Raw genomic sequence first — 57,186 nt, 5'->3', positions numbered from 1 at the left:
AGATCATCCACCACCAACGGCCCCAAGGGCCGCGCCAGCCGCGCCCGCACCACCCAGAACAGCCGCTTTTCCGCCCGGGTGATCGCCACATAGGCCAGCCGCTTCCACAGCGGCAACCCGGCCTCCGACCGTCCGGCCTGTGCGGCGGCAAAGAGATCGGGCGCAAACACCTGCACATTCTCCCACTGGCTGCCTTGCGCCTTGTGGATCGTCACCGCCGCCCCGTGCAGAAACGCCGCCCCCATGGTGGCGGCCGACGCAATAAACGGCTCATCCTCATCGGGCCGCTCGATCTTGATGATGCTGGCGGCCGATACCTGCGGATCTTCGGCCCCCACCACATGGATCTTGGCAAAGCCCGGCCGGTTGCCGGGGCCAAGGTAAATCACCTGCGCCCCCTTGATCAGCCCCCGCGCCTCCAGATCAATCCGCTTCTTGCGATGCTTCAAGGGCAATTCGATCCCGTCACAAATCAGCGGCTCACCGGGCAGCAGCGCATCATCCGGCGCACCATGCGCCGCCCGGAACGCGGTGATCAGCCGGATGCGCGTCGCATTGCGCCACACGAGGGCTGGCGAGCGCGCCATCATGTCGGCATCCACCCGTTCGGCCCAGACCACCCGCTCATCGCGCTTGGCCGCCTCCTCCACCATCCGCTCAAACCGGTCAAACCCGATATCCGGGTCCGCCAGGGCATGCGCCAGATCCAGAATCGGATTGTCCTGTGCCTGCCGGTGCACCCGGCTCAGCATCAGTTTCTTGCTCTCCCCCAGCCGGTCAAACACCATCGAGCCCGATTGCCCCACCGGGGCCAGCTGTGCCGGATCGCCAAACAGCACCAGCGTCGGGAAAATCTCGCGCAGGTCGTCAAACTGCCGCTCATCCAGCATCGAGGATTCGTCGATGAACCCCACATCCAGCGGCTCTTCGCGCCGTTTCCAGCCCTTGATGAAGTCCGACCCGCGCAGGCCCGCCGCCGCCAAAGCGCCGGGGATAGAGGCCACCTGCTGATAAAAGGCAAAGGCCCGGTCCAGCGCCAGATCGGGCAGATCCTCGATCACCGGCCTGTCCCCCACCCCGGTCAGCCATTCGGCAATCTTCTCATATTGCGGGTCATACAGCGGGGTATAGAGAATGCGGTGAATCGTGGTGGCAGGCACCCCGCGCATCCGCAGCACCGACGCCGCCTTGTTGGTCGGCGCCAGCACCGCCAGCGTCCGCCGTTCCTTGCGCCGCTTGCCCTCATAATCGCCCGAGACAATCTCGACCCCCGCCTCGATCATCGCGCGGGTCAGCTGTGCGAGCAACATGGTCTTGCCAGACCCCGCCTTGCCCATCACGGCCAGCACCGATGACTTGCCCTCCCCCGGCGGCGTCAGCCCGCCGTGGACCAGATCAATGCCCGCCGCCAACAGATCCGCCGCCACCCGGTCATGCGCTTCGGCCTGATCGTCGGAAAGGGTCAATGCGGCCGTGGCGCGTGCGAGCGTGTTCATGCGCGCGACCATAAGCCCAAGGCCCGGGCTGTACCAGAGCACAGCACGGCAAAACTCGGCCCAACCAGAACGCAGGCCCGCCTGCGCCAAGCGGTAGGGCGGGGTTCACCCCGCCATGCGCCACCAAAGGCGGGGTGAACCCCGCCCTACCGCTTGCCAACCCGGCACCCTCACCCTGTAGGGCGGGGTTCACCCCGCCCCGCGTCATCAGGATGCGCCCGCATCACCCTCGACGGCTGGCCTCCAGCGTATCGTCAAACGTCCGCAAGCCCGTCACCGGGGCCTGCACCAGCACCGCCATATTCCCCGGCTTGTGCTGGTTGCGCAGCATCTTGGTATGGGCTTTGGGCAGATCGGCCCAGGGGAACACTTCCGACATGCAGGGGTCCAGCCGCCGTTCCACCATCAGCTTGTTGGCCGCCGCCGCCTGTTTCAGATGCGCGAAATGGCTGCCCTGCAACCGCTTTTGATGCATCCACATATAGCGCACATCAAAGGTGCAGTTGAAGCCAGAGGTGCCCGCACAGATCACCACCATGCCGCCCTTCTTGCACACCAAGGAACTCACCGGAAACGTCGCCTCGCCCGGATGCTCGAACACCATATCGACATTCACACCCTTGCCGGTGATGTCCCAGATCGCCTTGCCAAAGCGGCGCGCCTCGGCAAACCAGACCGCATATTCCGGGCTGCCCACCTTGGGCAACTGCCCCCAGCACTTGAAATCATTGCGGTTGATCACGCCCTTGGCGCCCATCGACATCACGAATTCACGCTTGCTCTCATCGCTGATCACCCCAATCGCATTGGCCCCCGCCGTGTTGATCAGCTGGATCGCATAAGACCCAAGGCCGCCCGAGGCCCCCCAGACCAGCACGTTCTGCCCCGGTTTCAGGTCATGCGGCTCATGCCCGAACAGCATCCGGTAGGCAGTGGCCAGGGTCAGGGTATAGCAGGCCGATTCCTCCCATGTCAGGTGCTTGGGCCGCGGCATCAGCTGCTGCGCCTGCACCCGGGTGAATTGCGAGAAAGACCCGTCCGGCGTCTCATAGCCCCAGATCCGCTGGCTGGGCGAAAACATCGGATCGCCGCCGTTGCATTCCTCATCATCGCCGTCGTCCTGATTGCAGTGGATCACCACCTCATCCCCGACCTTCCAGCGCTTCACCTTGTCGCCGACCGCCCAGACAATGCCCGACGCATCCGACCCGGCAATGTGATAGGGCTGCTTGTGCCCGTCAAACGGGCTGATCGGCTGGCCCAGCCCGGCCCAGACGCCGTTGTAATTGATGCCCGCCGCCATCACCAGCACCAGCACCTCATTGCTGTCGATGGTCCAGGTGTCCACCACCTCCTGCAGCATCGCCACCTCCGGCTCGCCATGCCGCTCGCGCCGGATCGCCCAGGCATACATCTGGCGCGGCACATGGCCCAGGGGCGGCATCTCGCCCATCTCGTACAGGTCTTTCTTGGGTGCCTCATAGGCAGCGATGGCGGGTTGGGTGTCCAGAGCCATGGGGGCCTCCATCCAAAAGGTGAAAATGCCGCGCCGCAGAATCGGCGCGCCTTGCCCCAAGGATTATGAATCTGCGCGCAACATTGCAATAGTCTGGCGTCAGTTTTTGTAATTTTATGTCTGCCGCAGCGCAGAAAACCCTAGCCAGCCACGCCAACCCCCAGCCGCTGCTGCACGGGGGCCGCATAAAACGCCAGCAAATCCTGCATTTCCGGCACAACCGCGCCCTGTGCATCCACAACACCGCGCAGGCGCAGCATTGCCAGCCCCTCCGCCTCGGCCTGCACCGCCCCCGCCGGAGGCAGGCGCATCACCGCCCCCACCGCCTCCAGCCGCACCACCAGATCGGCCACCGACACCCCCATCACCCGCGAGGCCGCCACCAGCGGCACCGCCAGCACCGGCACCACCCGCTCCACCTCGCCCATCAGCCGCAGGCCCAGCCCCTCCAGATCCCCCCCCGCCGCCTGATGATCGCGCAGCGACACCGGCGCCCCGAACCCCGCCGCTGCGGTCCCGAACAGAAACCGCCGCCCGCCCGCCCGCTTCAGCGCAATCCGCAGCGCCTCCCACATCACCCGCAGGATGGGCGCGCGGAACCGCCGCCCGCCTTCCCGCGCCGCGCGCACCAGCAGCGCATCCTCCAGCACCCGGTCATAGGCCAGCCCCACCGGCACGAACACCACATCCCGCCCGCCCCGTTCGACCGCCGCCGCATCAAACCCGGCCCAGATGTAAGACAACAGCCCCATCCGCGCCGCGCCCACCCGCCCGGTCAGGCTCAAACCGCCTTCGGGAAACACCGCCTGCGTCGTCCCCTCGGCGGTCGTCATCTGCACATAGCGCGACAGCACCCGGCGATAGAGCGCATTATGGCTGCCCCGCCGGATGAAATAGGCCCCCATCGCCCGGATCAGCCGGCTCAGCGGCCAGACCCGCGCCCATTCCCCCACCGCATAGGAAATCGCCGTCCGCCCCGACACCAGCCAGGTCACCAGGATGTAATCCATATTGCTGCGGTGGTTCATCACAAAGATCACCGTGGCGCGCGGATCAATCTGGCGCGCCGCGCCACTCACCACTCCCACCCGCACCCGGAAAAACACCGCCGACAAGGCCCGCGCCGCCCGTGTGGCAAAGCCAAAGTAGAACAGCGCCGAAAACCCCGGCACGATCTCGCGCGCATAGTCCCGCGCCTCTTCCAGCGCCACTTCGCCGGGCACCCCGTTTTCCGCTGCATGCTCGGCCACCGCCTCCAGCACCGCCGGGTCATAAAGCAGCCGCACCACCATGTCCTGCCGGCGCATCAGCTTGAACGGCTCGATCTTGCGCTCCAGCCGGTTGTTCACGCGCGCCAGCAACCGCTCCATCCGCCGGCGGAAAAACCAGCGCACCCCCGGCCCGATGATCCGGTCCAAAGCCGCGACCCCGGGCAGCGCAAACAGCACCACCACCAGCCATACAGGGATCTCGACGGTCTGAAACATGCGCCAAGCCTAGCCCATCTCCCCCCGTTCGCAATCCATTTGCACCGGTTCAGAATAGGCCGGGGCGCGCGAGGCAGCAGCGCCCCCGCCCCGCCTCCCGACAAATGCCGCGCTGCGGCGAATTGACAACGCCAGATTATTTCCCCTATCTGGCACAAAGAGAAACATTATTGCGCATCCGAGTCGCGCAATGGAGGCCCCGATGACCAAAGACGCTCCCTGGCTGTTCCGCACCTATGCCGGGCACTCCACCGCCTCTGCCTCCAACGCGCTCTATCGCACCAACCTGTCCAAGGGGCAGACCGGGCTCTCGGTCGCCTTCGACCTGCCCACACAAACCGGCTACGACTCCGATCACGAATTGGCCCGCGGCGAGGTCGGCAAGGTCGGCGTGCCGGTCGCCCATCTGGGCGACATGCGCGCGCTGTTCGATGCCATCCCGCTGGAGCAGATGAACACCTCGATGACCATCAACGCCACCGCGCCCTGGCTGCTGGCGCTCTATATCGCGGTCGCCGAAGAACAGGGCGCGGATGTGTCAAAGCTCAACGGCACCGTGCAGAATGACCTGATCAAGGAATACCTGTCGCGCGGCACTTATATCTGCCCGCCCAAACCCTCCTTGCGCATGATCACCGATGTGGCGGCCTATACGCAAAAGCACCTGCCCAAATGGAACCCGATGAACGTCTGTTCCTACCACCTGCAAGAGGCGGGGGCGACGCCGGAACAGGAATTGGCCTTTGCGCTGGCCACCGCCTGCGCGGTGCTCGATGATCTGAAAGGGAAAGTATCTCCGGCAGATTTCCCCAATATGGTCGGCAGAATATCGTTTTTCGTCAACGCGGGCATCCGTTTCGTGACCGAGCTGTGCAAGATGCGTGCCTTCGTCGATCTGTGGGATGAAATCACCGAAACCCGCTACGGCATCCTTGAGCCGAAATACCGCCGCTTTCGCTATGGCGTGCAGGTCAATTCCCTTGGCCTTACCGAACCGCAGCCCGAAAACAACGTCTATCGCATCCTCATCGAGATGCTGGCAGTGACCCTGTCGAAAAACGCCCGCGCCCGCGCCGTGCAACTGCCCGCCTGGAACGAGGCGCTGGGCCTGCCCCGCCCTTGGGATCAGCAATGGTCGCTGCGCATGCAGCAGATCCTGGCCTATGAAACCGATCTACTGGAATACGATGACCTTTTCGACGGCAACCCGGCGATTGACCGCAAGGTCACCCAGCTCAAGGAAGGGGCCCGCGCCGAACTCGCGCAGATCGACGCCATGGGCGGCGCGGTCGCCGCCATCGACTACATGAAATCCCGTCTGGTCGAGGCCAATGCCGACCGTATCGCCCGGATCGAGTCTCAGGAAACCACCGTGGTCGGCGTCAACCGCTTCACAACAACCGAACCCTCGCCCCTCACCACCGGCGATGGCAGCATCATGCAAGCAGACCCAAAGGCAGAGGCCGACCAGATCGCCCGCCTGCGGGCATGGCGCGAAGCCCGCGACGCCGCCGCCGTCAGCACCGCTCTGGCGGCCTTGTCCGCCGCCTGCGCCGATGGCAGCAATGTCATGCCCGCCTCGATTCTCTGCGCCAAGGCAGGCGTCACCACCGGCGAATGGGGCGCCGTGGTCCGCCGCGCTTTTGGCGAATACCGCGCCCCCACCGGCGTCAGCCGCGCCCCCTCCAACCGCACCGAAGGGCTGGAGCCGATCCGCGAGGCGGTGGCCACCCTGTCGTCGAAACTCGGCCGCCCGCTGAAATTCCTGGTCGGCAAACCGGGGCTGGATGGTCATTCCAATGGCGCCGAACAGATCGCCGCCCGCGCCCGCGATTGCGGCATGGAGATCCATTACGAAGGCATCCGCCTGACCCCTGGCGAAATCGTCGCCGCCGCCGTGGACCAGGAGGCCCATGTCATCGGCCTGTCCATCCTGTCAGGCAGCCACATCCCCCTGATCACCGAAACCCTCGCCCTGATGCGCGCGGCGGGCCTCACGCACATCCCGCTGGTCGTCGGCGGCATCATCCCCGAAGCCGACGCCGCCCAACTGCGCGCGCTGGGCGTCGCCGCCGTCTACACGCCAAAGGATTTCGAGCTGAACCGCATCATGCTCGACATCGTAGGCCTGGTCGACGCCGCCCCAATCGCCGCCGAATAGACCAGCCACCACAGCGCACAAACGTCATGACGTAAGCCATACGCAAACCCGACGCGGATCAGACCCAAACCATACACGAAATTTCCTGTAACTTCAGCGTCTTACTCCACCCCCACCCCCTGCGCCGCCCCAAATGCAGGGGTCGGCGCGCCCACCCCTCCCGCAATCGCCCTTGCCCTGCCCCGCCGAACCCCGCACAACTTGGCCAAACGCAGGCACAAGGGCGCAACATGACCTTTCACATCGGCGCAAACCCCGGCGATATCGCTGAAACCTGCCTGCTGCCCGGCGACCCCTACCGCGCCCGCTGGGCTGCCGAACGCTTTCTCGACGGCGCCCGGCTGGTGTCGGAAACCCGCGGCATGCTGGCCTATACCGGCACCTGGCGGGGCAACCCGGTCACCCTCCACGGCACCGGCATGGGCATGCCCTCGCTCTCGATCTACGCCAATGAGCTGATCCGCGACTACAATGTGCAAACCCTGATCCGCGTCGGCTCTTGCGGCGCCCTGCAACCCCATATCGCCTTGCGTGACATCGTCCTGGCCCAGGCCGCCTCCACCATCGGCTCGCCCTCCACCAGCATCTTCCGCGAGATGCGCTTTGCCCCCGTTGCCGATTTCGGCCTGCTGTCAAAGGCTTACGCCGCAGCCACCGCGCCGGTTCATGTGGGCGGCATCTACACCTCCGACACGTTCTATGACGAACGCAGCGACCTGACCGATCAGTTGCAGCGCCATGGCTGCCTTGCGGTAGAGATGGAAACCGCCGAGCTTTACACCCTCGCCGCCCGCTACCAGCGCCGGGCACTGGCCATCCTCACCGTCTCCGACCACGTCCTGACCGGCGCCGCCCTGCCAAGTGCCGCCCGTGAAACCAGCTTTGCCGACATGATCCAGATCGCCCTGCACGCGGCCTTTCCCCCAGCACACCCTTAACGCCGCTGCCCCCGCCGGCGGCGCAGCCTCACGCCCTCCCCCAGAACCGGACCCAAGAATGAAACACCGCCACCTCGGGGCCAACGGCCCGAAAACCTCCGCCCTCGGCCTTGGCTGCCTGTCCTTCGGCGGCCTCTTCGGAGGCACCACCACAGACGAGTCCCTCGCCTGCCTCGACGCCGCCTGGGACCATGGCATCCGCTTTCTCGACGTGGCCAATATCTATGGCAACGGTGTGTCAGAAAGCGTGATCGGCCAATGGCTTGCCACCCGCAACCACCGCCCGCTGATCGCCACCAAGGCCGCCATCATTCAGGGTGAAACCCGGGGCATCAACAATGACGCCGCCCATCTGCGCGCCGAGCTGGAAGGCTCGCTGCAACGGCTGGGCGTCGATCATGTCGACCTGTTCTACCTGCACCGCCACGATCCCAAGACGCCGATCGAACAGGTGGCGCAGACCATGGCGGCGCTGATCGCCGCAGGCAAGATCGGCGGCTACGGCCTGTCCGAGATCGCCCCCTATACCCTGCGCCGCGCCCATGCCGTTCATCCGGTCACAGCGGTGCAGAATGAATACTCGCTCTGGACCCGCCAGCCAGACCTGGGCATGATCCAGACCTGTGCCGATCTGGGCGTGGCCTTCATCCCCTTCTCGCCGCTGGCGCGCGGGGCCTTCGGCACCCCGATGGCGGACCCCGACCTCCAGGATCTCGGCCCGTTCCGCAGCCAGATCCCCCGCTTCACCCCGGAATACTGGCCGATGAACAAGCCAAAGCTGCAAGCCTTTCAACAGCTTGCCGCCGACATGGGCCACAATGCCGCCGCCCTTGCTCTGGCCTGGTGCCTGCATCAGGGCGATCACCTGATCCCGATTCCCGGCACCCGCAGCGCCGCGCATCTGGTCGCCTGGGCGGGCGCTGCCGATATCAGCCTGACCCCCGCAGAGCTTGCGCAGATCGACTCCCTCCTGCCTGCCGGCTGGGCCTATGGCGACCGCTACACTGATGCCATGGCCGCCTCGGTCGAACGCTACAGCTGACCCATTATCTGTTCCAAAATATCCTCGGGGGGGCGCGGCACGCGCGGGGGGCAGACAGCCCCCCTCAACGGCTACCGCCCGTGACTCCGGTCATAGCCATTCGCCGCACTCACCTGCCAGCCCAGCAGCGCCGTATGGGGCTTGAACACCTCCACCCGCAGCGGAAAACAGGCCGCCTGATCAGATGAATGCACGGTCGAACAATCCCCGCCCGGGCAGGCCGACAGCCCGCCGATCAGATCCATTCCGGCAAAGAATTCAATGAAATCACCGGGCCGCACGGGGCTCGACTTCATGAAATATTGCCCGGTATCGCGTGTGAACCCGGTGCACATGAACACGTTGAGCACATCATGCACATGCGCCTCCGCTTCCTCCAAGGGCATCGCCATACGCTCGGCCAAGGCCCGTGTCAGGTTGGAATGGCAGCAGTGGTGATACTGCCCGCCCGCCAGCAGATGATGGGTATAGGGGTCGCAGCGGGTGCCGATCACATCATGCACCCCGGCCCCGAAATCGTCAAAGCCGTACCAGTCCAGCGTATCTTCGGTGATCAGGGCCATCTCGCGCAGATAGGGCAGGTTTGACCACATCCTGTCGCCCGCGCTCAGATGTGTACCGTGCAAAGCCCTTGTTTTGCCGCTGTAAAACCGTTCATGCAGGTCATGGGCATTCCACAGGTTCAGATCGCCGACCTGCGGCCCTTCAACGCTGGTGATGCGAAAGAAATGCCCCGCAGGCACGTCAAAGCACCGCGCCTCGCGCGCGGGCACCAGCACTTCGTCCACCTGCTCCCATCCCTCGCGCGCCGCCAGATAGGGGCCAAAGTCGGGCGCGGGCAGCCCTGTGACCGGATAGCAGATCACCGGCTGCACTGCGCGCCGGGCGGCGGCATCTTCGGGGGCCGCATGGGCGGGCTGGTCAGGTTTCACGTTTGGCTCCGGTCCGGGTTCCGCTCAGCCTCGCCCGTGGGGCGCGTCGTAGTCAAGCACCGGATTTATCGGGAGGATCCGGTTCGGGTTGATGGTGTCATGGCTGTAGTGATAGTGGCGCACGAAGTGGTCTACCCGCACCGTTTCCGCCACGCCGGGCACCTGATACAATTCGCGCGTGAACCCCCACAGGTTGGGGTAATCCACAATCCTGCGGCGGTTGCATTTGAAATGCAGATGATAGACCGGATCAAACCGGATCAGCGTCGGAAACAGCCGCCAGTCGGCCTCGGTCAGCCGGTCGCCCATCAGATAGCGGTTGGCCCCCAGATGCGCCTCCAGCCAGTCCAGCGAGTCAAACAGGGCCTGTACCGCCGTGTCATAGGCACTTTGGGTGGTGGCGAACCCGGCCTTGTAGACGCCATTGTTCACCGTGTCATAGACCCGCGCGTTGATGGCCTCGATCCCGTCGCGCAGGGCCTGCGGCCAGTAGTCATCGGTATTGCCGGTCACCCCGTCAAAGGCCGAATTGAACATGCGGATGATTTCGGCAGATTCGTTGCTCACAATCCTGCCGGTCTGCGTATCCCACAGCACCGGCACCGTCACCCGCCCCGACATGTCAGGGGTGTCGCGCAGGTACACATCACGCAGGAACGGCAGGGCGAACTGCCGGTCGCCGGTCGCCCCCGGGAAATCGGTCGCAAAGGTCCAGCCTTCCGACAACATGTCGGGATGCACCACGGAAATGGCAATATGCTCGGTCAACCCCTTCAGCGCCCGGAAGATCAGCGTGCGATGCGCCCAGGGGCAGGCCAGCGAGACATACAGGTGATAGCGCCCGCTCTCCGCCCTGAAACCAGCCTCCCCGGATAGACCGGCCGCGCCATCCGCCGTCACCCAATTGCGAAAGCTGGAGTCCTTGCGCTCGAACGCGCCACCGGTGGAGTCCGTGTCATACCAGTCGTCATGCCACACTCCGTCAACCAACTGTCCCATAGCACTCCCCTCGTTCTGTTGGGGCAAGGCTAACAGTCAAGATGCCGCCTGGCCACGCTTTCCCCGGACAGGCACCCTGCGCCAATGCACGGAACCTTGCGCCAGGCCGGCCAGATCAGCCTTCGGGGCGCAAGCACGCCTTAGGCTCCTGCGCACCCGGCTTTATCGCCCCGCAGGCAACACAACGCCATTGTGCTGCGGATCGTTCCTGCCGCCACCTGCAGGCGCGCGTCAGCGTGGACGTGCGCCGTGTGATCCACATATAGGCCAGAACCGCCAGCAGCAGGATCAGCAACAGCAGCGGCATGGCTCAGCCCGCCAGTTGGGCAAAGACCGCAAGCACCGTCGCCGCATCCGCGCGCTCGGGCACCCCATCCGCCACCTCCTCCCGCGACCAGATCAGGCTTGTCGCCGGATCGTCCTTCATCGCCCAGGCCCCGAACATGCGCTGATCATCCGCAATCACCCGGCACAGCAATTCGCGCACCTCAAGATGCCGGTCATCCTTGCGGATGCGGGCATAGGCTGCCTCGACCGCCGGTGCCGGACCTTCGAGCAATTGCAGGAACACATCGTCGCGGCAGATCAGGGCGCCGGTGATGTTATCGCGTGTGTTGCATCGACGGGCGTCAAACAGAATGGCGGTCAGCGTCGCCTGATCATAGCCAAAAGGCCGCGAGGCATAGACAAGTTGTAACAGCGGCATAAAGCGTTCCTTGTGACTTCGCAAAGATGCTAGCCGGATGATCCGGCAAGAACCATAGCAAAGGCATGCCCAACGCAGCCGTTTACGGATCCTTCATATCTTGCCTGCAGCATTTGGTATCTTGCCCGCTGCGACGACTGAAAAGGAAAGGATCATGCTGCCAAAAATCTCCTTGCCACCGCCGACCATTTCGATGCGGACCGCAGTGATGTTGCTGCAAACACAGGTCGCAGCGGCCAAGGCCGCACCCGATGCCCAGACAATCGTGATCGAACAATCTCAGGCCGAAAAGGGGTTGGAGATGCTGTTGCAATATGCCCGTACCGCAAAAGAACGCGCCACCCGGGCCACAATGTCGACCGGTCCGGCCACCGATCCGGCGGCGCTCCCTTGGGCAGCCGAAATCTCGCTGGCGCAGGTCAGTGCCCTGTCGGCGCTTGCGGCACCGCCCATGGCGCACCCCTCGCCGCCCAAGCTGGCCGCAGCGACGCTTTACCAGATGGTCAGCCCCACGCAAAACGGCCCCGGATCAACCGGGGCCGCTGTTCTGTCAGGCTGGCTTATACCACCCGCTCGACCATCATCTTCTTGATCTCGGCAATCGCCTTTGCCGGGTTCAGGCCCTTGGGGCAGGTCTTGGCGCAGTTCATGATGGTGTGGCAACGGTACAGCTTGAACGGATCTTCCAGATCGTCCAGCCGTTCCCCCGTCGCTTCATCGCGGCTGTCGATGATCCAACGGTAGGCGTGCAGCAAGGCGGCCGGCCCCAGATACTTGTCGCCGTTCCACCAATAGCTGGGGCAAGACGTGCTGCAGGACGCGCACATCACACATTCATACAACCCGTCCAGCTTTTCGCGGTCTTCAATCGACTGGCGCCACTCTTTCGCGGGCCGGTTGGTCTTGGTTTCCAGCCAGGGCATGATGCTGGCGTGCTGGGCATAGAAATGCGTCAGATCGGGGATCAGATCCTTGATCACCGGCAGATGCGGCAGCGGGTAGATCTTCACATCGCCCTTCACCTCGTCCAGCCCATAGATACAGGCCAGCGTGTTGATGCCGTCAATGTTCATTGCGCAAGAGCCGCAAATCCCCTCGCGGCAGGACCGGCGGAAGGTCAGGGTCGGGTCAATCTCGGTCTTGATCTTGATCAGCGCGTCCAGAACCATCGGGCCGCAGCTGTCCATATCGACGAAATAGGTATCGACCTGCGGGTTTTTCCCATCATCCGGATTCCAGCGATAGATCTGGAATTTCCGCACATTCTTGCCTTCCGGCTTCGGCCAGGTCTTGCCGGTGCGGATGGTGCTGTTTTTGGGAAGCGTGAATTGAACCATGGGTTATCCCTTCCATTCGGGGAATGAATAGAGCGGGCGGCTGGGGGCCTGCCCGGATTTCTGATAGACGCAAGAATCGTAAACCGCAGACGGGTCTCGCCCAGTGATGAAGTCTGAGGTGATGTCCATCTCAAACCGTGTGCGCATACCGCCCTCCGAGTCGAAGCCCACGGCCGCCTCACCCCGCGGCTGCTGGGCCAGACGGGCACGCTGCAAACATTCCCGCTCGGCCTGCGGCACAGGGATCGGCCCACAGGCCAGCAGCATCAGCGGCAGACCAAGGATCAGAACCCGCCTCATGTCCGCACCGGTGGCACGCCATTGGTGGCGAAACAGGCCGCCGCCTCGGGGCGCAAGGCGATGCCCCGTATCGTGGCCTTGGTGGAGGATCCGGCCACCACTGCCACATCCCGTGCCAAGGCCTGCACTTCTGCCGCCGTGGCGTTGCGCACGATGCAATCGGTCGCCCGCTGCGCCAGCGGCGTCGGCATGTCCAGCTGCACCACCGGCAGCACCACGGTCGCCGCGAGACGCCGTCCAGCCTGATCAGCCACCTGCTGCGGATCGCAGGCCGCAAGCAGCATCACAGACGCCAAGACAAACCAACGCATCTGCCCCCCCCTTTGCACAGTGTCGCGGGCAGGATGACGCAAGCCCCCCGCCACGCCAGCCCCCACCGCAGCACATTTGCGTGCAGCGGCGGAAACGGGCCGATGTGCCGGGCGCTGGGGCATCAGAACTTCCGCTCTGCCGGGGCGATTTTCTTGAGGCTGATGCCGCCTTCCGCCTCTGTCGTCAGCGGGTCGGTGTGCACGGCACGGTAGCTCAGGGTCACCTTGTTGCCATCGACATGCGCAAGGCTGTGCTTGCGCCAATTGGCGTCATCGCGCGTCGGGTAATCCTCATGCGCATGGGCACCGCGGCTTTCGGTGCGGGCATGGGCGCCGTAAATCGTGGCCAGGGCATTTGGCATCAGGTTGGTCAGTTCCAGCGTCTCCATCAGATCGCTGTTCCAGATCAGGCTGCGGTCGGTCACCTTCAGATCGGCGACACGCCCGGCAATCTCGGTCATCTTGCGCTCGCCTTCCGCAAGCGTCTTGTCGGTGCGGAACACCGCCGCATCGGCCTGCATGGTCTTTTGCATGTCCAGCCGCAGTTCGGCGGTGCCGATCGCTCCGTTTGCATGGCGCAAACCATCAAAACGCGACAGCGCCCGATCCACTTCCGCCACATTGGTTGCCGGTGTCGCCGCCTCCGGGTCCACCACCTTGCCGGCCCGGATCGCAGCCGCCCGGCCAAACACCACCAGATCGATCAGAGAGTTCGACCCCAACCGGTTCGCGCCATGCACCGATGCACAGCCCGCCTCGCCCACCGCCATCAGGCCGGGGAAGATCGCATCGGGGTTGTCTGCGGTGGGGTTGAGCACCTCACCCCAATAATTGGTCGGGATACCGCCCATGTTGTAATGCACGGTCGGCAGCACCGGGATCGGCTCTTTGGTCAGATCCACCCCGGCAAAGATGCGGGCGCTTTCAGAAATACCGGGCAAGCGCAGGTCCAGCGTTTCCTTGGGCAGGTGGTTCAGGTGCAGGCTGATATGGTCACCATTCGCGCCCACGCCCCGGCCTTCGCGGATTTCCAGCGTCATGCAGCGACTAACATAGTCGCGCGGGGCCAGATCCTTGTAATGCGGCGCATAGCGTTCCATGAACCGCTCGCCATTGCTGTTGGTCAGATACCCGCCCTCACCGCGCGCGCCTTCGGTGATCAGACAGCCCGAGCCATAGATGCCGGTCGGATGGAATTGCACGAATTCCATATCCTGCAACGGCAACCCGGCCCGCGCCACCATGCCGCCACCGTCGCCGGTGCAGGTATGGGCGCTGGTCGCCGAGAAATAGGCCCGGCCATAGCCGCCCGTGGCCAGCACCACCATCTTGGCGTTGAACACATGCATGCTGCCGTCATCCAGCTTCCACGCCACCACGCCCGTGCAGCGCCCATCAGTGATGATCAGGTCCAGCGCGAAATATTCGATGTAGAATTCAGCGTTGTTCTTCAGGCTCTGCCCATACAACGTGTGCAGGATCGCGTGCCCGGTGCGGTCGGCGGCGGCACAGGTGCGCTGTACCGGCGGGCCTTCGCCATATTCCGTCGTGTGGCCGCCAAAGGGGCGTTGATAGATCTTGCCCTCTTCGGTGCGCGAAAACGGCACGCCGTAATGTTCAAGCTCGTACACAGCCTTTGGCGCCTCACGCGCCAGATATTCCATCGCGTCCGTGTCGCCCAGCCAGTCCGACCCCTTCACGGTGTCATACATGTGCCATTGCCAGCTGTCCGGGCCCATATTGCCCAGTGACGCCGCGATGCCGCCCTGTGCCGCCACCGTATGGCTGCGGGTCGGGAACACCTTGGTCACACAGGCGGTGCGCAGCCCCTGCTCTGCCATGCCCAGCGTGGCGCGCAATCCAGCACCACCAGCCCCCACCACGACCACGTCATAGTCGTGCACTTCATAAGGATAAGCCGTCATGTTCTTTCCTTCACAACGCCATGCGCGCCAGGGCAAACAGCCCCGTCGCCGCCACGACCCACGCCAGACAGGTCACCAGAATGACGGCAACCTTCCGCGCGGTGCCCTGGGCGTAATCTTCAATCATCATCTGCGCGCCGCTGGCAAAATGCTTCATGCCCACCACCAGCAGCAAGGCTGTCAGGATCGCCGGAAACGGACGCGAGAAGGTGGCCACCACCTCTGCCTGCGTGCTGCCAAGCGCCGAGCCAAAGACATAGAGCCAGACCGGCAACAGCAAGGCCAGCCCGACCGAAGACACCTGCATGGCCCAGTGATGTTCCGTCCCGGTGCCCGAAGCGCCCCGGCCAACGGCCCGCTTACGATCGGTAAGATACCGCATCTGCCCCGCCCCTTACTGAACCAGAAAAATTGTGATCACGGTCAGCACGACCGATCCGATGATGATACCCCAGCCCAGCTTTTCCGCCGTCGGAATGTCCAGCCCCTTGCCTGCATCGAAATACAGATGCCGCAGACCTGCGAGGTAATGATACCAAACGGCCCAAAGCGACCCGGTGAACACAAGATCCCCAAACCAGCTGGTCGCCACCGCATTGGCGGTCGCAAAATACTCGGGCGAGGTGGCCGCCGCCAGCAGCCACCAGACCGCCAGCACCGTGGCTACGATCAGCGCATTTCCGGTGATCCGCGTCAGGATCGAGGTGATCGAGGTCAGCTGCGGCCGATAAATCTGCAGGTGCGGGGAAAGCGGCCGCTTGGCCTGATTGACATGTGCCATCTCGGTTTCCTTCGTCGCTGGCTGGTCCCGGGGCCGTCATCTGGTCCGGTCCGGGGCGCGCTTCGGTTGCTCTGTCACTGAATAGCGCTTTTTTCGGGCCTGTCACGTCTCGCAATGCCGCATCCGCAGCATTTTAGCGATAACACCGGAAATAATCGGCCTTTGTGATCACGAATTTTCAGGGCGTGATCACAAGCTTGCCTCACAGCGGCATCAGCGCCCAATAATCCAGATCCAGCAAGACCTCGGGCAGATACTTGCCCTGCGTGTCGCGCAAGACAAAGGGATCGCCCCCCCGCGTCGCGACCAGCCGCAACCGCACCGCGCCCACGCCCGGCGCGGCCGTCTCTGCCCGGTCGAGCACCTCTGACCAGGCGCGCACCGTATCGCCGGCAAAACACGGATTGGCATGCACGCCCGCGTTCAGCGCCACGATCATCTGCGCATTGGCCAGCCCGTTGAACGACAGCGCCCGCGCCACACTGATGATATGACCGCCATAGATCAGCCGCTTGCCATCTTCCCGCACCGTGGCGTCAAAATGCACCCGTGCCGTGTTCTGCCACAACCGCGTGGCCAGCATATGCTCGGCCTCTTCCACCGTCACGCCATCGACATGGTCGATCCGCTCGCCCACCGCATAATCGCCCCAGCGGTGCCGCTCGCCGGCCTGCGCAAAATCATAGCGGGTGAAATCCAGCCCTTTCGGCACCACCAGATCCCCGGGTGCCACAACGGATGCCAGCTTGGGCACCACCGGCGCAGGCGCAGGTGCCTCCGGCCGGCCCTTGCGCACCATCACCCAGCGCACATAATCAAGCACCGCAACGTCATCCTGATTGAAGCCGCGCGTGCGCACATAGACCACGCCCGATGTCCCGCTGGAGTTTTCCTTCAACCCGATCACCGTGCTCTGCGCCCGCAGCGTATCGCCCGGATAAACCGGATACAGCCAGCGTCCCTCGGCATAGCCTAGATTGGCAATCGCGTTCAGGCTGATATCGGGCACGGTCTTGCCGAACACGGTATGAAACGCCACCAGATCATCCAGCGGCGCGGCAGGCAGCCCGCAGCTCTGCGCAAACTGATCCGACGAATACACCGCATGCCGCGCCGGATAGAGCGCATGATACAGCGCCCGCTCCCCTCCCGATACAGTGCGCGGCACCGCATGGGAAATCACCTCTCCCAGACGATAATCCTCAAAAAACCGGCCCGGATTGGTCTTCACGCGGCACCTCCTTATCTGTTTCCAAATATCCCCGGGGGCCGCCACTGGCTCTGCCACTGGTCCGAAGAGCCAGTGGCGGCGGGGCTGGCCCCCCCGGCGCATCCAGCACGCGCATCGCTGGCCTAATGGTCGCCCAGCTTCGTCTCTGGCGTGTATTCCCCCAAGGACTCCTTCACCACCGCCTGCCCGCAGCGCATCACGCCGCGCGCGGCGTCAAAGGCATAGGTCGGGGCGCCATGCAGCACCCAGCCCTTGTTCAGCGCCGCCGTGACCTTGTGGCAAAAGGCCGATGTGTCATCCTCCGTCAGGAACCGATACAGCTTCATTTCATCACCCCCAAGGCTGAACCCCCAGCCAGTTGTGAATCAGCATCACCACCAGCGTCACCACCAGCGTAGCGCCGATCGCCACGAATTCCTTGGCCACCGGGCGCGGGTCCGGACGCACCCATACCGGCTGCGCGCGGTTGATCACGATCACCTCGACCACGGCCCAGGCCAGCAACCCGCCAAACAGCACAAAGCTGCGCAGATCGCCGTTCACCAGCAGATGCGCCACGGCCCAGAGCTTGAACCCGGTCAGCTGCGGATGCCGCACCTTGCGCGCCAGCCAGGTTTTTGACCCCGACACCGCATACATATAGACGGCCAGCACCATCAGCAGGTTGTTGATCCCCACCAGCGCCGGCGACCGCCCCCACCACACCGGCCCCTCGGCCTGACCATAGCCCCACCACATCAGCACCACGCTGAGCACCAGGGCGACCGCGACCGCCCCCTTGCCCGCTTCGCCCATCCGGGCCCGCGCGTCGGGTGCCAGCCGTTTGAAGAAATGCGCGCCCCACCAGAGCGCCACGCCAAGGATCAGGATTGTCATGGGTCACCTCCGGTTGCCTGGCCGCACCATGGCCCTAAACGCCCAGACCCGCAATCGCCTCCGCCTGTGCCAAAGTGGCCCGGGCTGTCACAATGTGCAAATTCTCCACAATCTTGCCGTCGACCACGGCAACCGCCTGCCCCTGCGCAATCGCCGCATCAAAGGCCGCGATCTGGCGGCGCGCCAGATCGATCTCGGCCGCGCCGGGGGCAAAGGCGGCATTGGCAATCTCCAGCTGCGCCGGGTGGATCAGCGTCTTGCCGTCAAAACCCATGTCGCGGCCCTGATCACATTCGGCGCGCAATCCGTCTTCATCCTTGAACGCATTGTAGACGCCATCCACGATCACCCTGTCATGCGCCCGCGCCGCCAGCAGGCACAGCCCCAAGCCCGCCATCATCGGCAGCCGGTCGGCCCGATTGCGCGACCCCAATTCCCGCGCCAGATCATTGGTGCCCATCACCATGCCCTGCAAAGCCGGATGCGCGGCAATTGCCGCCGCGTTCAGCATGCCCAATGCAGTTTCCATCATCGCCCACAGCGGCTTGCCCGGCACAAGGGCCGCCACCGCATCCAGATCGGCCGGCGTGCTGACCTTGGGGATCAGCACCGCATCAACCCCCGGATGATCGGCAAAAGCCGCCGCATCCTCTCGGCCCCACGCCGTATCAAAGCCGTTGATCCGCACAATACGCGCTCTTGGCCCATAATCGGCCCGCAAAGCCTGCGCCAGCACGTCGCGGGCGCGGGTCTTCTCCTCGGGGGCCACCGCATCTTCCAGATCAAAGATGATGGCGTCAGCAGCCAGCCCTTGCGCCTTCTCCAGCGCCCGCTCCTTCGAGCCGGGGATATACAAAACAGAGCGGAACGGACGCGCAGGCTTCGGCATTGATTCGACCTCAAGCAATAATCTTGCGCCAGAAGCTCCGATTTCGTCACAAATCGCAAGCATAAATGTGCCGCATTGCAGCATCCGCCGCCGCGCCGCGCGCGCCGTTAATCGTTTCTACGCACTCCGGGCGCAGCCTTTCCGGCAAGCCCTGATCCCGCCCCCTGCAACCCCCACCGGAAAGGCACGCTATGACACAGACGTTTCTCGCATTCTCGCTCGGTGCCGCCGGGCTCCTCCTTGCCGCCAGCCAGACCCATGCCGCCCCGCAATGCGGCACCCGGGCCCTGGTCCTTGGACAACTGACTGAAAAATACGGCGAAACGCTGCATGGCATGGGTCTGGCCAACAACAACAGCGTGATGGAGGTCTATGCCTCCCCCACCTCGGGCAGTTGGACCATCACCGTCACCCTGCCCGACGGCCGGATGTGCCTTGTCGCCTCTGGTCAGGGCTACAAGGCCTCGGCCAGCGAAATGCCGGCAAAGGGGCAGAAAGTCTGACATCCCGATTATTTCTGCACCCGCATGGAACTCCCTGCCGAAAGCCTGCGTTGATAGGGCATACAACGTTACACTTATGGAGGGAATGAACCATGAGCAGCACGAGCGACAAGATCAAGGGCATGGCCAACGAAGCCGCAGGCAACGTGAAACAAGCCGTCGGCAAAGCAACCGACAATCCGAAACTGCAAGGCGAAGGTTTCGCACAAGAGCGCAAGGGCGAAGCCCAGCAGGCTGTTGGCGATGCCAAGGATGCAGTGAAGAAGACCGTCGACAACGCATAAGGTTGACGTTCGAAAGGCTTTCCTCAAGGCCGGAAAAGGGTGCCCTCGCGGCACCCTTTTCTTATGCGTGCCAAGGGATCAAAAACCAAGACCCTCGGACGCCCCATCCCACAGCAGCTTGACCGACAAGAGCAGCAGCGCCCAGGTGACAACGCGAAAGAACGTGGCCTCCGGCAAGAGCTTCACCAGACGCACCCCGGCAAACACCGCCACCGCCGCCGCCGGCATCAACACCACCGCCACCTTAAGATTGGCCGCATTCAGCTGCCCCAGATGCCAATAGGGCACCAGTTTTACCGCATTAAGAATGGCAAAGGCGATGGTCGACGTGCCGGCAAACGCCATCTTGGACAGGCCCAGCGGCATGACATATACCTGATAGGGCGGCCCGCCCGCGTGGCTGACAAAACTGGTAAAGCCTGTGACCGCGCCCCAGAACAGCCCCGGCGCCACCCGCGCCGCACGTGGCTCCACCCGCCCCCGCCGCCGCAGCAGCAAGTTAAGCGCAAAGACAAACCCGATGGCCCCGACCAGCGCCACCACGGCCCAGCCCGGCACCAGCGACGCGGTGGCCCAGCCAAACACCACCCCCGCCACCATCCCCGGCACCAAAATGGCCAGCACCCGGCGGTCAAAGGCATGGCGGTAGGCATACAGGCCGAACATGTCCGACAGCACATAAACCGGCAGCAGCAATCCCGCCGCCGTCACCGGGTTGATCACCAGCGCCAGCACCGGCACCCCCAGCAGGCCCACCGCGGGCAGGCCTCCTTTGCTCATGCCCACCAGCACCGACGCGACCACCGCCGCCACCCAGAACGCCCAACCTTCCACCGGCACCTCCGCTTTGCGCCTACCGCTAGCGCAAACACTGCCGCGTCGCCAGCCATCCGGCACACAGACGCATACAATCCATGCCATGCACGGCTTGCCAGACGCGCCACAAGGGGCTAGGCCATGGCGCAAATCACACCAGACGGGAGAATACCCATGGCACGACCCAAGATCGCCCTCATCGGCGCCGGACAGATCGGTGGCACGCTCGCCCACCTCGCCGCGATCAAGGAACTCGGCGACATCACCGTGTTCGACATCGCCGAAGGCATGCCGCAGGGCAAGGCGCTGGACATCGCGCAATCCGGCCCGTCCGAAGGCTTCGACGCCGTCATGAAGGGCACGAACTCCTATGCCGACATCGCCGGTGCTGATGTCTGCATCGTCACCGCCGGTGTGCCGCGCAAGCCGGGCATGTCGCGCGACGACCTGTTGGGCATCAACCTCAAGGTGATGAAATCGGTCGGCGAAGGCATCAAGCAGCACGCCCCCGATGCCTTTGTGATCTGCATCACCAACCCGCTCGATGCCATGGTCTGGGCTTTGCGTGAGTTTTCGGGCCTGCCGCACAACAAGGTGGTCGGCATGGCGGGCGTGCTCGATTCCGCACGCTTCCGCCACTTCCTCTCGGTCGAATTCGACGTGTCGATGCGCGATGTCACCGCCTTCGTTCTGGGCGGCCATGGCGACACCATGGTGCCGCTGACCCGTTATTCCACCGTCGGCGGCGTGCCGCTGCCAGACCTCGTGCAGATGGGCTGGACCACGCAGGAAAAGCTTGACGCCATCGTGCAGCGCACCCGCGACGGCGGTGCCGAAATCGTTGGTCTTTTGAAAACCGGCTCCGCCTTCTATGCCCCCGCCACCTCTGCGATTGAGATGGCCGAAGCCTATCTGAAAGACCAGAAACGCCTCCTGCCCTGCGCGGCTTATGTGGATGGCGCGCTCGGCCTGAACGGCATGTATGTCGGCGTCCCCACCGTGATCGGCGCCGGTGGCGTGGAGCGTGTGGTCAACATCACGCTGAACAAGGACGAACAGGCAATGTTCGACAAATCGGTTGATGCCGTGAAAGGTCTGGTCGAGGCTTGCAAGGCGATTGACCCTTCGCTGGCGTGATCCGCTGACGGCATGACATCCGGCGCGCGCTCCGAAAGGGGCGCGCGTCTTGCATTCGGCCTTGCGCTTTTGCGGTGTGAACGTTGCGGAAACGCCTGCCCGGGGGCTGCGCCGCCCATGGCCGACCGCTTCGAATCATCTTGCGCCACGACAGGATCGCAGACCGGCCCAGGAACGTCCGTCCTTTCACGGCGGTAAACGACTAAAATTTTTGCTTAATCCTGCCCAACCCCGGTGAAAAGCGCAGCCGACTGCGAAATCACGCGGCAACACCCTTTGCATGGCGCAAAATACAACCTAAGATTGTTCACATCTGCGACTGCCGCTTTCAGGTTGTGGCAGGTGCAGGATTGCATTGCCTTCTGATTTAAAGGGACACAACGAATGTCGAAGATGAAAATGATTTTGGCGGCTGCCACGCTGGCCGTCAGTGTTGGCGCTGCCGACGCGGCGACCTACACCTTTGTCGGGAGCTGGGATGTCTACAACGACTTGGCCCCGGTCTGGACATCGGCGCCGCCGGATGGCCCGCTGGCCTATACCGCACAGGAAGCCGCGGCATTTCTGTTTGGTGGCGCGGCCTCTGACTATGTCATCTCGACAGTCAGTGACCTTGTGGCCGATATCGATTTCATGGCCTGGTATGACGTGATCGGCTATGGCGAGGCGATGTTTGCCCAGGATTATAACAACAAATACCTTGGCCAGTTCTATGGCCCGACGTCGGGCTATGGCAACGACTCGAACGGTGCCGCTTCGGCGTTCATTCGGGACAATCTGTTTGCCGGTGGCCGGATCAACTATGCTTTCTCGGTCGCGCCAAACCCTGCTGTCGTTCCGCTCCCCGCTGCGGGCATTCTGCTGGTCGGCGCACTCGGCGGTCTTGGCATGGTCGCCCGTCGCCGCAAGCCGGTCTGAACCGCAAGAAGACGGACAGGGGCGGCACCAAACGCCGCCCCTGTCCGCCCTTGCTTGGGACGACACGCACGCGGTGACACGGCAAGGAAGGGTGGTTCGACGGCGCGGCCCCGTTTCAGAGGCAAGGCCCTGATGGTCTGGCAGGTTGGCAACGATGGCACCACCAAAGCCAGGGAGCCGGCCCTACCCAAGCAAGCCATTGATTCCATTGTATCCTTCAACCAACCGCCGCGCTCCCTTGACTTCCCCGCACAGGTCTTGCCAACTCTGCCAGACCTCGAAGGAAGCCACCGATGACCCTTTTCGACGCCGAGCTGGAAACCCGCCTCACCCGCTATGCCGCCCTCGACAGCCAGAGCGATGCGGCCTCCGCCACCGGCCCCTCTACCGAAATCCAGTGGACCATCCTGCGCCTGCTGGCGGATGAGCTGAAAGCGATCGGCGCGGCCGAGGTGCAGCTGACCGATTACGGCACCGTGCTGGCCACGATCCCGGCCACGGCGCAAGGCCCGACCATCGGCTTTCTGGCCCATGTCGACACCGCCCCGCAGTTCAACGCCAAAGGCGTGAAGCCCCGGGCGATCCATGGCTACAATGGCGGCGACATCACCTTTCCCGATGCCCCCGGCCTCGTCCTCTCGCCCTCGGATTTCCCCTATCTGGCCACCAAACAGGGGCACACCATTGTCACCGCCTCCGGCACCACCCTGCTGGGTGCCGATGACAAGGCCGGTGTTGCCATCATCATGACCGCCGCGCGCCACCTGCTGGAAAACCCGTCCATTCCGCACGGCCCCATCCGCATCGCCTTCACCCCGGATGAGGAAATCGGCCGCGGCGTTGACGCCCGCCTGCCCGCCGACCTGAAGGCAGACTTCGCCTATACCTTCGATGGCGGCGCGGTGGGCGAGGTGGAATACGAAAGCTTCTCTGCCGATGGCGCGGTGGTCACGGTCAAAGGCGTATCGATCCACCCCGGCACAGCCACGGGCCGGATGGTCAACGCCATCTCGCTTGCCGCCAAGATCATCGCTGCCCTGCCGCAATCGACCATGACCCCGGAAACCACCGCCGGGCGCGATGGCTTCATCCACGCCACCGACATGACCGGCAGCGCATCGGAAATGGTGCTGCACTTCATCCTGCGCGACTTTGAACGCGAGGGTCTGGCGCAAAAGGGCGAGATCCTGCGCCAGGTCTGCGCCGCCGTGCAGGCCACCGAACCCCGCGCCGAAATCACCTGCACCATCACCCCGCAATACCGCAACATGCGCTACTGGCTGGAGACGGACATGACACCCGTAGACCTTGCCCGCGCGGCCTGCGCGCGGATCGGCGTCTCCCCGGTGTCGGTGCCCATTCGGGGCGGCACCGATGGCTCGCGTCTCACCGAAATGGGCGTGCCCTGCCCCAATCTGTTCACCGGCATGCAGAACATCCACGGCCCGCTGGAATGGGTCTCGGTGCAGGACATGGCGCAGGCGACCCAGCTATTGCTGGCGCTGGTGCAGGAAGCGGCGGCCCCCAGCACATGACCCGCGCCTGTCGAGGCCAAGCCGGATGACTCACCCGGTCTCGCCCTACCTCAAGCCCGGTTTCTACGACACCGCCCTTGCCAAAGGCCGCCACCGTGACATCGTGGGCGGGCGTTGGGACGAAACCGGCCGCATCCAGATGCAGATCCTGCAAGAGGCCGGGATGCAGCCGCACCACCACCTGCTCGACATCGGGGCCGGCAGCCTGCGTCTGGGCTGCAAGGCGGTGCCCTATCTGGCTCCCGGCCACTATTGGGCAACCGACGCCAGCCGCGCGCTGATGCTGCGCGGGCGCGCGGTGGAACTGCCCGAGCCCACGCGCCTGCCCAAAGACCAGCTGATCGAGGACAGCCACTTTGCCCTGCCCGGCGTGCCGGACGGCATAGATTTCGCCATCGCGTTCGGCGTCTTCACCCATCTGCCGCTTTGCGTGCTCCACAGCGCCCTGCACCGGATGCGGCCCCGGCTTGAGGCCGTGCAGGGCCTGTTCTTCACCGTGTTTCTGGCCCCCGAAGGTCCGCCCCAACCGTTTCGTCAGGCCGATGGCGTGGTCACCCACCCCGACCGCCCCCCCTATCACTTCCACAGCTCCGACATTGGCACCACCTGCCGCGCGACCGGTTGGTCTGCCTGCCGCTGCGACCTGATGCTGCCCAGAGGACAGGTGCTTTTCCGGGCCACACCCACCGCCGGCCCGGCCGCGAATCAGAGCTGATCCGGCCGGCAACGCCGCATTTCTGCCGAAGCGGAGGCCGCGTGATCACTGCCCGGATTTCTGTGATCACACCCTCGAAGAGTGTGATCACAAATGCCGGAATTTACCGACATTTTGCGCTAACACCCACAATCCCGTTTGGTTAACGCACGCATTCATGGCATGAGGCGTCCAAAATCACGACCCAGAGGACGCTGCTCATGAACATCCACGAATATCAGGCCAAGTCCCTTTTGCGGGCCTACGGGGTTCCCGTTTCGGACGGGCGCGTTGTGCTGCGTGCCGAAGAGGCGAAATCCGCTGCCGGTGAAATGGACGGCCCGCTCTGGGTGGTCAAGGCGCAGATCCACGCCGGCGGCCGCGGCAAGGGCTCGTTCAAGGAGGCCGAGGCTGGCGAAAAGGGCGGCGTCCGCCTGGCCCGCTCGGTCGAAGAGGCCGCCGAATTCGCCCGCCAGATGCTGGGCCGCACCCTGGTGACGGTGCAGACCGGCGAAGAGGGCAAGCAGGTCAACCGCATCTACATCGAAGACGGCTCCGACATCGAACGCGAGCTCTATCTCGCCTTGCTGATCGACCGCCAGTCCAGCCGCATTTCCATCGTCTGCTCGACCGAAGGCGGGATGAGCATCGAGGACGTGGCGCATGACACGCCCGAAAAGATCCTGTCCTTCACCATCGACCCGGCGGCAGGCTATTCCGACTATCACGGCCGCCGCGTCGCCTTTGCCCTGGGCCTCACCGGCAACCAGATCAAGCAGTGTGGCCAGATCGTCAAGAACCTCTACCGGCTGTTCGTCGACAAAGACATGGACATGCTGGAAATCAACCCGCTGGTCGTCATGAAAGACGGCAACATGAAGCTGTTGGATGCCAAGATGGCCTTCGACGGCAATGCCATGTACCGCCACCCCGACATCGCCGCCCTGCGCGACGAGACCGAGGAAGACCCCAAGGAACTGGCCGCCTCGAAATTCGACCTGAACTACATCGCGCTGGATGGCGAAATCGGCTGCATGGTCAACGGCGCCGGTCTGGCGATGGCCACCATGGACATCATCAAGCTTTACGGGGCCGAACCCGCCAACTTCCTTGATGTCGGCGGCGGCGCCACCAAGGAAAAGGTGACCGAGGCGTTCAAGATCATCACCTCCGACCCGAACGTCAAAGGCATCCTGGTCAACATCTTCGGTGGCATCATGCGCTGCGACATCATCGCCGAAGGCGTGATCGCGGCGGTGAAAGAGGTCGGCCTCAAGGTGCCGCTGGTGGTCCGTCTGGAAGGCACCAATGTGGAACTGGGCAAGGACATCATCCGCAACTCGGGCCTGAACGTCATCGCGGCGGACGACCTGAAGGACGGTGCCCAGAAGATCGTCAAAGCAGTCAAGGGCTGAGGTCAGGTGATGCGGCCGTCAGGACCTTCTCTTGCAAGTCGCGCCACTGGCGTGGGGCGCATCGCGCTCTGCGCCGGGACGTTGATGGTCCTGCCGGTCAATACCGCCATGGCGCAGCAACCCATGCTGGAAGCCGTCGCCAAGGAGGTGCTGACAGAGTTTGTCACCACCTGCGGCGCGGCAACCTCGGATCCGGCGGGGTTTGTCGCGGCCTCGGCGTCGATCCCCGGCCTGCGGCATGTCTCCAGCCCGGATGGCACCATCCTGATGATGGGATATGACCGCGGCCTGACCTCTGGCAGCATCCATGAGCTGTCTGTCGAGGTGACGATCTCTGCCATCGCCCCGGGCGTCATGCATGTGATGTGCGGTGCAGGCTCCCTGCCGGCGGTGCAGGACTATCCGGCGATTGATGCCGCGTTCCGCGCGGTGGTCGATGCCACGCCCGGCACCAGCCGGGTCGGGGGAAAGATGCCGCATTATTCCATCATCGGCGACCCCGGCGATGCCGAATACATCTCGGGCGACGACAATTATCTGTATTTTGTCACCGGCTGGTCCGCCCAACGGCCCACCCTCCACATGTATTCCGATATCGGCATGATCGGCATCGATCTCTGGACGCAGGTCCAGATCGACGCACCATGACGGCTGGAGTGGCACGATGACCCCGGTAAAGCGGATGGGAGGGAACGGGCGGATAACGGGGCAGATGGGTCTGGCACTCACCCTGCTGGCTGCGTCCCCCGCCCCTGCCCAGACCATGGCCGAGGCGGCCTGGGCCAATATGGCGGTGGCGGTGCAGTTGTGCGAGATTCGGACCAGCGATCTGGATGCTTGGGCCCAGTCCTTCCGCAACACCGGCTTTTCCGAACCGTCAGACCGGAGCGATGTTGCAGAATACATCACCCATCGGTTCACCGCACCGGCTCAAACCGTCGTGGTCGACATCAGCTATGGGGAAACGCCCGAAGAGTGCCACCTGCACAGCGCCTATCTGGACGTAACGCTCGCCTCGCACCTGCTTGACGAGCTTATCCCCAAACTGCACCCGACCTATGTGCGCAAAGTCACCAATGGCGAGGTCGGCCCCTCGGGCCAACCCGCGCTCTGCGTCAGCTATGAAGACCCCTCCACCCCCATCGGGCATGTTGTAGGTGCCTCCTCCGAACAAGGCTGTGTCGATGATGGCACCAGCCGGATCTACAGCAGCTACCGTTTCTAAGAAAAGAAGGACCACCATGGCCATCCTCGTCAATGAAAACACCAAAGTGATCTGCCAGGGCTTCACCGGAAGCCAGGGCACGTTCCATTCCGAACAGGCCATCGCTTACGGCACCAAGATGGTCGGCGGTGTGACGCCCGGCAAAGGCGGCACCAGCCATCTTAACCTTCCGGTCTTCAATTCGGTGCATGAAGCAAAGGCCATGACCGAAGCGAACGCCTCTGTGATCTATGTCCCGCCACCCTTTGCCGCCGACTCGATCCTCGAGGCGATCGATGCCGAAATCGAGCTGATCATCTGCATCACCGAAGGCATTCCGGTGCTCGACATGATGAAGGTCAAGCGCGCGCTGCAAGGCTCCAGCTCGCGGCTGATCGGGCCGAACTGCCCGGGCGTCATCACGCCGGATGCCTGCAAGATCGGCATCATGCCGGGCCACATCCACCGTCGCGGCTCTGTCGGCGTGGTCTCGCGCTCCGGCACCCTGACCTATGAGGCTGTGAAGCAGACCTCTGATCTCGGCCTGGGCCAGTCCACCGCCGTGGGCATCGGCGGCGACCCGATCAAGGGCACCGAACACATCGACGTGCTGGAAATGTTCCTGGCCGACCCCGAAACGCATTCGATCATCATGATCGGTGAAATCGGGGGTTCCGCCGAAGAAGAGGCCGCACAATTCCTCGCCGATGAGAAAAAGCGCGGCCGCTGGAAGCCGACCGCCGGCTTCATCGCGGGCCGCACCGCCCCTCCGGGCCGCCGCATGGGCCATGCCGGGGCCATCGTGGCCGGCGGCAAGGGCGACGCCGAAAGCAAGATCGAGGCGATGAAATCCGCTGGCATCATCGTCGCTGACAGCCCGGCCACGCTGGGCGAGGCTGTGATGAAAGCCATCGGCAAATAAACGCCTCCCCGGCTGCGGGTCCGCCCGCAGCCTCTTATATCGGTACGTATCTTCACACGGTCCCACCCCAGACGAGGTTATTCCATGACCGAGCAATCCCCCAACAGCCAGTTCCGCGCAGGATCCTTCCTTGATGGGGCCAATGCCGATTACATCGACCAGTTGCAGGCCCGCCATGCCGCCGACCCTGCGTCGGTCGATGCGCAATGGGCGGCGTTTTTCCGCGACCTTGGCGAGACGGAAAGCGATGCCAAGGCAGCAGCCGCCGGCCCAAGCTGGGCCCGCACCGACTGGCCGCCGATGCCCGCCGATGATCTGACCGGCGCGCTGACCGGCGAATGGCCGGTGGCCGCCCCGGCCAAAGAAGGCCGCGCCGCCGCCGCCAAGATCGCGGCCAAAGCCGACGAAAAGGGCGTCTCGCTCTCTGACACTCAGGTGCAGCGCGCCGTGCTCGACAGCATCCGCGCCCTGATGATCATCCGCGCCTACCGGATCCGGGGCCATCTGATCGCCGATGTCGATCCGCTGAACATGCGTGACAAGACCCTGCACCCGGAACTCGACCCCCGGTCCTATGGTTTCACCGAAGCCGACATGGACCGCCCGATCTTCATCGACAACGTGCTGGGCCTGCAGGTCGCGTCGATGCGCCAGATCATGGATATCGTCAAACGCACCTATTGCGGCACCTTTGCCCTGCAATACATGCACATCTCCGACCCCGAACAGGCCAGCTGGCTCAAGGAACGGATCGAAGGTTACGGCAAGGAAATCCAGTTCACCCGAGAGGGGCGCCGCGCCATTCTCAACAAGCTGGTCGAGGCCGAAGGGTTCGAGAAATTCCTGCACGTCAAATACATGGGCACCAAGCGCTTTGGCCTTGATGGCGGCGAAGCCCTGATCCCGGCAATGGAGGCGATCATCAAGCGCGGCGGCCAGCTTGGCCTGCAAGAGGTGGTGATCGGCATGCCGCACCGGGGCCGCCTGTCGGTGCTGGCCAATGTGATGGGCAAACCCTATCGCGCGATCTTCCACGAATTTCAGGGCGGCTCCTACAAGCCCGAAGACGTGGATGGTTCGGGCGATGTGAAATATCACCTCGGCGCCTCGTCAGACCGCGAATTTGACGGCAACAAGGTCCACCTGTCGCTGACCGCCAACCCGTCGCACCTTGAGGCGGTGAACCCGGTCGTGCTGGGCAAGGTCCGCGCCAAGCAGGATCAGCTGAGCGACGCAGACCGCACCAAGGTGCTGCCCGTGCTGTTGCACGGCGATGCAGCCTTTGCCGGCCAGGGCGTCGTGGCGGAATGTTTCGGCCTGTCGGGGCTCAAGGGCCACCGCACCGGCGGCACCATCCACATCGTGGTGAACAACCAGATCGGCTTCACCACCGCGCCGGCATTCTCGCGCTCCAGCCCCTATCCCACCGACATCGCCCTGATGGTCGAAGCGCCGATCTTCCACGTCAACGGCGACGACCCCGAGGCTGTGGTGCATGCCGCCAAGGTCGCCATCGAATTCCGCCAGAAGTTCCACAAGGATGTGGTGCTTGATATCTTCTGCTACCGCCGCTTTGGTCACAACGAAGGCGACGAGCCGATGTTCACCAACCCGGCGATGTACACGGCGATCAAGAAGCACAAGACCACGCTGCAGCTTTATACCGAGCGTCTAGTCAAGGACGGCCTGATCCCCGAGGGCGAGATCGAAGACATGAAGGCCGCCTTCCAGGCCCGCCTGAATGAAGAATTCGACTCCGGCAAGAGCTTCAAGCCCAACAAGGCCGACTGGCTCGATGGCCGCTGGTCCGGGTTCGAGCGGGAACGCGATGAATATCAGGCCGGCGAAACCGCGATCAAACCGGAAACCATGGCCGAAATCGGCGCGGCGCTGACCCATGCGCCAGAGAATTTCGACCTGCACAAAACTGTGGGCCGCCTGCTGGAAAACAAGTCCAAGATGTTTGCCGAAGGCAAGGGCTTTGACTGGGCCACCGCCGAGGCGCTCGCCTTCGGCAGCCTTGTCACCGAAGGCACTCCGGTGCGGCTGTCCGGTCAGGATTGCACGCGCGGCACCTTCAGCCACCGCCATTCCGGCCTGGTCGATCAAACCTCGGAAGAGCGCTACTATCCGCTCAACCACATCCGCGCAGGCCAGGCGCGCTATGAGGTGATCGATTCGATGCTGTCGGAATATGCGGTGCTCGGGTTCGAATATGGCTATTCGCTGTCCGAACCCAATGCGCTGACCCTGTGGGAAGCGCAGTTCGGCGACTTCGCCAATGGCGCGCAGATCATGTTCGACCAGTTCATCAACTCGGGCGAATCCAAATGGTTGCGCATGTCGGGCCTCGTCTGCCTGTTGCCGCATGGCTATGAAGGCCAGGGGCCGGAACATTCCTCGGCCCGGCCGGAACGCTTCCTGCAGATGTCGGCAAATGACAACTGGATCGTGGCCAATGTCTCGACCCCGGCCAATTACTTCCACATCCTGCGCCGCCAGATCCACCGGTCGTTCCGCAAACCGCTGATCCTGATGACGCCGAAATCCCTGCTGCGTCACCCGATGGCGGTGTCGGATGCGGCTGATTTCACCACCGGCTCCTACTTCCACCGCGTGCTCTGGGATGATGCGCAAAAGGGCCATTCCGAGCTCACCCTGAAACCCGATGCCGACATCAAGCGCGTGGTGATCTGCTCCGGCAAGGTCTATTACGACCTGCTGGCCGAACGCGACAAGCGCGGTGCCGATGACATCTACCTGCTGCGGCTGGAACAGTTCTACCCCTTCCCGGTGCAGTCGATGTCCAAGGAGTTGGAGCGCTTCAAAGGTGCCGAAATCATCTGGTGCCAGGAAGAGCCGAAAAATCAGGGCTACTGGACCTTTGTCGAACCCAATATCGAATGGGTGCTGACCAAGATCGGTGCCACCCAGTCGCGCCCGCGCTATGTGGGCCGCTCGGCCTCGGCCTCGCCCGCCACGGGTCTGGCCAGCCGGCACAAGATCGAACAGGATGCGCTGGTCTCCGAAGCCCTGACACTCTGAACCCCACACCCGCCGCGGGGCCAGCCGGCCCCGCAGCCCGCCACAGACATATGCGCCCGCAGCGGCGCGGAGGAAGACGAAGATGACAGACGTGATGGTCCCCGCCCTTGGTGAATCGGTCTCCGAGGCCACCGTGTCGACCTGGTTCAAGAAGGTCGGCGATGTGGTCAAGCAAGACGAGATGCTGTGCGAACTTGAAACCGACAAGGTCTCGGTCGAGGTTCCGGCCCCGGCCTCCGGCGTGCTGGCAGAAATTCTGGTGCAGGAAGGCGAAACCGTCGCCGCCAATGCGCGCCTTGGCATCATCTCCGAAGGCGCCGCCGCCCCAGCGACCAAGGACGAGCCAAAGGCCGAAAAGGCCGAGGCGGTGAATTCCCCCGGCGCCGGGCCAGAAACCATGACCGAGCGCAAGGATGTCGAAGACGCGCCTTCCGCCAAGAAAGCCATGGCCGAAGCCGGCCTGACCCGCGATCAGGTGCAAGGCTCGGGCCGCGATGGCCGCGTGATGAAGGAAGACGTGGCCAAGGCCCCCGCGCCCGCCGCCTCGCCGGCCCCGACCCCCGCCGCCATCCCGCGCGGCCCGGTCAGCACCGATGACGCCAGCCGTGAAGAGCGGGTGAAGATGACCCGCCTGCGCGCCACCATCGCGCGGCGCCTGAAAGACGCGCAGAACACTGCCGCCATGCTGACCACCTATAACGAGGTGGACATGTCGGGCATCATGGCCCTGCGCAACGAGTACAAGGACGCCTTCGAGAAAAAGCACGGTACCAAGCTGGGCTTCATGTCCTTCTTCGTCAAAGCCTGCACCCATGCGCTGAAAGAAGTGCCCGAAGTGAACGCCGAAATCGACGGCGGCGATGTGATCTACAAACACTATGTCCACATGGGCGTGGCTGTCGGCACGCCCAATGGTCTGGTGGTGCCGGTGGTGCGTGACGCCGATCAGATGGGCTTTGCCCAGATCGAGAAAACCATCGCCCAACTGGGTGCCCGCGCCCGCGATGGCAAGCTGAGCATGGCCGACATGCAGGGCGGCAGCTTCACCATCTCCAACGGCGGCGTCTACGGCTCACTGATGTCATCCCCCATCCTGAACCCGCCGCAATCGGGCATCCTTGGCATGCACAAGATCCAGGACCGTCCCGTGGTGGTCAACGGCCAGATCGTCATCCGCCCGATGATGTACCTTGCGCTGTCCTACGATCACCGGATCGTCGATGGCAAAGGGGCGGTGACCTTCCTCGTCCGCGTCAAAGAAGCGCTGGAAGACCCGCGTCGCTTGTTGATGGATCTGTGACGAACGGCGGGGTGAACCCCGCCCTACCCCAGCGATCAACGGGTGTAGGGCGGGGTTCACCCCGCCCCCCTTTCGGAGTGCCGATGCCATGACCCCCGAACTCACCGCCCTCGCCCTCGCGGGCCTGCTGCAAGCCGTGCAGTTCCTCCTTTTCGCCGTTCCGGCAAACAAGGAGCTTGGCACCGGCTACACCTCCTCCGCGCGCGACAAGCCGCCCTCACGGCAGCTGTCCATCCGGACCGCGCGGCTGCAGCGCGCGCTGAACAACCATTTCGAGGGGTTGATCCTCTTCACCCTCGCCGTGGTGGTCGTCACCCTCGGCCAGCAATCCAGCCCGGTCACCCAGACCGCCGCCTGGGTCTATCTGGCCGCCCGCCTCCTCTATATCCCCGCCTATGCCCTCGGCCTGCGCCCCTGGCGCTCGCTCGTTTGGGGCATCGGTTTCGTGGCCACCCTCACCATGATCGTGGCCGCACTGACGTAAGGCGCTTTGCCATACGTCAGCCATACATGAACCATACGCGGGCCAGACCCCCGCGATTGCCGAAAGGAAAGACCGTGGCAGAGTTTGACGTGATCATCATTGGCGGCGGCCCCGGCGGCTATGTCTGCGCGATCCGTGCGGCACAGCTGGGGCTGAAAGTGGCCTGTGTCGAAGGGCGCGATACCCTTGGCGGCACCTGCCTGAACGTGGGCTGCATCCCCTCCAAGGCGCTGCTGAATGCCACGCATCACCTGCACGAAGTCCATGAAAACTTTGAGAAAATGGGCCTGATGGGGGCAAATCCCACCGTCGATTGGGCCAAGATGCTGGCCTATAAGGATGATGTGATTGCCGGCAACACCAAAGGCATCGAATTCCTGTTCAAAAAGAACAAGGTCACCTGGCTGAAAGGCTGGGGCACCATCCCGGCCCCTGGTCAGGTCAAGGTGGGGGAAGAGGTTCACACCGCAAAAAACATCGTGATTGCAACGGGTTCCGAGCCGTCATCGCTGCCCGGCGTGACGGTGGATGAACAGGTGATCGTCACCTCCACCGGCGCTCTGGCGCTGCCCGCCGTGCCAAAATCCATGGTGGTGATCGGCGCGGGTGTGATCGGGCTGGAAATGGGCTCGGTCTACGCCCGCCTTGGCACGCAGGTGACGGTGGTCGAATACCTCGACGCCATCACCCCCGGCATGGATGCCGAAGTCGCCAAGGCCTTCCAGAAGATCCTGACGAAACAAGGCATTAAGTTCATTCTGGGTGCCGCCGTGCAAGGCGCAGAAACCACCGGGACAGGGGCGAAAGTCACCTATAAACTGCGCAAGGACGACTCTGCGCATGACCTCGAGGCCGAGGTCATTCTGGTCGCCACGGGCCGCAAACCCTATGTCGACGGTCTGGGGCTGGAGGCTTTGGGGGTCGAGCGGCTGCCGCGCGGGCAGATCAAGACCGACGACCATTTCTCCACCAATATCAAGGGCCTGTATGCCATCGGCGATGCCATCACCGGCCCGATGCTGGCGCATAAGGCCGAAGATGAAGGCATGGCCCTGGCCGAGATCATGGCCGGAAAACATGGCCATGTTAACTACAACGTAATCCCCGGTGTGGTATACACCACCCCCGAGGTGGCCTCTGTCGGCGCCACGGAAGAACAGCTGAAAGAACAGGGTCGCGCCTATAAGGTCGGCAAATTCAGCTTCATGGGCAATGCCCGCGCCAAGGCGGTGTTTCAGGCCGAAGGCTTTGTGAAAATCCTCGCCGACAAGGAAACGGACCGCATCCTGGGGGCCCATATTATCGGCCCAATGGCGGGCGACCTGATTCATGAGGTCTGTGTGGCAATGGAATTCGGGGCCTCGGCGCAAGATCTGGCACTGACCTGCCACGCACACCCCACATATAGTGAGGCGGTGCGTGAAGCCGCCCTCGCCTGCGGTGACGGGGCCATCCACGCCTGAGTGCTGCTGGCGGGGTCCCTACCCCGCCAGATGCCGCAAGCCTTGCGTCACATCGGTGCGTACCGCCAGCCGCAACCCCGGCTCATCGCCTGCCTTCAGGGCGGCGAGGATCAGCCGGTGGTAATGCGGCGGCTCCTTGCGGCGCAGCTTGGAATAGAGCGCGCGCATCGTTGGCCCCAATTGCAGCCAGACCGTCTCGCAGATTGCCAGCATCGCCGGTGCCTGCGCGCGCAGATAGAGGGTGCGGTGGAATTCCAGATTGGTGCGCACATAGGCCACCGCATCCTGCCTCTGCACCGCTTCGGCATTCAACATGTTGATCGCGGCCAGCCGGTCGATCAGGGCGAAATGCGCCCGCGGCAGGGCGCGGGCCGCCATCTCGGGCTCCAGCAGGGCGCGGATCGCGGCCAGTTCCTCGATCCGCTCCGGCGTCAGCTCCGGGGTTGATACACGGCCCGAGCTGGAAATGGTCAGCGCCCCCTCGGCCACCAGCCGGCGGATCGCCTCGCGGGCCGGCGTCATCGAGACGCCATGCTCCTTGGCCAGCCCGCGCAGGGTCATCGGCTGTCCGGGCGGCACCTCGCCATGCATCACCTGCTGGCGCAGGCTGCGGTACAGCCGTTCATGCGCGGCGGCGTTCGGATCGGTCAGGCGAGGTGTGATCGGCATGATTGCCAGCCAAGCACCGCTTTTGCCCCGGGGTCAATCCCCGGTCTGCGGACCAAAGACATAGCCGTGCAGCGCCTGACCCTCGGCATGCAGCCAGCCGCGCTGCACTTGCCAGCGGGGAAACAACTGCTCGACCACCGCCCAGAACGCGGGGGAGTGGTTCATCTGCGCCAGATGCGCCACCTCATGCGCGGCGACGTAATCCAGCACAGCCGGCGGGGCCATGATCAGCCGCCACGAAAACATCAGGGCACCATCATGCGCGCAAGACCCCCAGCGGGACCGCGTATCACGCAGCGTCAACCGGGCATAGGGTCGCCCCAGCCGCGCCGCGTGCCGGTCACAGGCCGCCGCCAGACGGTCGCGTGCCATCAGCTTGAGAAAGGCCCCCGCCCGCACCCCCGCCTGCGCCGGATCGCCAGGGATCAAGAGCGATTCGCCCTCCAGCCGGACTGACCGCCCGCTGCCTAGTTGCAGCGCCCGCATCAGCCCCTCCACCGGAATCACATCGCCCAGACCCACCACGCGACGCCCCGGCATCTGCGCCAGCGTCTGGCGGATCCAGCCTTCCTGTTCCGCCGCGAATCGCAGGGCCTCCGACTCGCGCGCGCGCAGCGGCATCGACAGGGTCACCCGGCCATCAAGCCGCGACACCCGCAAGGAAAACCGCCGTGTCCGGGCAGACCGGCGCAGGGTGATATCGACGGGGGGAAAACCGGGAAGCTGGGGCATTTGTCGCTCTTGCAAGGCCGTTACAGCATAGCCATCTTGACAATGGCGGCAATGGGGCCAAAAGCCTTTGACAGACGCGGGCCCTTGTGGCAAGCGACGCCGTTACTGCAATTCCACAGCCTTAAGGGAACCACCATGCCCAAGGAAGAATGGGGTACGAAGCGCATTTGCCCGACCACCGGCAAACGCTTCTATGACCTGAACCGCACCCCGATTGTCAGCCCCTATACGGGCGAGGTCGTGGATATCGAATCTGCCCGCCGCAAGATGGCGGCCTCGGTCATTGCCCGCGTCGTGCCTGAAAAGGACGAAGAGGTTCTGGTCGATGATCTGGAAGCCGATGACGATCTGCTGGAAACCGCGACCGATGACGCCGATCTGGATGATGATCTGCTGGAAGATGACGCCGATGACAACGTCTCGCTCGACGAACTGGCCGATGTGGCCGGGGATGAGGACGAGGCCTGAGTCGGCCCGCCGCAAGAATTTGCGGGGGCGCGGACGGGCGTGCAAAAAACCACTTGCACCCCCCCACGGCCTCGCCTAAATACCGCCCATCGAAGCGGCAACGCCTCGGCACCCGGTGGGGTCATAGCTCAGATGGGAGAGCGCTTGAATGGCATTCAAGAGGTCCGCGGTTCGATCCCGCGTGGCTCCACCAAACTCTTACTTTTCAAGGACTTAGGATAGCAGATACGCAGGTGCGGCACCACGGGGTGACACACGATGCTAGTACATGCTTACCTGACACGCTCCCGGCACAGCATATTCTACTTTCGCTGGCCGCTTCGCTCGGCTGCTGCTAACGATGGACGACGGTGTATCCGGATCTCGTTGCAGACGCGATGCCCGAGGGAGGCCACGACGCTTGCCCGTGAACTAGCTGCCTTCGGCACATCGCTAGAGCGAACGGGAGAACTCAGCACCATGCGGCATGATGAACTTCGGAAAGTCGTGCATGCGGCCTTCAAGGCCCGGCTGGTCAAGATGCTTGATGGCGTTGGCGCGGGTGGCCCGATGTCAGAACTGGCACTCGCCCCTCTCCAGACATCCCTGATGCTCGCAGAGGGCACGCCGGAGGATTTCCGCGCCATTGCCCTAGCCGATGATCCGCAGCCCTTCCTGAGCCGTTTCTGTGCCTCCAGCGGCCTGCCCCAATCCGAGGCAGAGGAACGGCCCGAACGCCTGCTGCGGGAAATTCAGATGGCTTGGCGCGACATGCTCAGGGAGTTCGATAAGCATCACTCCGCGCTCAACCACTACGACTTCAACAGCACCGATGTCCCTGCGCCGTTCACAGAACCAGCATCAGCGGCACTTGAGGGCATCAGCTTGGCAGACGCGATAGCGGAATACATCGCAGAGAACCGCCGCGCAAAGAGTTGGGAGGTTGGCACGTTCGCCAAGAAACAGGCTGCGCTTGACGCACTGACAGAATTGCTCGGCACCGACACCAAGATAGGGACCATCACCAAGCAACACGCAAGGGACGTGAAGCAGGTTGTGTCCAAGTTACCGCCGAACAGGAACAAGCAACAGGCAACCCGCCACTTGACCATAAGGGAGGCCGCAGCACTTCCCGGCATCGCGCCAATGTCCACAGTCACAGTGAACAGCTATATCAGCATCTATCAGAGTTTCTTCGATTGGGCTGAGAAGAACGGACACACTGAAACGAACCCGTTTGAGGGCATGAGGGTGTTGGGCAGTCGGAAGGAAAGCAGGGAACAGCGCCAAGCGTTCAAACCCGAGGCACTGCAAGCTGTATACGCTGAACTCACGCAGAACACCCGTGGACTTGTCAAGAAGCAGAGCCACAAGTGGGCTAGCTTGATAGGCATGTTCAGCGGCGCACGACTTAATGAGATATGCCAGATGGAAGCGGCAGACCTGCAACAGCAAGACGGCATATGGTACTTCAACCTGTTCGAGAGCGAAGACGATGTGGGCAACAAGAAGTTCAAGACTGCTGCTGCCCGCCGCAAGGTTCCTGTGCACAACCGCTTAATTGAACTCGGACTGCTCGACTATCACAGAGACATATGCAGCCGGACAACTAGCAGAATGTTCCCGGATTATAACTTCGAGCCGAAGGCAGGTTATGGCCGCGCACTCGGCAGATGGTTTAATGACGTTCTGACACCTGCACTTGGCATCAAGTCCAAGGCGCATGTCTTTCATGGCTTACGGCACACAATGGTGACGCGACTTATACAAGCTGGAGTGGAAGACCCTGTTTGCCAGTCTATCGTCGGGCATGAACGCAAGGGAGTAACACAGGGCACATATAATCGGGAAGGCTATACGCTATTGCAGTTGCAGCAGGCCATCAACAAGTACCCCGTACCTACCACTTGAGGCAGGACGTGCTATCATTGCACCGACGAGTTCCGCATTCAACTTCACAACGCTTTGCCTCGTCAAGTTCGGAACACCCGCCTGCGCAGTTGCCGCCCGCATCCGCGCCGCTAGCCCTGCACCACTTCGGCGCATTTCTTCCACAGCACCATACAGGCCGGAAGGTAGAGCGACGAAGGCAGAGTGAACTTCCAGCCCAAACCTGCTGCGTGGATCACAGAGCGCATCGAGTTCATCCGCATCAAGATGCACGAGTGCTGCAGGGCTGAGCCTGAGCCAAATCATAAGGTTAGCGGCGGTATACTCGACCGTGCCAACAGGGAGCCTCAGGCAGAATGCCCTCAGATCATCGGCAGTCCAGCAGGGGAGAGGCTGAGCAGCCCTCTGCAAGGTTTTACGAGCAACGGGCAGGCTCAAGGCTAGCGGCGCTGTACGGCCCGCGTTTCGCGCAACCAGCCGCAGAACCTGGAGCCGCCGGTTTTGCACAAGGGTGCTCGCCGTCGCTCTGCCGCAGATGAAGTCAATATGAATGGCGGTGAGTTCATCCAAGTGCAGCCACCCCTCCCTACTGCTGATGTCGTCTGCCAGCCGCCGGTCGGATGCTGACATAGCGACCTGCCTCCCGACCTGTTGCATAGCTACCTTCCATTGCAGCACGGCATGACTGAGTGTTCCGGGAGTGCGCTGCAAGATGCCCCGAACTTGGTGTTCAGTGACGCCAGACCGAAGCATAGCGGCTCGATACAAGCGAAAGAAGCCGGGCTGATGCTGATCAGATGCAAGGCGCACAGAATAGCCACTGCGTTGAAAGCAAAGATGCTTCACTCCGTCCCGTCCAGTGTGTTGCTTGACATAGGGAAGTCCAACGCCGCAGCATACAAATGCCGACATATTAACTCTGATCCTGTACATGATTGCACTATGCTGGCGCAGTCAACTAACAGCCCTAGTGGATTGATAGCTAACTGCGCCGCACAGTCAGTCGCCGTCCGGTGATAGTGTCAAGCCGCCATCCGGATGCAACCCTTTTGGCACACGGCTTATCAATGCGCAAGACAATTAATAGCACGGTCATCAAATAATTTCAAATCGTAGTTGATATACGTGCCCTGCGTGCATCCAAGATATAGCAAGTCTGATGCTAACTATGATGCCAACTCTTATACTAACTCTTATACTAACTCTTATACTAAGTACGTTGCTTGAGTTCACTACGAGTGCAATGCAAGTTAGACAGCAATACTTGAAATAGCCCTGTCTGCAAGTTCACTCCGCACGTCCATTCCTAAACGCATATGCGGGGAATTGGTATCAACAAAGCCCAATACTGCGGCAATTTCCTGCTCTTTCCTGCCCGCCTCGCCTAAGCGACGTTCAAAAGCCTTGCGCAGACCGTGGCTGCTGCACTCTGTCAACTCGGCTGCATCGCACCATTTCCGCATGTAGTTTCCAAGGGTGCCCGGAGTGGGTGCGGTCCCCTTGGCGGTTTGTAGGAAGAACTCGAACTCAGGCGGGAGACGTGCCAAACATGCGGCAAGGGCACTGTGGATCGGGATATTGACCTCAACCCCAGCGCGGGTCTTTGTAGCATTCTTGATGTAGCAGATGCGTCCGTCGCAAAGGTTCGCCCGCCCCATGCTGGCGGCATCCTTAAGCGCAGCCCCAGTGTAAAGCATGGTGGTCAAGCACGTATGCGCAACACTCCCCGGATGGTGAACGGCACAGAATGCGCTGATCTCCTGCTCCGTCCACGTGTGGAAGCCATCGTCGGGCGTGGCATACTTCTTTACGTCCCGTGCTACGTTATGCCCGATCAGCCCTGTCTCTATTGCCACATCCAAGACGAACCGAAGAATACGCAGGACATTGTTCGCGGCGTTCGGCATCCCTGCCTTTGCGGCCATCATGTCCTTGATGTGCTTATGCTGCATGGCTTGCACCATGTAATCCCCGTAGCTGCCCCTCAGTCTTTCAGCTTGGCATCGGTAGCCTTTTCGGGTGCCCTTGCCCAGTGCCTCGAAGTGCGCGGACCGATACCATGCGTCAATGAGCCGAGACAAAGTGCCCTGCTGGAAGTGCGACGGAACGCGGGCGGCAATGTCGCTTGGATGCAGAGGCGCGGAGTTCGTGGCTGCGGCGTACCTCTTGATGAACTCCGCGCTGCCATAATCCGTGCCAAGGCACGCCTGCCGCCCGTCCTTGCGATACCTCCAGCGCAGCTTCTTGTGCCGGTCGAGGAAGGATGACACGTTTGGGAACTGCTCAGGTTGGATAATACCGTTCATGCTGCAACCCTCTCCGACAACGAAGTCTTACGCGATGTTGGGAAAGCCTTGCGCTCCCTAGAGCACACCTCCCCTGTAGCAAGCCAATTGATCAGCAAGTTCCGCATGCGGGCCGAAGGGATATAGATCACTGCCTTCTGTCGCGGTCTGATGTTGTCCGGAATGGAGTTCATGCCCCCAGACCGAATGCACGACCGAAAAAGCCATTGCACGAGTTCAGACAAGGCGTAGGCATCCGAGAACTCACGCTCAGCAGTTGAGCCTTTGGGCATGCCTAGGAACAGGGTGACATTGGGATTAGGGTGTTGATCGTAAAGGTAGATTGCCGTGCCACAGTGAATGTAGTCGTTGACGCCTCTGGTGGTGTTGGCTACGAACTTCACGCCGGTTGTGCTCCAGCCGTCGGCAAAGCCTGCCTCATCGTATTCACGAACTGCGTTTCCGAAGAGCCGACTATCCTTTGCGAGTGGCCCGGCCATGGGCTGCTGCGTGTTTGAACTTCCGCACCACAGGTCTCGCGCACAGGTCAGCATCACCGTGCCCTTGTGGGTGACTGCGAGTTCCTTGCCAGACCAATGCTTGAGCGCCATGCCCACCCGGCGGGCTGCAACTTTTCCACCGGACTTGCTGAAAGTCGCCAACTGCTTGCTATACGACCAATGATAGCCTTCTAGTACCGGGATGCTCTCGATTGACAGTGCACGGCGCACGTCCTGTCGCCATGCTGCTTCGTCAACCGGAGCGAGCCGGTCAATTTCCAGCGTGAACTCGTCTGGCGTGCCTACTAGCTGTTGCTGTAGCCTTTGCATGAACCGCAGAAGGACAGTGCCGCCCGACAGATAGGTATAGATGGTAACAGACTTCGGCCTGAGCATGAGTTCCGTGGGTATGGTGAGCACAAATAGCTTGCCTTGGACCGTGTAGAGCGCACCGGATTTTGCTTGCTCGTACAGCGACCTGTCGAACGTCTGCCCACCATCCCGGTATCTGGTATCCCAGAGACCTGTAGGTGAAATCTTCCCATCCGGGCAAACCTCCACCAACCCGAGTTCGACGTAATCCTTTTGGAAGTCGTTCGGTGTCACAGTGTTGACGGTATTGAAGGGGTCGATGGCCTCATCAATGATGACGTGGAAGTCATCCAGCAGGAAGTGCTCGGCGTGCGATACCCTTACATTTTGAGGGTCACTCAAGGAACCTACAATATCCAGCGTTTCGCCGGTCTTGGTGGTGGCAAGTGTGCCTAGGCGAAAGAAAAGTTCATGGGTGCACGCCACTGACTTCCCGGCTTTAATCAGGGCGGTTACATGGTCTGTCTTTGAGCCGTGGGTGTCCACCGGAGCATACATGATGTGCTTGCTTTCCGAGGCAGCGCGTTTCACCGCCCGGTCCACTTCCGACAGGAGCGGCAGGACCGTGATGTACTTTTCACCTGCCTTGTAGCTGGAGAATATTTCTGTGCTCTTGCCCCAGCCGCATGGCCGGTCCTTGATGGTGATATGTGTCATGGGTGATGTTCCTAAGATACGTGATCGACGTGATGATGTGCTGATGTGCACTGTTCGCATGAGTGGATAACCGGGATATTTTGGCTGCCGCGCATGCCGGGATAATGGCTTGGAGCGCCACCGGGAAAACCAGCCTACGGCCCGAGGTAAAAACATATGAACCTCTTACGGCGGAGGCCATTTTTACCATTTAAAAACAATACCTTGCGACCCCCCGTGGACACCGCACCTGTCCAAGGGTCTCATTGGCAAGGTTTTGACGGCTGCCAGAAGGAGGCCGATGAGGGCATTTTCCCATAGCCGCCAGAGGTGTCAGTTAGACAATATGGCAGTCCAACTGCGGACAAATCCAACAGCACATGAATGTGTGTTGGCGGGGGTACTGCAAGTTTTGTGGACAAGGAGCGGGGCGACCACCCTGAGGGCAAGTGTATGCATTTCCTCTAGGGACGCGGGGATAAGCACAAAGGGAGTTGTAGCCTGCTATGCCGTTCGTCCAGATGCCCACCCCCCCGCGATATGCCGGGTTAGCTGTCTTAGGACGCAGGATCGGGCTTGGCTGATGCCAGGTATCTGATCCAGTGCTCTGTCTTAGGACGCGGCGTTAGGCTCGGCGATGCCGGGTTGATCTATGGTAAGGCCGGATTACCCGTGGCGGGATGCCGGTGGAAAGGGCTGTGGAAAGGCAGATGATGCCATGGCGAAAGGCCGGTTGAAAAGGAATAGATATGCCCATAAGCCCACGCAGGTTGCGCCGTGGCCTAGAGCACCGGATAACCCCGGATTTAAGCCCGCCAGACACCCGCTGGCACGATCTGGCTACCGATGCCGCATCTCTTGCCGGAGCCGCTGTGAGGGTCGCTCCGCTGGCGCTGTGGCAAATGCGCCCGAATTAGCCGTCCGCGTCACCCGGCAGGCAAAACCCGATAAACCGATGCACGACCTATGCCGAGTTGACGGGCGAACTCAGTTGACCCTACGCCTGCCTTGTGCAACTCCGCGACCTCTGCTTAGCATGTTGAGCATGTTGAGCATGTTGAGCATGTTGAGCAAAAGCCTGCCTGTCGGCGTGCCTGTGTCGATGCCTAGCCCGCAGCGTTGCGCCTTTGCTGTGATGCCTTCCAGCACGTCCAGCAATTATGCCCTCAAATGCCCCCCTGCCGTTACACCGATAGCAAGCGGAGGCCCAACCAACGAAGGGGTTCGGTCATCATGTCACCGCCCCGCGCTTCGCCAGCCTCGCCAGCGTAGATCGGGAACAGCCTGTCGCGGCGATGATGCTGCTCCAGCTTTGTCCGCCCCGTAGCATCCCGACAATTGCGGAGTTCCGCTTCACATCTTCGGGCCGTCCGCGATAGACGCCCTCGGCCTTGGCCTTCACGATGCCCTGCGCCTGTCGCCTGCGCCTATCCACGTAGTCCTTGCGGGCAATCGCAGCCAGCATGTCCAGCATCATGCCGTTAATCGCGTCCAGCATCCGGGCCGTGAACTCATCGGCCTCCGGCTGCATCAACTGGTGCGAGGTCGGCAAGTCAAGCGCGACAACACGGACCCGCTTTGCTGCGATCTGCGCCTTGAGGCGTTCCCAATCGGCCCCGTTGAGGCGGCTCAGGCGGTCAACCTGTTCCACTAGCAGCACGTCACCGGGCAGGCAGTCAGCGAGAAGGCGGAACAGTTCGGGCCGTTCCAGCTTGGCCCCACTCTCGTTCTCTGTGTATCGGGCTGCTATCGTCAGCCCCCGGTCGGAGGCAAAGTCGTCAAGATCAACAGCGGCGCGGCTGGCATCCTGATCAGAGGTTGAGGCGCGAAGGTAGGCACGGATGAACATGGCGGAAACCCATCGGTTCGTTTTGGATGGTTCGCTGATGATCGGTTCGGTATGGGTTGTCAATAGGCACTTATCAGACCGGCCTGTAGCTGGTCCTATTGAGGCATACTCAAATGGCACCGCACCAATCCTGCCCATGGCGCTGGTGCTTGGCTGATGGTTCGCATGCCCGCGCTGCGCCATGTCCGCCCCTTGCAGATGCTACTGCACCTCAAGGCTTGATGCCCTTGCTCCTGCTAGCGGCTATCGTCACGCATGCTTTAGCCGTAGCTATAGGCACGCTCGGCCAACGCTACAGAGACGACCCGGCACGGGGGCATTGACGCACGGGAGTACTGTATATCCCCCCACACAAAAATGTGTCGGAAATTCCTGCCATTCGTGCCGCACACCGAGAACGCACTTGTCCTGCTGATCCAATGACATTTGCTTCAATGAGGCAACAGCAAGACCAGGGGTGATGTTGTCGGCCATGGTTGAGACAACCCGCTAAGGCAAGGTCTAGTGGGGAAAACCCTGATCGCACTGCCGCCTAGAACAAAGCTGCCAAGGTTCATCCGCCATGTTGGCATGCCTCGGCCCCGCCGAGATGCGGGCAAGGCCACTCAAGCGTCAATTCAGGGGGGTATGGGACAAATGGAAAGTTTGAGGTGAGTAGATAGGGGCACACAAAAATGTGTCAGTTTTCCTTAGAGAGCGCACTACTGCGCTATCCTTGACGACGGGGCCTTCCAAGGCTAGCAGCCTAAGCGGGGATGGATACCACAAATAGTCGAATTATGGTAGCAGACCTTTGCACGAATTCGGACACTTTCGCCTTGCAGTCAGGCCAGCGACAAGCAATATTGGTGACTATGATACCCAAAATGGAAACGCCTCTTGGCTCACTGTACGAAGGCGACTGCATGTCGATGCTGTCGGATGTTGCGTCTGAAACTGTAGATCTTGCATTTGCAGATCCCCCCTTCAACCTCGGCAAGGCCTATAGCTCCAAGATCAACGACGCGCTCCATGAAGAGGACTACCTTGCTTGGTGCCGCCAGTGGTTGGATGAGATTATTCGCACCGTGAAGCCGGGTGGGTCTGTCTTCTTGTACAACCTGCCGAAGTGGAACCTGCAGCTTGGTGCATATGCCTCAAGGAGCCTAACCTTCCGCCATTGGATCACGGTGGACATGAAGTACAGCTTACCCATACAGAACCGGCTGTATCCGGCCCACTACTCTCTGCTTTACCTCGTCAAGGGAGATAGGCCTTCGATCTTCCATCCGGACAGACTTCCAGTGCCCTCCTGTCGCCATTGTGGTGGGGAGCAGCGCGACTACGGCGGCTACAAGGACAAGATGAACCCAAAAGGGGTAAGCCTGACTGATGTCTGGACCGATATACCCCCCGTTCGCCATGCTAAGTACAAGAAGAGGGCCGCGAACGCACTGCCTCTGAAACTGATGGACCGCATTGTTAGCATGGCGAGTGACCCAGGCTCACTCGTGCTTGACCCGTTCGGGGGTTCCGGCACAACCTTTGTTGCGGCTGAGCTTAACGGTAGACGCTGGGTCGGATCTGAATTGGACTGCGCTGACGCAATTTCTCGCTTCGAGGATCTAGAACCTGACAAAGCCCACCTCAGTGAAATCCATGCCAACAAGAATGTGCTGTTTACCGAAGCTAGCCTAAAAGCGAGGAAGAAGAACGGGAAGCCTCTATCGGACAAGTACCGTGTCCAAGTCCCTACTAGCGCAGCCGATAACCCGGAGTGTACGTGCACAAGCTGTTCTTCGGGCGTACAGGGTCAGCTATTCAGCTAGCCGACCCTTCTTCCTTCCCTGTTCCGCTCTGCCGTCCATGCCAACTGTTAGGTACGGAAAGGCTTCATCTACGGTCAGATCATCATGCTCAACAACTGTCACAGCCAGCAAACCGCGCTCTATCCCAGTGGCCATGCCCGCCCACATGTTAAGATAGCCTGACAACTCGCTGATGTTGCCGACCCTATCCGTCAAATGTTGATAGAGGGACCGACTTGGCACAATCAGAACACCAACCTGGATGATCCCCAACTGGAGCGCAATCGCTAGCTTGTTCATGCTTCGATGTGATGACGAGATATTGCCAGTCTCCCATTCGATTGCAACTTTAGCCCCTTGTGTGCCACTCGTTACAAAGTCGAAGCCACCGAAGGTCGAAGTCACTGGCTCCCTGTGGGGCATCATAGAAGGGTAGAGGCGCAGCTCTGGTGAAATAGCTTCACTCTTGAGTTGCACTAGGCCTTCGGGCAACCACCCTTCATCACCCTTCATGTGTTCAAGAAAGCGCGCCTTGAGGTAATTGACGCCATTACGGCTCCACTGGCCATTCGGCTGCCTTACTTTCTCCCTTAACTTAAGCCTTCCACTGCCCCTCGGATTATCTATTTTCGCAATGGCCCGAAGATAGCTCTGGTGCAGGTCTCCCCAGTCAGGGCTTTCCAAAACCCCGCCGCGCTCGAACAGTATCAATGTCCTTAGCCACTTCATGCGTGCGGCCCAGGCAAGCCGATAGTGAGCGTCGCAACATCAGCAGCTAGTGCGCGAGCAACCTGACAAAGGACGGTAAAGGAGATATTGCGCTCACCTCTTTCGATACCACCAACATAAGACCGGTCCAGCTCAGCATGGTGTGCAAGCTGTTCCTGCGTCATTCCGAGTTGCTTGCGCTTATCTCGGATGCGGCTGCCCAGCTCCTTAAGGCTCTCTTCATTTGTCATGGCGACCAAGAAGCTAGATGTGGACGATTAGTCCACGGACGATAGTACCCATTATGGAGAATGCAGTGCCTCGGACCACTCAGTGCACAATGCTGGCAGCACTCCTTCCTGTTACTAGAAAGACAGGAAACGAGAAGCCGCTGTGCCATTCCCTACTCGAAACCCGCGTCAGCAATTCCAGTGAGCTAAGGACTTGAGCCTTGCAAATCCCTCTATGCTGTCGCTAAGTGTGACACAAGAGGGCGACACAGGACTTAACCCCGCACTTGATTATCTTTGCGTATCAATGGCTTGAAAATGTGGTGGAGTGCCCGCGTGGCTCCACCACTTTAACAAAGCCGCCTTCGGGCGGCTTTTTGTTTGCGCTCAGTTCAGATCCCTGAGCAAGCGCCCATGGCGGCGCACTTCCGACAGGACCGCGCCGAAGGTTGCAAAGCCCCGGCCTTGCACCATCGGCAGCAATTTCAGGAAGGCCTCAGCCGTGGCGATGGTGTCGCCGATGGCCGTGTGCCGCGCCTCTTCGGGAATGGTGATGCCAAGCCGGTGCGACAGCGCATCAAGGCTGTGCACCTCATGCTGGCCATAAACCACCGCTGACAACAGGACCGTGTCAAACACCGGATTGTCGAACTTCAGGCCGATCACCGGCTCCAGCCGGCGCAGGAAGGCCATGTCGAACGGCGCGTTATGTGCCACCAGCACGGCACCTTCGGCAAATTTGTGGAACCGGATGGCAATCTCTTCAACATAGGGCGCATCCTGCACCATGGCGTCGGTGATGCCATGCACCTCGGTCGAACTGGGCGGGATCGGGCGGCGCGGATTGACCAGCGTGTTGAACACCTCGCCCTCCACCCGGCGACCATTGACGATCCGCACGGCGGCGATCTGTACGATCTCGTCGCCCTGCCCCGGCAACAGCCCGGTGGTCTCGGTGTCAAACACCACATAGGTCAGGTCCAGCAGCCGCGCATCCTGAACCGCGGCACCGCGCGCCTTGGACAAAAGGTCGAAATCATAGACCACGGGCCGCGCGATCGGGGCCGGGCGGCGCACCACACGGCGGGCCTGCGGAATCGGCATGCACAGGCTGTGCGCCCCCCGCCCCACCGCTTCGGGCCAGATATCGGTGCCATGCGTCGCCAGCACCGACCGGCGCGGGGCCGCCGTGATTCCTGGCTCCAGCGGCGCATCCAGCCAACGCTCCAGCTGCGCCACAGGCAGGGCCGCACCTTGCCAACCCAGCCGGATCAGCGCGCCGCTGCCCTCCTCCTCGATCTGCAGCCGGAAGCTGCAGGCCACACCGTCCCGCGCCATGGCCTCGGTCAGGCCCGCCAGCAGTGCAATCACCTCAAACCCGTTGCAGCGCAGCAGCAGGGCGTCGGCCTGTGTCTCGGCGGCAAGTCCCTCACTCTCCATCCGCGCGCGCAGGCCATCCAGCAGGTCAGAGGCGCGGGTCATGTTCAGCGACCAGCCCTCCCGTCCCGCGTCATGCCGCTGGCTCAGGTCGGTGACGGCGGCGGCAAGGGCCGCCACTTCTTCGCGCAGCGCGCTGTCCAGCTTGCCGGGGGCCGACGCCCCGTCGGGGATGGCCGCCATCAGCGTGGTGAGGTTGGCCGCCGGGCGGCGCACACGGTCAAACACCTCGGCCAACAACGCCTCGCGCCGGGCATGGGTGGCCTGGTCGGCGGTCACATCGCGCAGGGTCAGCACATAGCCGGGCACCGTGCCATCCTGCGCCGCCATCAGGCGCATCCGGGCCGACAGCACCCGACTGCCGGTCAGAGTGGCACACAGCAGGTCAGAGGCGGCATCCTTGTCCCCCGTGGCGATCAACCGCTCATGCGCCAGCAGGATCGGGCCTTCGCGCAGATAGTCAAACAACCGGCGGTCCAACCCCGGCGCGGCCATTCCGGCCCCGATCAGATCCACTGCCTGCCCGTTGTAGAAGGCAAGCGTATGATCCCCCGAACACAGGATGACCCCGGCATCGACATCCGACAACAGCGCCTCCAGCCGCGATTTTTCAACCGTCAGCCGGGTGGTTTCGCGCGCCACCGCTTCGGCCAGGGCATTGCGGGTTTCCGCCAAAGACGCCGCGGCCGCGGTCGCGGCGGGGGCAAGATCCCCCAGATAGGCGGCGATGGTGCCATCCATGCCGCCGGTCACATCAGCATGCGCCCGCGCCCGCAACGCCCCCGCCAAAGAGTCGATGGGCCGCGCCACATTCACATCAAACAGATACCAGACCCAGGCCACCACGCCCAGACAGGCAAAGCCAGCCAGCACAGCGGCCTGCACAAAGGCGTTCAGCGTGTCCGCATCCCCAAGACGGCGGTAGCCCAGCCAGAGCCCGGACGCCACCGCCACAAGACACGCGGCCGCCAGCCCGGCAAACAGCAAAAAGATCCGCAGCCGCAGGGACAGGCGCATCAGCATTCTAGCCCTCCGCAGTCAGAAGACGGCGCACCTCTTCACGCAACTCCTTGAGCTCGAAGGGTTTCGAGATAAACCCATCCGCCCCCAAGGCCAGCCCCTTGCGCCGTTCGATCGCCGATCCGCGCGCGGTCATCATCAGGATCTTCACATCGGCAAGCGCCGGGTCCTGCCGCACAGTCTGGCAGATCTCATAGCCCGATACCTCTGGCAGCATCACATCCAGCAACACCAGATCAGGATGCGTCTCGCGGATACGGGTCAGCGCATCGGCCCCGTTGGCGATGCGGTCATGGTCATAACCTTCGCGTGTCATCAGGTAATCCAGCGCGATGGCAATATTGTCCTCATCCTCGACCACGAGGATGCGGTGCCGTCTTTGCCCTTCCGCCATCATCCCCTCCCTTGTCAGTCAGGCAGACAGGCAGGCGGCAGCCTGAAACCCATCGCCTTCAGCCGCAGTGACCCAGTCAGCGCCTTGCAGAACACCTTCGTCAGACACTTCCACACCCTCTCTCAGCAGCACATGACGGGTCTGAGCGCAGTCGATCAGCATCAGCCCGTCCGTCACCGGCTGCCAGCGTCCGAAGTTGAAGATCTTGGCCATGCGCAGCGCATCGTTGTTCGGGTGCTGGGCCATGGACCGGGTGTCCATCGCGACAAAGCGGGTGGTGATCGGGGCAATCATCGTCCAGGGGCGCAGCGCCATCACCTCTTCGGCCTGCCAGACCACTTCGACACCTTCGGGAAGTTCCGCGCTGACGCGGTTGAACCAGTCATATTCCAGCCAGATCGTCGTTCCGATCAATCCCACAGCCCCCGCCGCCGGCACCGTCCAGCGCGGCAGGCCAAGCACGGTCACCCGGCGCAACAGATGCACGATGGCACCAAAGGCAACAGCCGCAATCAGGGCGGCAAGAAGTTCAAAAGTCATTCGTCAACTCCGGGCACCGCGGGATTGTCCCACGGCTGATTGCATGGTGCGCACCACGACGAAAGCATCGCGCAGGTGGCTTCGTTCGAAATCGGACATGTCGGACGGGGCGAGGAAATTGTCGGGCTTGCGCCCCGACCGCACCAGCCGGGCCTGATTTTCCAGCCGGGTCTGCGCGATCAGATCATAGGCCTCGATCAGGTCGCGCGCGCCAGACAGGCTGATCACGCCCGCGCCCTCTGCCGCCTCCAGCCGGGCCCGGGTGTTCACCGGCTCCAGCTGCCCGATCAGCGCATAGATGCGGCCAAGGTCCACCACCGGCACCACCCCGTTCAGCTTCATGTCGATATGGTTCTTGTGCTCACCCGACCGCACGGTGGCAAAGCCGCGCAACAGGCCAAGGGGGGGCGTGTGCTTCAGGCTGTTGCTGATCATATGGGCGACAAAGATGGAATTGCGCGACGCCAACTCCAGCGTCTCATGCTGCAAGTCCTTGAACAGGCTGGCCTGCCCGCCAATCGGGCGCAGGTCGAACATCACGGATGACAGCATCTGCGCCATCGGGTCCGGGGTCTGCACCCATCTGCGGAAATAGCTGCGCCAGACCCCCACCCTTTGGCACCATTGCGGGTTGGTCGCCATCATGTCACCGGGGCAATAGACATAGCCGCAGGCATCCAGCCCGTCCGACACGATCCGCGCCAGAGCCTGGAAATAGGCCATGTCGGCATCTGTCGCGGAATCGTCGATCATCAGGCAATTGTCCTGATCCGACACCCCGGTCTGTTCCTGCCGCCCCTGGCTTCCGCAGGCCAGCCAGAGATAGGGCACCGGCGCGGGGCCAAGCTGGGCCTCGGCCATCGCCAACAGGCGGCGGGTGACGGTATCGGCGATGTCGGTGATCAGCCGGGTCACCACCTCATGCGCATTGTGGCCGCCCATCAGCTGCAGCAAAAGCCGCGGGATGCGGGCGGTGACCGCCGCCATCTCGGCCACAGAATCGGCGGTGGCGGCATCGCGCACCAGCTGCGCCGAACTGACGGCCTGAAACCGGGTCAGATCGGTCTGGGTGATCATGCCCACCAATGCGGTCCCCTCGACCACGGGCAAATGCCCGATGCGGTGTTCCAGCATGATATGCAGGATATCCGATCCCAGCGACTCGGGCCGCAGGCTGATCGGGTCGGGAGTCATGACCTCGGCCACCCGGGTTGACGGGTCCAGCCCATCGGCCAGCACCCTGTGGGTCATGTCGCGGGTGGTGACGATGCCCAGAAACTGCCCGTCCTCCACCACCCCCAGCGAAGACACCCTGGCATCGCGCATCTTTTGCGCCGCCAGCCGGACGCTGTCCTGCGGCCCGATGATCACCGGCTTTCGCGCCATCAGGTCGCCCACCTTCTGGGTGGTCAGATCGCCACCACGCGTGTCATGCCCGCGCCCGCGGCTGAAAAAGCGTTCAAAGGCGGGATAGGTTGCGATCAGCCAGCGGAACTCCGGCACCGGCAGCAACAGCAGCACCGAGTCCTCGGTCACCCGCGCGGTCGTCACCGCCAGACCGTCGCGGGCCAGCCCCCGTTCGCCAAAGCTGTTGCGCGGCCCCAGCAGCGAAATCACCTGCCCCGACGGCTCCTGCACCTCGACCGAGCCGCGCTTGATCAGGTAAAGACCGCGAAGCGGTTCGCCGGCGTGATACACCTCTTCGCCGGCCCCATAGTCCCTGCGGCTGAAGGAAGTGGCGACTCGCGCCAATTCGTCCCGCGGCAGGGTATCGTAAGGATGGACCGTTTCCAGAAAGCCGATGATCGTCGCAACGGGATGATCCATCACATGCGCCCCTTGGTCCTTGGGAAGGCACGCGCCCCCGGATGATCCGGGGGCGCGTGTTTGACTCAGTGGCTCTGTGCCGCGCCTGCACCCTTGGGCACGCGGATCGACTGGATCAGATCCTGCACGTCCTGCGGCGGTGCTTTGGTCATCATCGAGACCAGATAGGCCGCCCCGAAGTTCAGCAGCGCACCGATCGGACCGAAGGCCGCCGGAGAGATGCCCAGGAAGTGGGCCGCCGGCGTGTTTGGCAACCAGTTGGTGCCGGGCACAAAGAACCAACCCAGGTAGATGAAGATATAGACGGCGGTCGAAACCAGACCGACCAGCATCCCCACAATCGCGCCTTCCTTGGTCACGAAGGTCGAGAAGATCCCCATCATCAGCACCGGGAAGATCGTCGCAGCCGCCAGACCGAAGGCCAGAGCCACCACTTGTGCCGCAAAGCCGGGTGGGTCAAGACCAAGCCAGGTCGCCAGCACGATGGCAAAGCCCATCGAGACGCGGGCAGCCAGCAACTCGCCTTTTTCGCTGATGTCCGGACGCAGGGCGCCCTTGATCAGGTCATGGCTGATGGCGGAAGAAATCGCCAGCAGCAGGCCCGCAGCGGTGGACAGCGCGGCCGCAAGACCACCTGCCGCCACAAGGGCAATCACCCAACCCGGCAAAGCCGCGATTTCAGGGTTCGCAAGAACCGTCATATCGGGGTTCATCGTGGTCAGTTCGTTGCCGACAAGGCCCTGTTCGGCCAAAGTGCGGCCCCCCAGCGTGGCTTCGGCCAGAACCGCGTCGCGTGCGGTGATGGCTGTGGCAACGGCGGCTTCCAGATCCGCCCGGTTGGCAGCATCGGTGGCAGCGGCAGCAAGAGCAGCCTCTGCGTCGGTAACAGCCTTGTTGGCGGCAACCAGCGCTGCGGGTTCGTTGAAGTACTGGATCAGGCCATCGCCGTTCCGGTCCGAAAACGCCAGCAGGCCGGTCTTTTCCCAGTTCCGGATCCAGACCAGATCAGGATTGCTGTCGATCTCGGCAATCGACAAGGCAGGCGCGCTGAAGGTCTCGCCCTGAATGGCGCCCGGCCAGAACGTGGTCGTGATGTTCAGACGCGCCATCGACCCGACTGCCGGAGCAACCGTGTAGAGAAGCGCGATGAACACCAGCGCCCAGCCAGCGGAAATGCGGGCATCGGACACTTTGGCCACGGTAAAGAAGCGGATGATCACATGCGGCAGACCCGCGGTGCCGATCATCAGCGACATGGTCACAAGGAACATGTTCAGCATATTGGTGGTATCAGCCGTATAGGCGGCAAACCCAAGATCCGTCACCACCTGGTCAAGCTTGTCCAGGAAGTAGACATCGCCACCGCTGGGCGCATAGCCACCGATCAGGCCAAGCTGCGGCACGAAGTTGCCCGTCACGGCCAGCGAGATGAACAGCGCCGGCACCGTATAGGCCGAAATCAGCACCACATATTGCGCCACCTGCGTATAGGTGATGCCCTTCATGCCGCCGAACACCGCATAGACGAACACCACAGCCGAGCCGATCAACAGGCCGGTCGTGGTCGACACTTCCAGAAAGCGCGCAAAGGTCACGCCCACGCCGACCATCTGGCCGATAACGTAAGTGATCGAGATCACCAGAAGGCAGACCACAGCCACCATGCGGGCCGATGTGGAATAGAACCGGTCACCCACGAATTCCGGCACGGTGAACTTGCCGAACTTGCGCAGATAAGGGGCCAGCAACAGCGCCAGCAGCACGTAGCCGCCGGTCCAGCCCATCAGGAAGACCGAGTTGTTGTAGCCGCCAAAGGCGATCAGACCGGCCATCGAGATGAACGACGCCGCCGACATCCAGTCAGCCGCAGTTGCCATGCCGTTGACCACCGGGCCAACGCCCTGACCAGCGGCATAGAATTCCGCCGTCGATCCGGCGCGCGCCCAGAACGCAATCCCGAAGTACAGCGCGAAGGACAGGCCGATGACGATAAGGTTGAGTGTAAACTGATCCATTTGCCCCCCCTTACTCTTCGACGCCGTGGTCGCGGTCGATCTTGTTCATTTTTGCCGCATAGACAAAAATCAACACGAGGAACACGTAGATCGATCCGTTCTGGGCGAACCAGAACCCAAGGTCGGCGCCGCCGATCGAAATGCCCGACAGCGCGGGCCGCAATAGAATGCCAATACCGAACGAGCAGATGAACCAGATCGCAAGTGATATCCAGATCACCCGCAGGTTTGCTGCCCAATAGGCACTGGACGAAGATTTGTCCGCCATGAGTGTTACTCCCTGTTTTTTACGTCTCCACACCCGCACCCCCTTGGGGATACGGGCCCCCCTCACTGTGCCGAGACCCCTGCCACGATGCCGCCCAATGTCTGCCGGATGGCCGCGATGTCACCCATCGCGTCGATCCGTTGCAGAACACCTTTGCCCTCGTAATAGCTGATCAGCGGTGCCGTCTGTGCGTGGTAGGCTTTCAGCCGTTCCCGCACAGTTTCGGCCGTGTCGTCAGCCCGGCGCTTGAAGCCGGTGCCGCCGCATTTGTCGCAAACACCCGCGGCTGCGGGCTGCTTGAATGTGTCATGATAGCCTTCACCGCAGCTGCCGCAGGTGTAGCGGCCCGCCACGCGGCCCACCATCGCCTCGTCATCCACCTCCAGGCTGATGGCCGCGTCAACCCGCTGACCTGATGCCGCCAGCAACGCGTCCAGATCGGCGGCCTGGCGGTCGGTCCGCGGAAAACCGTCAAGGATGATGCCGCGTGCCACATCGGGTTGTTGCATCCGGTCTTTCAGGATGGCCAGAACAATCTCGTCCCCGACCAGCCCGCCCGCTTCCATCACCGCACGGGCCTGCTGACCCGCCGCACTGCCCGAGGCCACGGCAGAACGCAACAGATCGCCGGTGGACAGCTGGACCAGACCGAAGTCCTCTTCCAGAATCCGGGCCTGCGTGCCCTTGCCGGCACCCGGCGGCCCCAGCAGGATCAGAACGGTCGGGGGTGTCATGTCGCGCACCCCCGTCAGCCCCGGTTCATCCGGTTGTCGATCAGATCATCGACCACCGAAGGATCGGCAAGGGTCGAAGTATCGCCAAGCGCTGCAAAGTCGTTCTCGGCAATCTTGCGCAGGATGCGGCGCATGATCTTGCCCGACCGGGTTTTCGGCAGGCCCGGCGCCCATTGGATCAGATCGGGCTTGGCAATCGGGCCAATCTCGGTGCGGACCCAGACTTCCAGCTCCTTGCGCAGGGCGTCCGTGGGCTCGACCCCGTTCATCAGCGTGACATAGGCATAGATGCCCTGCCCCTTGATGTCATGCGGATAGCCGACCACGGCCGCCTCGGCCACCGCCTCATGCGCCACCAGCGCCGATTCCACCTCCGCCGTGCCCATCCGGTGACCGCTCACGTTGATCACGTCATCCACGCGGCCGGTGATCCAGTAGTCACCATCCTCGTCCCGGCGGCAGCCGTCACCGGTGAAATAATACCCCCGGTACTGGCTGAAATACGCCTCTTCAAACCGCGCATGATCGCCCCAGAGGGTGCGCATCATGCCGGGCCAGCTGTCGGTGATGCAAAGCACCCCGGTGGCGGCGGTTTCGGTCTGCACCTCGGCATTGGCCGGGTCCAGCACCAGCGGCTTGATGCCAAAGAACGGCTTGGTGGCCGCCCCCGGTTTCTGCGGGATCGCGCCGGGCAGCGGCGTGATCAGATGGCCGCCGGTCTCGGTCTGCCAGAAGGTATCGACAATCGGGCAATTTCCCTTGCCGACATGGGTGTTGTACCAGTTCCATGCCTCGGGGTTGATCGGCTCGCCCACCGTGCCCAACAACTTGAGCGACGACAGATCATGCTTTTCCACCCACTCCGCGCCCATCCCCATCAGCGACCGGATCGCCGTCGGCGCGGTGTAGAACTGGGTCACGCGATGTTTGGCGCAGACCTCCCAGAACCGTCCGGCATCAGGATAGGTTGGCACACCCTCGAACATGATCGTGGTCGCGCCATTCGCCAGCGGGCCATAGATGATATAGCTGTGCCCCGTCACCCAACCCACATCGGCGGTGCACCAGAACACATCGCCATCATGATAGTCGAAGGTATACTGATGCGTCATCGACGCATAAACAAGGTAACCGCCCGAGGTATGCACCACCCCCTTCGGCCGCCCGGTGGAGCCAGAGGTGTACAGGATGAACAGCGGGTCTTCGGCCCCCACCTCGACATAGGGACAATAGGGTTTTGCGGCGGCCATCTCGGCCTTCACATCCACATCGCGCCCCTCGATCCAGGTGGTCTGGTCGCCGGTGTGCTTGACCACCAGGCATTTCACCCGGTCCGAACAATCAAACAGCGCCTTGTCGGTGTTGGATTTCAGCGCCGTCTTCTTGCCACCACGCGGCGCGAAATCGGCGGTGATCACCACCTTGGCCTCGGAATCGTTGATCCGGTTGGCAAGAGCGTCGGGCGAGAAGCCCGCAAACACCACCGAATGAATCGCCCCGATCCGCGCGCAGGCCAGCATGGCATAGGCAGCCTCCGGGATCATCGGCAGATAAAGCACCACCCGGTCGCCCTTGCCCACACCATGGGCTTTGAGCACATTCGCCATGCGCGACGTGTTTTCCAGCAACTGCCGGTAGGTGATGTGCAGCGCAGGCGTTGCCGGATTGTCCGGCTCCCAGATGATCGCGGTCTGGTCGGCACGGGTCAGCATGTGGCGGTCAATGCAATTGGCACTGACGTTCAGCGCGCCATCCTCAAACCATTTGATCGACACATTGCCATAGTCGAACGAGCTGTTCTTGACCTTGGTGAAGGGCTTGATCCAGTCAATGCGCTGCGCCTGCTCGGCCCAGAAGGCATCCGGGTCGGCAACAGATGCGTCATACATCCGCGCATACCCCTCCGCATCAATATGTGCATTGGCAATGAAATCAGCGGATGCGTGATAGACGCCCGGTGCTGAACCCTGATCTGACATGTGGCTTTTCCTCCAATGCGGACAGGCCAATGCCCGCTTCCTGCACTTTGATGGCGACCCCGCCGCCGCAAAGACATCTCCAACCCAAGACAGAGTGTAACGCGTGGATAATTTTAATGTAACCCCTTTTTATAAATGGATTATTTTGTGAAGAAATTTTCAGATCATCTGTTAATTCTGAAAACTTCCGAAAACCGCCCAAAATTTGACAAGGTTTTTC

General features: G+C 62.4%; 53 protein-coding genes, 1 tRNA gene and 1 pseudogene (1 of these 55 only partly in view). 22 read left to right on the top strand and 33 right to left on the bottom strand.

Annotated elements, in window-relative coordinates:
- The 3 genes from CXR43_RS13145 to CXR43_RS18185 all read right to left on the bottom strand — a co-directional run.
- Nucleotides 1-1,496 carry the 5' portion of an ATP-dependent DNA helicase gene (locus CXR43_RS13145; protein WP_103334711.1) on the bottom strand. 49 nt of this gene lie to the left of the window's left edge, so only the first 1,496 of its 1,545 coding nucleotides appear in the window; it begins with the start codon at nt 1,494-1,496; its stop codon lies beyond the left edge, outside the window.
- 223 nt (nt 1,497-1,719) lie between these two features.
- Nucleotides 1,720-3,012 (bottom strand): crotonyl-CoA carboxylase/reductase, encoded by a 1,293-nt coding sequence (ccrA, locus tag CXR43_RS13140; protein WP_103334709.1) that lies wholly within the window; start codon nt 3,010-3,012, stop codon nt 1,720-1,722.
- 140 nt (nt 3,013-3,152) lie between these two features.
- The gene (locus CXR43_RS18185; protein WP_103334512.1) at nt 3,153-4,499 is read right to left on the bottom strand and encodes a 1-acyl-sn-glycerol-3-phosphate acyltransferase; all 1,347 of its coding nucleotides are present in this window, start codon (nt 4,497-4,499) and stop codon (nt 3,153-3,155) included.
- Between the two features lie 190 nt (nt 4,500-4,689).
- Between CXR43_RS18185 and CXR43_RS13130 the strand changes: the two genes are divergently transcribed.
- The 3 genes from CXR43_RS13130 to CXR43_RS13120 all read left to right on the top strand — a co-directional run bounded on the left by CXR43_RS13130 (nt 4,690) and on the right by CXR43_RS13120 (nt 8,640).
- Nucleotides 4,690-6,660, top strand: coding sequence for a protein meaA (locus CXR43_RS13130; RefSeq protein ID WP_103334511.1), 1,971 nt, complete (start codon nt 4,690-4,692; stop codon nt 6,658-6,660).
- Between the two features lie 230 nt (nt 6,661-6,890).
- The gene (deoD, locus tag CXR43_RS13125; RefSeq protein ID WP_103334510.1) at nt 6,891-7,598 is read left to right on the top strand and encodes a purine-nucleoside phosphorylase; all 708 of its coding nucleotides are present in this window, start codon (nt 6,891-6,893) and stop codon (nt 7,596-7,598) included.
- A 58-nt stretch (nt 7,599-7,656) separates the two neighbouring features.
- The gene (locus CXR43_RS13120) at nt 7,657-8,640 is read left to right on the top strand and encodes an aldo/keto reductase (RefSeq protein ID WP_103334509.1); all 984 of its coding nucleotides are present in this window, start codon (nt 7,657-7,659) and stop codon (nt 8,638-8,640) included.
- A gap of 71 nt (nt 8,641-8,711) precedes the next feature.
- Here CXR43_RS13120 and CXR43_RS13115 read toward each other — a convergent pair whose 3' ends face one another.
- From CXR43_RS13115 to CXR43_RS13100, 3 genes are all read right to left on the bottom strand, one after another.
- Nucleotides 8,712-9,572 (bottom strand): urea carboxylase-associated family protein, encoded by an 861-nt coding sequence (locus tag CXR43_RS13115; protein ID WP_103334508.1) that lies wholly within the window; start codon nt 9,570-9,572, stop codon nt 8,712-8,714.
- Between the two features lie 24 nt (nt 9,573-9,596).
- The gene (locus CXR43_RS13110; protein ID WP_103334507.1) at nt 9,597-10,571 is read right to left on the bottom strand and encodes a glutathione S-transferase family protein; all 975 of its coding nucleotides are present in this window, start codon (nt 10,569-10,571) and stop codon (nt 9,597-9,599) included.
- Between the two features lie 310 nt (nt 10,572-10,881).
- The gene (locus CXR43_RS13100; RefSeq protein WP_103334505.1) at nt 10,882-11,277 is read right to left on the bottom strand and encodes a BLUF domain-containing protein; all 396 of its coding nucleotides are present in this window, start codon (nt 11,275-11,277) and stop codon (nt 10,882-10,884) included.
- A gap of 154 nt (nt 11,278-11,431) precedes the next feature.
- Here CXR43_RS13100 and CXR43_RS13095 point away from each other — a divergent pair, with 154 nt between their 5' ends.
- A complete protein-coding gene (locus CXR43_RS13095; protein ID WP_103334504.1) occupies nt 11,432-11,869 on the top strand; it encodes a hypothetical protein in 438 nt (145 codons plus the stop codon).
- Here the strand turns inward: CXR43_RS13095 and CXR43_RS13090 are convergent.
- The 10 genes from CXR43_RS13090 to CXR43_RS13045 all read right to left on the bottom strand — a co-directional run bounded on the left by CXR43_RS13090 (nt 11,838) and on the right by CXR43_RS13045 (nt 18,927).
- Nucleotides 11,838-12,614, bottom strand: a complete 777-nt coding sequence (locus CXR43_RS13090; protein ID WP_103334503.1) for a succinate dehydrogenase iron-sulfur subunit — start codon at nt 12,612-12,614, stop codon at nt 11,838-11,840. The genes CXR43_RS13095 and CXR43_RS13090 overlap by 32 nt on opposite strands.
- Nucleotides 12,615-12,617: 3 nt before the next feature.
- On the bottom strand, nt 12,618-12,914 hold the full coding sequence (locus tag CXR43_RS13085; protein ID WP_103334502.1) for a hypothetical protein: 297 nt from the start codon (nt 12,912-12,914) through the stop codon (nt 12,618-12,620).
- Nucleotides 12,911-13,225, bottom strand: a complete 315-nt coding sequence (locus CXR43_RS13080; RefSeq protein ID WP_103334501.1) for a hypothetical protein — start codon at nt 13,223-13,225, stop codon at nt 12,911-12,913. The genes CXR43_RS13085 and CXR43_RS13080 overlap by 4 nt, the downstream gene beginning before the upstream one ends.
- Nucleotides 13,226-13,347: 122 nt before the next feature.
- Nucleotides 13,348-15,150, bottom strand: a complete 1,803-nt coding sequence (gene sdhA, locus CXR43_RS13075) for a succinate dehydrogenase flavoprotein subunit (protein ID WP_103334500.1) — start codon at nt 15,148-15,150, stop codon at nt 13,348-13,350.
- Nucleotides 15,151-15,160: 10 nt separating this feature from the next.
- Nucleotides 15,161-15,532: a succinate dehydrogenase, hydrophobic membrane anchor protein gene (gene sdhD / locus CXR43_RS13070; RefSeq protein ID WP_103334499.1), complete on the bottom strand. Its 372-nt coding sequence runs from the start codon at nt 15,530-15,532 to the stop codon at nt 15,161-15,163.
- 12 nt (nt 15,533-15,544) lie between these two features.
- The gene (gene sdhC / locus CXR43_RS13065) at nt 15,545-15,931 is read right to left on the bottom strand and encodes a succinate dehydrogenase, cytochrome b556 subunit (protein ID WP_103334498.1); all 387 of its coding nucleotides are present in this window, start codon (nt 15,929-15,931) and stop codon (nt 15,545-15,547) included.
- A gap of 202 nt (nt 15,932-16,133) precedes the next feature.
- Nucleotides 16,134-17,162 carry a MaoC family dehydratase gene (locus CXR43_RS13060; RefSeq protein WP_103334497.1) on the bottom strand — a complete coding sequence of 343 codons (1,029 nt, stop codon included), beginning with the start codon at nt 17,160-17,162 and terminating at the stop codon, nt 16,134-16,136.
- Between the two features lie 122 nt (nt 17,163-17,284).
- Nucleotides 17,285-17,488 (bottom strand): DUF1737 domain-containing protein, encoded by a 204-nt coding sequence (locus tag CXR43_RS13055; RefSeq protein ID WP_103334496.1) that lies wholly within the window; start codon nt 17,486-17,488, stop codon nt 17,285-17,287.
- A 4-nt stretch (nt 17,489-17,492) separates the two neighbouring features.
- Nucleotides 17,493-18,038, bottom strand: a complete 546-nt coding sequence (locus tag CXR43_RS13050; protein WP_103334495.1) for an NnrU family protein — start codon at nt 18,036-18,038, stop codon at nt 17,493-17,495.
- A gap of 34 nt (nt 18,039-18,072) precedes the next feature.
- On the bottom strand, nt 18,073-18,927 hold the full coding sequence (locus CXR43_RS13045) for an HpcH/HpaI aldolase/citrate lyase family protein (protein ID WP_103334494.1): 855 nt from the start codon (nt 18,925-18,927) through the stop codon (nt 18,073-18,075).
- Between the two features lie 191 nt (nt 18,928-19,118).
- On the opposite strand from CXR43_RS13045, the gene CXR43_RS13040 reads away from it, so the two are divergent.
- Nucleotides 19,119-19,430 (top strand): hypothetical protein, encoded by a 312-nt coding sequence (locus CXR43_RS13040; protein WP_103334493.1) that lies wholly within the window; start codon nt 19,119-19,121, stop codon nt 19,428-19,430.
- Between the two features lie 92 nt (nt 19,431-19,522).
- Nucleotides 19,523-19,714 carry a CsbD family protein gene (locus CXR43_RS13035; RefSeq protein ID WP_103334492.1) on the top strand — a complete coding sequence of 64 codons (192 nt, stop codon included), beginning with the start codon at nt 19,523-19,525 and terminating at the stop codon, nt 19,712-19,714.
- Nucleotides 19,715-19,792: 78 nt separating this feature from the next.
- On the opposite strand, the gene CXR43_RS13030 is transcribed toward CXR43_RS13035, so the two are convergent.
- Nucleotides 19,793-20,548 carry a sulfite exporter TauE/SafE family protein gene (locus CXR43_RS13030; protein WP_103334706.1) on the bottom strand — a complete coding sequence of 252 codons (756 nt, stop codon included), beginning with the start codon at nt 20,546-20,548 and terminating at the stop codon, nt 19,793-19,795.
- 156 nt (nt 20,549-20,704) lie between these two features.
- Here CXR43_RS13030 and mdh point away from each other — a divergent pair, with 156 nt between their 5' ends.
- The 12 genes and pseudogenes from mdh (at nt 20,705) to lpdA (ending at nt 34,647) form a co-directional block, all read left to right on the top strand.
- Complete coding sequence (gene mdh, locus CXR43_RS13025) at nt 20,705-21,667, top strand: malate dehydrogenase (protein ID WP_103334491.1); 963 nt, start codon at nt 20,705-20,707, stop codon at nt 21,665-21,667.
- Between the two features lie 384 nt (nt 21,668-22,051).
- Nucleotides 22,052-22,585, top strand: a complete 534-nt coding sequence (locus tag CXR43_RS18080; protein ID WP_246831384.1) for a VPLPA-CTERM sorting domain-containing protein — start codon at nt 22,052-22,054, stop codon at nt 22,583-22,585.
- 293 nt (nt 22,586-22,878) lie between these two features.
- Nucleotides 22,879-24,120, top strand: a complete 1,242-nt coding sequence (pepT, locus tag CXR43_RS13015; protein WP_103334490.1) for a peptidase T — start codon at nt 22,879-22,881, stop codon at nt 24,118-24,120.
- A 25-nt stretch (nt 24,121-24,145) separates the two neighbouring features.
- Nucleotides 24,146-24,835, top strand: coding sequence for a class I SAM-dependent methyltransferase (locus CXR43_RS13010; RefSeq protein WP_103334489.1), 690 nt, complete (start codon nt 24,146-24,148; stop codon nt 24,833-24,835).
- 200 nt (nt 24,836-25,035) lie between these two features.
- The gene (gene sucC, locus CXR43_RS13005; RefSeq protein WP_103334488.1) at nt 25,036-26,229 is read left to right on the top strand and encodes an ADP-forming succinate--CoA ligase subunit beta; all 1,194 of its coding nucleotides are present in this window, start codon (nt 25,036-25,038) and stop codon (nt 26,227-26,229) included.
- Nucleotides 26,230-26,313: 84 nt separating this feature from the next.
- On the top strand, nt 26,314-26,877 hold the full coding sequence (locus CXR43_RS13000; protein WP_146036525.1) for a hypothetical protein: 564 nt from the start codon (nt 26,314-26,316) through the stop codon (nt 26,875-26,877).
- Nucleotides 26,878-26,893: 16 nt separating this feature from the next.
- Nucleotides 26,894-27,454 (top strand): hypothetical protein, encoded by a 561-nt coding sequence (locus CXR43_RS12995; RefSeq protein ID WP_146036524.1) that lies wholly within the window; start codon nt 26,894-26,896, stop codon nt 27,452-27,454.
- Nucleotides 27,455-27,470: 16 nt separating this feature from the next.
- Nucleotides 27,471-28,355 carry a succinate--CoA ligase subunit alpha gene (gene sucD, locus CXR43_RS12990; protein ID WP_103334485.1) on the top strand — a complete coding sequence of 295 codons (885 nt, stop codon included), beginning with the start codon at nt 27,471-27,473 and terminating at the stop codon, nt 28,353-28,355.
- A gap of 84 nt (nt 28,356-28,439) precedes the next feature.
- Nucleotides 28,440-31,400 (top strand): 2-oxoglutarate dehydrogenase E1 component, encoded by a 2,961-nt coding sequence (locus CXR43_RS12985; protein ID WP_103334484.1) that lies wholly within the window; start codon nt 28,440-28,442, stop codon nt 31,398-31,400.
- 34 nt (nt 31,401-31,434) lie between these two features.
- Nucleotides 31,435-32,700, top strand: a pseudogene (gene odhB, locus CXR43_RS12980) (2-oxoglutarate dehydrogenase complex dihydrolipoyllysine-residue succinyltransferase); the annotation flags it as partial.
- Between the two features lie 88 nt (nt 32,701-32,788).
- On the top strand, nt 32,789-33,184 hold the full coding sequence (locus tag CXR43_RS12975) for an MAPEG family protein (protein WP_103334483.1): 396 nt from the start codon (nt 32,789-32,791) through the stop codon (nt 33,182-33,184).
- Between the two features lie 74 nt (nt 33,185-33,258).
- Entirely contained in the window at nt 33,259-34,647 is a 1,389-nt protein-coding gene (gene lpdA, locus CXR43_RS12970) for a dihydrolipoyl dehydrogenase (protein ID WP_103334482.1), read from the top strand.
- Between the two features lie 18 nt (nt 34,648-34,665).
- On the opposite strand, the gene CXR43_RS12965 is transcribed toward lpdA, so the two are convergent.
- Entirely contained in the window at nt 34,666-35,316 is a 651-nt protein-coding gene (locus CXR43_RS12965; RefSeq protein ID WP_103334481.1) for a GntR family transcriptional regulator, read from the bottom strand.
- Between the two features lie 33 nt (nt 35,317-35,349).
- A complete protein-coding gene (locus CXR43_RS12960) occupies nt 35,350-36,048 on the bottom strand; it encodes a M48 family metallopeptidase (protein ID WP_103334480.1) in 699 nt (232 codons plus the stop codon).
- A 135-nt stretch (nt 36,049-36,183) separates the two neighbouring features.
- Between CXR43_RS12960 and CXR43_RS12955 the strand changes: the two genes are divergently transcribed.
- The 3 genes from CXR43_RS12955 to CXR43_RS12945 all read left to right on the top strand — a co-directional run bounded on the left by CXR43_RS12955 (nt 36,184) and on the right by CXR43_RS12945 (nt 38,406).
- Nucleotides 36,184-36,516 (top strand): TIGR02300 family protein, encoded by a 333-nt coding sequence (locus CXR43_RS12955; protein WP_103334479.1) that lies wholly within the window; start codon nt 36,184-36,186, stop codon nt 36,514-36,516.
- A gap of 117 nt (nt 36,517-36,633) precedes the next feature.
- Nucleotides 36,634-36,709 (top strand) — tRNA-Ala (locus tag CXR43_RS12950).
- Between the two features lie 266 nt (nt 36,710-36,975).
- Nucleotides 36,976-38,406 carry a site-specific integrase gene (locus CXR43_RS12945; protein WP_168219828.1) on the top strand — a complete coding sequence of 477 codons (1,431 nt, stop codon included), beginning with the start codon at nt 36,976-36,978 and terminating at the stop codon, nt 38,404-38,406.
- 1,229 nt (nt 38,407-39,635) lie between these two features.
- On the opposite strand, the gene CXR43_RS12935 is transcribed toward CXR43_RS12945, so the two are convergent.
- The 4 genes from CXR43_RS12935 to CXR43_RS12920 form a co-directional block, all read right to left on the bottom strand.
- Entirely contained in the window at nt 39,636-40,691 is a 1,056-nt protein-coding gene (locus CXR43_RS12935) for a tyrosine-type recombinase/integrase (protein WP_103334476.1), read from the bottom strand.
- Complete coding sequence (locus tag CXR43_RS12930; RefSeq protein ID WP_103334475.1) at nt 40,688-42,199, bottom strand: YonV C-terminus-related protein; 1,512 nt, start codon at nt 42,197-42,199, stop codon at nt 40,688-40,690. Before CXR43_RS12930 ends, CXR43_RS12935 begins: the two co-directional genes overlap by 4 nt.
- 905 nt (nt 42,200-43,104) lie before the next feature.
- The gene (locus CXR43_RS18230; protein ID WP_103334474.1) at nt 43,105-43,194 is read right to left on the bottom strand and encodes a helix-turn-helix domain-containing protein; all 90 of its coding nucleotides are present in this window, start codon (nt 43,192-43,194) and stop codon (nt 43,105-43,107) included.
- Between the two features lie 215 nt (nt 43,195-43,409).
- Nucleotides 43,410-44,027, bottom strand: coding sequence for a recombinase family protein (locus tag CXR43_RS12920; RefSeq protein WP_103334473.1), 618 nt, complete (start codon nt 44,025-44,027; stop codon nt 43,410-43,412).
- A gap of 905 nt (nt 44,028-44,932) precedes the next feature.
- On the opposite strand from CXR43_RS12920, the gene CXR43_RS12915 reads away from it, so the two are divergent.
- On the top strand, nt 44,933-45,835 hold the full coding sequence (locus tag CXR43_RS12915; RefSeq protein ID WP_210402093.1) for a DNA-methyltransferase: 903 nt from the start codon (nt 44,933-44,935) through the stop codon (nt 45,833-45,835).
- On the opposite strand, the gene CXR43_RS12910 is transcribed toward CXR43_RS12915, so the two are convergent.
- The 10 genes from CXR43_RS12910 to acs all read right to left on the bottom strand — a co-directional run bounded on the left by CXR43_RS12910 (nt 45,824) and on the right by acs (nt 56,966).
- A complete protein-coding gene (locus CXR43_RS12910) occupies nt 45,824-46,543 on the bottom strand; it encodes a BglII/BstYI family type II restriction endonuclease (RefSeq protein ID WP_103334471.1) in 720 nt (239 codons plus the stop codon). The two genes, CXR43_RS12915 and CXR43_RS12910, sit on opposite strands and share 12 nt — an antisense overlap.
- Nucleotides 46,540-46,773 carry a helix-turn-helix domain-containing protein gene (locus CXR43_RS12905; RefSeq protein WP_103334470.1) on the bottom strand — a complete coding sequence of 78 codons (234 nt, stop codon included), beginning with the start codon at nt 46,771-46,773 and terminating at the stop codon, nt 46,540-46,542. The genes CXR43_RS12910 and CXR43_RS12905 overlap by 4 nt, the downstream gene beginning before the upstream one ends.
- 366 nt (nt 46,774-47,139) lie before the next feature.
- Complete coding sequence (locus CXR43_RS12900) at nt 47,140-49,212, bottom strand: 3'-5' exonuclease (RefSeq protein ID WP_103334469.1); 2,073 nt, start codon at nt 49,210-49,212, stop codon at nt 47,140-47,142.
- Between the two features lies 1 nt (nt 49,213).
- Nucleotides 49,214-49,603 carry a response regulator transcription factor gene (locus tag CXR43_RS12895; RefSeq protein WP_103334704.1) on the bottom strand — a complete coding sequence of 130 codons (390 nt, stop codon included), beginning with the start codon at nt 49,601-49,603 and terminating at the stop codon, nt 49,214-49,216.
- 18 nt (nt 49,604-49,621) lie between these two features.
- Nucleotides 49,622-50,143 (bottom strand): hypothetical protein, encoded by a 522-nt coding sequence (locus CXR43_RS12890; RefSeq protein WP_103334468.1) that lies wholly within the window; start codon nt 50,141-50,143, stop codon nt 49,622-49,624.
- A gap of 3 nt (nt 50,144-50,146) precedes the next feature.
- Complete coding sequence (locus CXR43_RS12885; RefSeq protein ID WP_103334467.1) at nt 50,147-51,970, bottom strand: DUF294 nucleotidyltransferase-like domain-containing protein; 1,824 nt, start codon at nt 51,968-51,970, stop codon at nt 50,147-50,149.
- Nucleotides 51,971-52,035: 65 nt separating this feature from the next.
- Entirely contained in the window at nt 52,036-53,985 is a 1,950-nt protein-coding gene (locus CXR43_RS12880; protein WP_103334466.1) for a sodium:solute symporter family protein, read from the bottom strand.
- Nucleotides 53,986-53,995: 10 nt separating this feature from the next.
- Entirely contained in the window at nt 53,996-54,253 is a 258-nt protein-coding gene (locus tag CXR43_RS12875; protein WP_103334465.1) for a DUF4212 domain-containing protein, read from the bottom strand.
- 62 nt (nt 54,254-54,315) lie between these two features.
- Nucleotides 54,316-54,987, bottom strand: a complete 672-nt coding sequence (locus CXR43_RS12870) for an adenylate kinase (protein WP_103334464.1) — start codon at nt 54,985-54,987, stop codon at nt 54,316-54,318.
- A 14-nt stretch (nt 54,988-55,001) separates the two neighbouring features.
- A complete protein-coding gene (gene acs, locus CXR43_RS12865; protein ID WP_103334463.1) occupies nt 55,002-56,966 on the bottom strand; it encodes an acetate--CoA ligase in 1,965 nt (654 codons plus the stop codon).
- Nucleotides 56,967-57,186 lie beyond the last annotated feature (220 nt).

It is taken from the genome of Pseudotabrizicola formosa, from assembly GCF_002900965.1.
GTDB classification, from domain to species: Bacteria; Pseudomonadota; Alphaproteobacteria; order Rhodobacterales; family Rhodobacteraceae; genus Pseudotabrizicola; species Pseudotabrizicola formosa.
This window is presented reverse-complemented; position numbering and strand designations above follow the sequence as displayed.

Coding starts and splice junctions, on each gene's coding strand:
- CXR43_RS13130 (WP_103334511.1), top strand. CDS start 4,690: ATGGAGGCCCCGATGACCAAAGACGCTCCCTGGCTGTTCCGCACCTAT.
- CXR43_RS13010 (WP_103334489.1), top strand. CDS start 24,146: ATGACTCACCCGGTCTCGCCCTACCTCAAGCCCGGTTTCTACGACACC.
- CXR43_RS12890 (WP_103334468.1), bottom strand. CDS start 50,143: ATGACTTTTGAACTTCTTGCCGCCCTGATTGCGGCTGTTGCCTTTGGT.
- CXR43_RS13035 (WP_103334492.1), top strand. CDS start 19,523: ATGAGCAGCACGAGCGACAAGATCAAGGGCATGGCCAACGAAGCCGCA.
- deoD (WP_103334510.1), top strand. CDS start 6,891: ATGACCTTTCACATCGGCGCAAACCCCGGCGATATCGCTGAAACCTGC.
- CXR43_RS12930 (WP_103334475.1), bottom strand. CDS start 42,199: ATGACACATATCACCATCAAGGACCGGCCATGCGGCTGGGGCAAGAGC.
- CXR43_RS13090 (WP_103334503.1), bottom strand. CDS start 12,614: ATGGTTCAATTCACGCTTCCCAAAAACAGCACCATCCGCACCGGCAAG.
- CXR43_RS13050 (WP_103334495.1), bottom strand. CDS start 18,038: ATGACAATCCTGATCCTTGGCGTGGCGCTCTGGTGGGGCGCGCATTTC.
- CXR43_RS13085 (WP_103334502.1), bottom strand. CDS start 12,914: ATGAGGCGGGTTCTGATCCTTGGTCTGCCGCTGATGCTGCTGGCCTGT.
- sdhA (WP_103334500.1), bottom strand. CDS start 15,150: ATGACGGCTTATCCTTATGAAGTGCACGACTATGACGTGGTCGTGGTG.
- CXR43_RS12995 (WP_146036524.1), top strand. CDS start 26,894: ATGACCCCGGTAAAGCGGATGGGAGGGAACGGGCGGATAACGGGGCAG.
- CXR43_RS12895 (WP_103334704.1), bottom strand. CDS start 49,603: ATGGCGGAAGGGCAAAGACGGCACCGCATCCTCGTGGTCGAGGATGAG.
- CXR43_RS12900 (WP_103334469.1), bottom strand. CDS start 49,212: ATGCTGATGCGCCTGTCCCTGCGGCTGCGGATCTTTTTGCTGTTTGCC.
- CXR43_RS12975 (WP_103334483.1), top strand. CDS start 32,789: ATGACCCCCGAACTCACCGCCCTCGCCCTCGCGGGCCTGCTGCAAGCC.
- sucD (WP_103334485.1), top strand. CDS start 27,471: ATGGCCATCCTCGTCAATGAAAACACCAAAGTGATCTGCCAGGGCTTC.
- ccrA (WP_103334709.1), bottom strand. CDS start 3,012: ATGGCTCTGGACACCCAACCCGCCATCGCTGCCTATGAGGCACCCAAG.
- CXR43_RS12955 (WP_103334479.1), top strand. CDS start 36,184: ATGCCCAAGGAAGAATGGGGTACGAAGCGCATTTGCCCGACCACCGGC.
- CXR43_RS13040 (WP_103334493.1), top strand. CDS start 19,119: ATGACACAGACGTTTCTCGCATTCTCGCTCGGTGCCGCCGGGCTCCTC.
- CXR43_RS13000 (WP_146036525.1), top strand. CDS start 26,314: ATGGTCCTGCCGGTCAATACCGCCATGGCGCAGCAACCCATGCTGGAA.
- CXR43_RS18080 (WP_246831384.1), top strand. CDS start 22,052: ATGTCGAAGATGAAAATGATTTTGGCGGCTGCCACGCTGGCCGTCAGT.
- CXR43_RS12870 (WP_103334464.1), bottom strand. CDS start 54,987: ATGACACCCCCGACCGTTCTGATCCTGCTGGGGCCGCCGGGTGCCGGC.
- CXR43_RS12945 (WP_168219828.1), top strand. CDS start 36,976: ATGCGGCATGATGAACTTCGGAAAGTCGTGCATGCGGCCTTCAAGGCC.
- CXR43_RS12885 (WP_103334467.1), bottom strand. CDS start 51,970: ATGGATCATCCCGTTGCGACGATCATCGGCTTTCTGGAAACGGTCCAT.
- acs (WP_103334463.1), bottom strand. CDS start 56,966: ATGTCAGATCAGGGTTCAGCACCGGGCGTCTATCACGCATCCGCTGAT.
- CXR43_RS13095 (WP_103334504.1), top strand. CDS start 11,432: ATGCTGCCAAAAATCTCCTTGCCACCGCCGACCATTTCGATGCGGACC.
- CXR43_RS12875 (WP_103334465.1), bottom strand. CDS start 54,253: ATGGCGGACAAATCTTCGTCCAGTGCCTATTGGGCAGCAAACCTGCGG.
- CXR43_RS13110 (WP_103334507.1), bottom strand. CDS start 10,571: ATGGGACAGTTGGTTGACGGAGTGTGGCATGACGACTGGTATGACACG.
- CXR43_RS12915 (WP_210402093.1), top strand. CDS start 44,933: ATGTCGATGCTGTCGGATGTTGCGTCTGAAACTGTAGATCTTGCATTT.
- CXR43_RS12880 (WP_103334466.1), bottom strand. CDS start 53,985: ATGGATCAGTTTACACTCAACCTTATCGTCATCGGCCTGTCCTTCGCG.
- CXR43_RS12920 (WP_103334473.1), bottom strand. CDS start 44,027: ATGTTCATCCGTGCCTACCTTCGCGCCTCAACCTCTGATCAGGATGCC.
- CXR43_RS12965 (WP_103334481.1), bottom strand. CDS start 35,316: ATGCCGATCACACCTCGCCTGACCGATCCGAACGCCGCCGCGCATGAA.
- CXR43_RS13100 (WP_103334505.1), bottom strand. CDS start 11,277: ATGCCGCTGTTACAACTTGTCTATGCCTCGCGGCCTTTTGGCTATGAT.
- sucC (WP_103334488.1), top strand. CDS start 25,036: ATGAACATCCACGAATATCAGGCCAAGTCCCTTTTGCGGGCCTACGGG.
- sdhD (WP_103334499.1), bottom strand. CDS start 15,532: ATGCGGTATCTTACCGATCGTAAGCGGGCCGTTGGCCGGGGCGCTTCG.
- CXR43_RS12935 (WP_103334476.1), bottom strand. CDS start 40,691: ATGAACGGTATTATCCAACCTGAGCAGTTCCCAAACGTGTCATCCTTC.
- CXR43_RS13045 (WP_103334494.1), bottom strand. CDS start 18,927: ATGCCGAAGCCTGCGCGTCCGTTCCGCTCTGTTTTGTATATCCCCGGC.
- CXR43_RS12960 (WP_103334480.1), bottom strand. CDS start 36,048: ATGCCCCAGCTTCCCGGTTTTCCCCCCGTCGATATCACCCTGCGCCGG.
- CXR43_RS12985 (WP_103334484.1), top strand. CDS start 28,440: ATGACCGAGCAATCCCCCAACAGCCAGTTCCGCGCAGGATCCTTCCTT.
- CXR43_RS13055 (WP_103334496.1), bottom strand. CDS start 17,488: ATGAAGCTGTATCGGTTCCTGACGGAGGATGACACATCGGCCTTTTGC.
- CXR43_RS13080 (WP_103334501.1), bottom strand. CDS start 13,225: ATGCGTTGGTTTGTCTTGGCGTCTGTGATGCTGCTTGCGGCCTGCGAT.
- CXR43_RS13120 (WP_103334509.1), top strand. CDS start 7,657: ATGAAACACCGCCACCTCGGGGCCAACGGCCCGAAAACCTCCGCCCTC.
- sdhC (WP_103334498.1), bottom strand. CDS start 15,931: ATGGCACATGTCAATCAGGCCAAGCGGCCGCTTTCCCCGCACCTGCAG.
- CXR43_RS12910 (WP_103334471.1), bottom strand. CDS start 46,543: ATGAAGTGGCTAAGGACATTGATACTGTTCGAGCGCGGCGGGGTTTTG.
- mdh (WP_103334491.1), top strand. CDS start 20,705: ATGGCACGACCCAAGATCGCCCTCATCGGCGCCGGACAGATCGGTGGC.
- CXR43_RS12905 (WP_103334470.1), bottom strand. CDS start 46,773: ATGACAAATGAAGAGAGCCTTAAGGAGCTGGGCAGCCGCATCCGAGAT.
- CXR43_RS18185 (WP_103334512.1), bottom strand. CDS start 4,499: ATGTTTCAGACCGTCGAGATCCCTGTATGGCTGGTGGTGGTGCTGTTT.
- pepT (WP_103334490.1), top strand. CDS start 22,879: ATGACCCTTTTCGACGCCGAGCTGGAAACCCGCCTCACCCGCTATGCC.